The following is a 57,671-nucleotide window of genomic DNA, read 5'->3' on the forward strand; positions in this document are numbered from 1 at the left end:
GCCTGCTTCGAGATGAGGACTCCCACCCACTTGATGGGGTAAGGCTCCCAGTAGACGACTGGGTTGATAGGCCGGATATGGAAGCCAGGTGACTGGTGGAGTTGACCGGTACTAATAGGCCGAGGGCTTGTCCTCAGTTGCTCGCGTCCACTGTGTTAGTTCTGAAGTAACGAACATGCCGAGACCACGTGTTGGTCGGCTGGTTCGACATCTTCATAGTGTTTCGGTGGTCATAGCGTTAGGGAAACGCCCGGTTACATTCCGAACCCGGAAGCTAAGCCTTTCAGCGCCGATGGTACTGCAGGGGGGACCCTGTGGGAGAGTAGGACACCGCCGAACAGTTTTTTGAGCCTCAACCCCCGGGTTTCACTCGGGGGTTGGGGCCTTTTTGCGTTGCCCACCGTTTCCCCGTCCGGTCCGGATCGCTCCGCGCCGGCAATCGTGAAGCGGCCGCCCGCCGCTGATGCCAGCTCAGAAAGCCATCCCTCGGCGGATTAGGAGCACACACCAGTTCGGGGTATGCTTCACTCCGTTGCCGAGCGGGAGACCGCGAAAAGACAACAGGCCCCTATAGCTCAGTCGGCAGAGCGTCTCCATGGTAAGGAGAAGGTCAACGGTTCGATTCCGTTTGGGGGCTCAGAACGGAAGAAGGCCCCCGCCTCACGGCGGGGGCCTTCTTCATGTCCGCGTTTCCGTCAGCTCCCGTGCGGCTCCGGGACGCGCATCGCGAGGATCGCCATGTCGTCCGAGGCGGGCTCGGCCGCGAAGCGCTCCACCGCGCGCAGGACGCGAGCCGCGACCGCACCGGCCGTCAGCCCCGTACACGTCGTCAGAACGTCGGTGAGACCGTCGTCACCGAGCATGCGCGTGCCCTCACGGCGCTCTGTGACACCGTCGGTGACACAGAGAAGGACGTCGCCCGGGTCGAGGGTGACGGTCTGCTCGTACAGCTCCAGGTCCTCCATCACGCCCAGCAGCGGCTGAGGTTCCGCCGCGGGCTCCACGGAGCCGTCCTGGCGCAGCCGCAGCGGCAGCGGATGCCCGGCACAGACGACCTTCAGGAGCGCCGAGCCGTCCTCCTGGGGCCAGAGCTCGCCGTACAGCAGGGTGAGGAAGCGGCTGCGGGAACCCTCGTCGAGGATCGCCGCGTTGAGGCGCTCCAGCACCGCCGGACCGCCGAAGCCCTCCCGTGCGAGCAGGCGCAGGGCGTGCCGGGCGAGGCCGGTGACCGCGGCCGCCTCAGGGCCGGTACCGCAGACGTCGCCGATGGCGAAGCCGTACGCCCCGTCGCGGATGGGGAAGAGGTCGTAGAAGTCGCCGCCGACCTCGTTGCCCTCCCCGGCGGCCCGGTAGATGACCTCCACCTCCACGCCCGGCACCTGGGGCAGGCCCGGCGGCAGCAGGCTGCGTTGGAGGGACTGGCTGATCGCCGTGCGCTCGGAGTAGAGCCTGGCGTTGTCCAGGGCGAGGGCGGCCCGGCGGGACAGGTCCTCGGCGAGTTCCAGGATCTCCTGGCGGAAGTGGTCGTCGGAGGGCTTGCCGAGCGTCAGCATGCCGATGACGCGGTTCCTGGCGACGAGGGGCAGGACCACGGTCTCGCCGCCGACCGCCGATGCCGTGGCCAGGGTGGTGCCGATGCCGGATGACACATGGGCGGCGCCGAGGCCGAGTTCACGCATGGAGGTGCGCAGTGCGGCCTGGTGCGCGGCGTCGGCCGGGGCCGTCCACACACGGGCGCCGGGCGTCGGGACCGGGTCCGGCGGGTCGATCTTGGCGAGCAGGGCCTTGAGGCCGTCGATGCGTTCCTCGTCCTCGTGGAGGACGTACGAGAGGTACGGCTCGGAGGACTGGTCGGAAATCGTGTAGACGGCACACCAGGTGGCGAGCGTCGGCACCGTCATCTGGGCCATGAGCGCCAGGGTCTGGTCGCGGTCGAGCGTGCCGGCCAGCAGGTCCGAGGCCTCGACGAGGAAGCTGAGGGAACCCCGGCGCAGACGCTCCAACTCGCCCAGGCGCGCGGATTCGACGGCGAGGGCGATGCGGTCGGCCGCGAACTGCAGCCGCAGCGCCTCCTCGTTGGAGTAGCGGCCCGAGGCCTCGGCTGCGACGCCCAGGGAACCGGTGAGTCTGCCCTCGACCTTGAGCGGGACCGTGACCACGGAGCGCATTCCGGTGCCGCTGAGGAGGGGGACGGCCCCGGGGACAGCGGTGAGGTCCTCGTGGACGGCCGGCATACGGGCCGAGCCGTAGCGGCCGGTGCCCGCCTCGACGGGCACCCGGGCGAAGCGCTGGCGCGCGGAGGGGAGTCCGGTGGTGGCCCGTACCTCGAGTTCCGTCTCGTCGTCGGTGGCCAGCAGCAGGAAAGCGGCATCGCCGTCGAGCATGTCGCGGGCGCGTTCGACCGTGCGCTGGAGGAGGCCGTCGAGGTCGTCCGGCGCCGGGGAGCCGATGAAGACCTCGAAGGGATCGGCGTTGCGGTTGTCGTGGCCGGCACCGTCCGCCGCCGGCGCGCGCATCGGCGTCTGGATCACCGCCCGCTCGTAGTCGCGCACCAGGAGGCAGACCGTGGACGGCTCGCCCTGGGTGTCGCGTACGCGGAGATGCGAGGCGTAGACGGGGACGACCCGGCCGTCCGTGCCGCGGATGCCGTAGCTGCCTTCCCAGCGGGAGAGCCGGAGGGCCTCGGCGAGACCGGTGCCGGTGCCGGGCGTGTGCGGCCAGGCGGCGAGGTCGCCGAGGGGTTTGCCGAGCACCTGGTCCGCCGCGTACCCGAAGAGGTGCTCGGCGTCGTCGTTCCAGGAGCCGATGGCGCCGCTGCGGTCGATCTGGACGACGGCGACGCGGACGCGTTCGTCTGCGACGGGAAGGAGGTCGACGGGGAGTACGGGACCGGCCGAACGGGTGCCCACTGCGCGCTGCGGCAGATCGAGTTGGAACCAGACGTGCTTGCGGGTCGGTGTGTACTCGACGCCCCAGCGGGTGGCGAGGGCGGCGCAGAGCAGCAGTCCGCGTCCGTTCTCCCGGTCGGGGTGGGCGACGGCCCTGCTGCCGCCCTGGATGGGGATCTCGCGTTCCGGATAGCGGTCGGCGACCTCGACCCGCACACCGTCGTCGGTGCGCAGGCACAGCACCTCGGCGGCGGTGCCGGCATGGATCACCGCATTGGTGACCAGCTCACTGGTGAGGACGACGGCGTCGTCGACGACGTCGGAATGCCCCCAGCCCTGGAGGGTGTCGCGGACGAACGCGCGCGCCGTGGCCACCGACCGCCCGACCGGTTCGAAGCTGGCAGCCGCCCGTGCGGTGATCTCGGAACTCCTCGTACGCGTCTCGACGCCCGGCTCGGCCATGGTCGATGTCCGCCCCTCCCGGTGCCCGGTCTGGTAGTCCTTGCGCCATGCCGCCCCCCGCCGGGCGACCGGGGCGGTTGGACAGCCGGATGCCAGGTTACTTACCTTCGCTGTCCGAGCGGATGCCGGTCACCGCCGTTTCCGCCCTCCAGGGGTGGGGACGCTATGCGAAGCTGCCGAACTGTTATGGCCTGGTTCGGCTGCGGTGAAACACTGGGAAAGCTTCCTGAGACAGCCCGAGCTACATGGTCAACCCCCGCGGGAGGGACACGGTGGAGTCTGGTGCAACGGCGCGTGGTGCCGGCACGCGCGCACAAGGCGGACAGTCCCGGAGGAATCAGTCACGCGGGGGAACGACCGCGGTGGACACCGCGGCTCTGAACCGGCTTCTCGCGGCCCTGTCGGCCATGCGGGACGGGAACTTCCGCAAGCGGCTGACCGTCTCGGGCGACGGCGTCATGGCCGAGATCGCGGCCGTCTTCAACGAGGTCGCGGACCGGAATCTGCATCTGACCGGAGAGCTCGCGCGCGTCCGGCGTGTCGTCGGCCGTGAGGGGAAACTCACGGAACGGCTGGACCCCGGCGCCTGCGAGGGCTCCTGGGCTGCCGCGATCGAGGCGTCCAACGAGCTGGTGGACGATCTCGCGCGCCCGGTGTCCGAGGTGGGCCGGGTGCTGTCCGCGGTCGCCGACGGCGATCTGGAGCAGCGCATGGAGCTCCGGTCGCACGCCTCGGACGGCTCGGACGGTGCGGTGCGGCCGCTGCGCGGCGAGTTCCTGAAGGTCGCCCGCACGGTGAACAACCTCGTGGACCAGCTGTCCGCGTTCACCGACGAGGTGACGAGGGTCGCACTGGAGGTCGGCACCGAGGGCAAGCTCGGCGGCCAGGCCCAGGTGCGCGGTATGTCCGGTTCATGGAAAGACCTCACGGATTCCGTGAACACGATGGCGTACCGGCTGACGGCTCAGGTGCGTGACATCGCCCTCGTGACGACGGCGGTCGCCAAGGGTGATCTGTCGCGCAAGGTCACCGTGCACGTGGCCGGTGAGATGCTGCAGCTGAAGAACACCGTCAACACGATGGTGGACCAGCTGTCGTCGTTCTCCTCCGAGGTGACCCGGGTCGCCCGTGAGGTGGGCACTGAGGGCGAGCTCGGCGGCCAGGCGGCGGTGCCGGGAGTCGCCGGCGTGTGGAAGGACCTCACCGACTCCGTCAACACGATGGCGGGAAATCTCACCTCGCAGGTGCGGGGCATCGCCGAGGTCACCACCGCCGTCGCGAACGGCGATCTGTCGCAGAAGGTCACGGTGAGCGCGCGGGGCGAGGTCGCCCAGCTGGCCGAGACCATCAATCAGATGACCGAGACGCTTCGGACATTCGCGGACGAAGTGACCCGCGTCGCGAGCGAGGTCGGTGCCGAGGGCCTGCTCGGCGGCCAGGCGCAGGTGCCCGGCGCGGCGGGTACCTGGAAGGACCTGACGGACTCGGTCAACACCGTCTTCCGCAACCTTACGACCCAGGTGCGGGACATCGCGCAGGTGACGACGGCGGTCGCGAACGGCGATCTGTCGCAGAAGGTCACGGTCGATGTCGCGGGCGAGATGCTGGAGTTGAAGAACACCGTCAACACGATGGTGGACCAGCTCCAGTCGTTCGGTTCCGAAGTGACCCGGGTGGCTCGTGAAGTCGGCGTCGAGGGCCGGCTGGGCGGTCAGGCCGAGGTCCCGGGCGCGGCGGGTACCTGGAAGGACCTGACGGACTCGGTGAACACGGCGTTCCGCAACCTCACCGGCCAGGTGCGGGACATCGCGCAGGTGACGACGGCGGTCGCGAACGGCGATCTGTCGCAGAAGGTCACGGTCGATGTCGCGGGCGAGATGCTGGAGCTGAAGAACACCGTCAACACGATGGTGGCGCAGCTCTCCTCGTTCGCCGACCAGGTGACGCGCATGGCCCGGGACGTGGGCACGGAGGGCCGGCTGGGCGGCCAGGCGCGGGTCGACGGAGTGTCCGGTACCTGGAAGGAACTCACGGACTCCGTCAACTTCATGGCCGGCAATCTCACGTCCCAGGTGCGCCAGATCGCCCAGGTGACCACCGCCGTGGCGCGCGGTGATCTGTCGCAGAAGATCGACGTCGACGCGCGCGGCGAGATCCTCGAGCTGAAGAACACCATCAACACGATGGTCGACCAGCTGTCGGCTTTCGCCGAGCAGGTGACCCGGGTGGCCCGTGAGGTGGGCACGGACGGCCGGCTCGGCGGTCAGGCGCAGGTGCCCGGCGTGGCCGGGGTGTGGCGCGATCTGACGGACTCCGTGAACGGCATGGCCGGAAACCTCACGGCCCAGGTGCGCAACATCGCCCAGGTCGCCACGGCTGTGGCGCGCGGTGATCTGTCGCAGAAGATCGACGTCGACGCGCGCGGCGAGATCCTGGAGCTGAAGAACACCCTCAACACGATGGTGGACCAGCTCTCGAGCTTCGCGGAGCAGGTGACCCGGGTCGCCCGCGAGGTGGGCACGGAGGGCATCCTGGGCGGCCAGGCCGAGGTGCAGGGCGTCTCCGGTACCTGGAAGGACCTGACGCAGTCCGTCAACTTCATGGCGAACAACCTGACCAGCCAGGTGCGGAACATCGCCGAGGTGACGACGGCGGTCGCCAAGGGCGATCTGTCGAAGAAGATCACGGTCGACGCCAAGGGCGAGATCCTGGAGCTGGTCACGACCGTCAACACGATGGTGGACCAGCTCTCCAACTTCGCCGACGAGGTCACCCGGGTGGCCCGTGAGGTGGGTACGGAGGGCATCCTCGGCGGCCAGGCCCGGGTGCGCGGCGTCACCGGCATCTGGAAGGACCTCAGCGACAACGTCAACCTGATGGCCAACAACCTGACCAGCCAGGTGCGGAACATCTCCCGGGTGTCCTCCGCGGTCGCGAACGGCGATCTGACGAAGAAGGTCACGGTCGAGGCGCGGGGCGAGGTCGCGGAGCTGGCCGACACCGTGAACACGATGGTGACGACCCTGTCGTCGTTCGCGGCGGAGGTCACGCGTGTGGCCCGCGAGGTGGGTACGGAGGGCATCCTGGGCGGTCAGGCCGGGGTGCCGGGGGTCGCCGGCACCTGGAAGGACCTCACCGAGTCCGTGAACTCGATGGCGTCCAACCTGACCGGTCAGGTGCGCCAGATCGCGACGGTCACCACCGCCATCGCCAAGGGCGATCTCACCAAGAAGATCGACATCGACGCCCGCGGTGAGATCCAGGACCTCAAGGACACCATCAACACGATGGTCGACCAGCTGTCGTCGTTCGCCGAGGAGGTCACGCGTGTGGCCCGCGAGGTGGGTACGGACGGCATGCTCGGCGGCCAGGCGCGGGTCCGGGACGTGGACGGCACCTGGCGGGACCTGACGGAGTCCGTGAACGAGATGGCCGGGAACCTGACCCGGCAGGTGCGCGCGATCGCCGCCGTCGCCACCGCGGTGACCCGCGGCGACCTCAACCTGAAGATCGACGTGGACGCGGCCGGCGAGATCCAGGTCCTGCAGGACAACATCAACACGATGATCGCCAACCTGCGCGACACCACCCTCGCCAACGAGGAGCAGGACTGGCTGAAGGGCAACCTGGCCCGCATCTCCGGTCTGATGCAGGGCCGGCGTGATCTGGACGACGTCGCCTCGCTGATCATGAGCGAGCTGACGCCGGTGGTCTCGGCACAGCACGGAGCCTTCTTCCTGGCCATGCAGACCGGGAGCGGGGACGAGCTCGGCTCGGGCGGCGAGGGCTCGTACGAGCTGGTGATGCGGGCCAGTTACGGCTACTCGGCAGGGCTGATGCCCACGTCGTTCCGGCCGGGGGAGACCCTGATCGGCACGGCGGCCGAGGAGAAGCGAACGATCCAGGTCAACGTCCCGCCGGGGTACCTGAAGATCTCGTCGGGGCTCGGCGAGGCATCGCCGGCGCATGTGATCGTGCTGCCGGTGCTGTTCGAGGGGAAGGTGCTCGGGGTGATCGAGCTGGCGTCGTTCCAGCCTTTCACCCAGATCCAGCGCGACTTCCTGAACCAGATCGCCGAGATGATCGCCACCAGCGTCAACACCATCAGCGTCAACACCAAGACCGAGGTGCTGCTCAAGCAGTCGCAGGAGCTGACCGAGCAGTTGCGGGAGCGCTCGGAGGAGCTGGAGAACCGGCAGAAGGCCCTGCAGTCCTCCAACGCGGAGCTGGAGGACAAGGCCGAGCTGCTGGCCCAGCAGAACCGCGACATCGAAGTGAAGAACACCGAGATCGAGGAGGCCCGGCAGGTGCTGGAGGAGCGGGCCGAGCAGCTCGCGGTCTCCATGCGCTACAAGTCCGAGTTCCTGGCGAACATGTCGCACGAACTGCGGACTCCGCTGAACTCGCTGCTGATCCTCGCCAAGCTGCTGGCGGACAACGCGGACACCAACCTGACGCCGAAGCAGGTGGAGTTCGCCGAGACGATCCACGGGGCCGGATCGGATCTGCTCCAGCTCATCAACGACATCCTCGATCTGTCGAAGGTCGAGGCGGGCAAGATGGACGTCAGCCCGACCCGTATCGCGCTGGTGCAGCTCGTCGACTACGTGGAAGCGACGTTCCGGCCGCTCACCGCGGAGAAGGGGCTCGACTTCTCGGTCCGGGTCTCGCCGGAGCTGCCCGCGACGCTCCACACGGACGAGCAGCGGCTGCTGCAGGTGCTGCGCAATCTGCTGTCGAACGCGGTGAAGTTCACCGACACCGGCGCCGTGGAGCTGGTGATCCGGCCGGCGAACGCCGACGTCCCCGAGTCGATCCGCGAGCAGCTGCTGGAGGCGGGTTCGCTGCGCGACGCCGACGGCGACCTGATCGCCTTCTCGGTCACCGACACCGGCATCGGGATCGCGGCCAGCAAGATGCGGGTGATCTTCGAGGCGTTCAAGCAGGCCGACGGCACGACCAGCCGCAAGTACGGCGGTACGGGCCTGGGGCTGTCGATCAGCCGGGAGATCGCACGCCTGCTCGGAGGTGAGATCCACGCGGCGAGCGAGCCGGGCCGCGGCTCGACGTTCACGCTGTACCTGCCCCTGCACGCCAGCGAGTTGCCGCCGCAGGGGTACCCGCAGCTCGTACCGGGCTCCGAGACGCCGGCGCCGGCGACGGACGAGGCTCCCGCGGCCGAGCTCCCGCAGGGCGCGCAGGAGCCGTCCGCGGCCGGGGGGACGAACAACGGCCCCGGGACGCTCTTCCGGCGCCGTCGCAAGGCGCTGGGCGCCACGGACCTGCGGCACGCCCTGCCCGGGCAGCCCACGGCCGCGTCGGGCTCCGCGCAGGAGTCCTGGACGGGGCAGTCCCCGCAGGATTCGGGAGCGGAGCCGCGCCGGACCTACGAGTTCCACAGCGAGAAGGTGCTGATCGTCGACGACGACATCCGCAACGTCTTCGCGCTCACCAGCGTGCTGGAGCAGCACGGCCTGTCCGTGCTGTACGCGGAGAACGGGCGGGAGGGGATCGAAGTCCTGGAGCAGCACGACGATGTGACGGTCGTGCTGATGGACATCATGATGCCCGAGATGGACGGCTATGCCACGACGACGGCGATCCGCAGGATGCCGCAGTTCGCCGGGCTGCCGATCATCGCGCTCACGGCGAAGGCGATGAAGGGCGACCGGGAGAAGGCGATCGAGTCGGGCGCGTCCGACTACGTCACCAAGCCGGTCGACCCCGATCACCTTCTCTCCGTGATGGAGCAGTGGATGCGCGGAAAGTGACGATGGTTGCCCGCTGGCACATCACAGTCTGATTGCGGACCGTACGGATTTTCATGAATTGCTGACTGACTGTGCACGAAGGCGTGTGAGGAGGCGGGATCCGGGGAACCTTCTCGTCTCCCACCGCGTTTCTGCTATGTGCACAGTGACATCGCGGTGACAGGGTGTGGCGACGGGCGGGGTGCGGCTACCATGACCGGCACAAGGACGGGCGGCGCAAGGGAGTCGTCCCTCGGGGCGGCGCCCGGTGTTTCCCCCGGCTCATCGAGCTGGGGAGACCCCAAGCCGGGGCGAGGAGGGCGAGGCATGGTGCAGAAGGCCAAGATCCTCCTGGTCGATGACCGGCCGGAGAATCTGCTGGCGCTGGAGGCCATCCTCTCTGCGCTCGATCAGACGCTGGTACGGGCATCGTCAGGGGAGGAAGCGCTCAAAGCGCTTCTGACGGACGACTTCGCGGTCATTCTGCTGGACGTCCAGATGCCAGGAATGGACGGATTCGAGACCGCTGCGCACATCAAGCGCCGCGAACGGACCAGAGACATCCCGATCATCTTCCTGACCGCGATCAACCACGGCCCGCACCACACCTTCCGCGGGTACGCCGCGGGCGCGGTGGACTACATCTCCAAGCCGTTCGACCCCTGGGTGCTCCGGGCGAAGGTCTCCGTCTTCGTCGAGCTCTACATGAAGAACTGCCAGCTGCGCGAGCAAGCGGCCCTGCTGCGGCTCCAGCTGGAGGGCGGCGGCCACGGCAGCGGCGAGGCCAAGGAGCCGGCCGGCCTCCTCGCCGAACTGTCCGCCCGGCTCGCGGCAGTTGAGGAGCAGGCCGAGGCGCTCTCCAAGCAGCTCGACGACGAGTCCGCCGACGCCGCGGCCGTCGCCACCGCTGCCCATCTCGAGCGCAAACTCACCGGACTGCGCAGGGCGCTGGACGCCCTGGAGCCCGGTGCGGGCGCCGGTTCACCCACACTTCCGTCCCAGAGCTGAGGTCCGCGCGGGTGATGTGCCCGCTGAGCGGGCGTCAGTTTCCGGGCGCGGCAAGGGCGACACGAACGGGTGAACCGGTGGGCACGCGTGTCCCCCGCCTGTCGCACCGGTAACCTCACCACCATGGCCTCACGTACGTCCGGCAAGGGTTCCCAAGGCACGGCGGGCACCGCGAAGCCGCGCGCCGGCCGTACGACCGGTGCCGCGAAGAAGGCGGCGCCCGCCAAGAAGGCCGCAGCGAAGAAGCCCGCGGCCGGCAAGCGCGCCCCCGCGAAGAAGGCGCCTGCCCGCAAGGCCGCCGCGAAGAAGCCCGCGCCCAATCCCACGGGGGGCGTGCTGTGGCTGATCCGTGCCGTATGGCTCGGCGTCGCCCACGCCCTCGGCGCGGTGCTCCGCGGCATAGGACGGGGTGCCAAGGGGCTCGATCCGGTGCACCGCAAGGACGGGCTCGCGCTCCTGCTGCTCGCCCTCTCGCTGATCGTCGCCGCGGGCACCTGGTCCAATCTGCGCGGCCCGGTGGGCGATCTCGTCGAGATGCTCGTCACCGGCGCTTTCGGCCGCCTCGACCTGCTCGTGCCGATACTGCTCGTCGCGGTCGCCGTGCGGCTGATCCTCTATCCCGAGCGGCCCGACGCCAACGGCCGGATCGTCATCGGGCTGACCGCACTGGTGATCGGAGTGCTCGGCCAGGTCCACATCGCCTGCGGGTCACCGGGGCGCGAGGACGGGGCCGAGGCGATGCAGGACGCGGGCGGTCTGATCGGCTGGGCCGCCTCCAAGCCACTGATCTTCATGATGACCGAGGTCCTCGCCGTACCGCTGCTGGTGCTGCTCACGGTCTTCGGTCTGCTCGTCGTCACCGCCACGCCGGTCAACGCCATCCCGCAGCGGATGCGCGGGCTCGGGGTCCGGCTGGGGATCCTGGAGGCACCGTACGAGCCCGGTGAGGACGACACCGGGGAGCCGGGAGAGTACGTCGAGTGGCGCGAGTCGCGGCCCGCGCGCCCCCGCACCCCCGCGCGCCGCGACAGCGAGGTGTACGACGCCGACAAGGCGGAGGAGGAGGCGCTGTCCCGCCGCCGTCGCCGCGGGCCCGCCGCACAGCCGGACCCCGGCCGGCCCATGGACGCCGTCGACGTCGCCGCGGCCGCCGCTGCCGCCCTGGACGGGGCCGTCCTCAACGGCATGCCGCCGTCACCCGTCGTCGCCGGTCTGACCCGTGACCTCACCGCCGACCGGGAGCGTGCCGCCGGACCGCTGCCGAGCGCGCGGACGGAGCAGCCCGTGGCCGACCCGCCCGCCGCGGAGGAGCGGCCGGCCCCGTCGGGCTCCGTGCCCGACCTGACCAAGCCCGCCCCCGACGAGTCGCAGCCCCTGCCGCCCCGCGCCGAGCAGCTGCAGCTCTCCGGGGACATCACGTACGGTCTGCCCTCCCTGGACCTGCTGGAGCGCGGCGGACCCGGCAAGAGCCGCAGCGCCGCCAACGACGCGATCGTCGCCTCGCTCACGAACGTCTTCACGGAGTTCAAGGTCGACGCCTCCGTCACCGGCTTCACGCGGGGTCCGACCGTCACCCGCTACGAGGTCGAGCTCGGCCCCGCCGTGAAGGTCGAGCGGATCACGGCGCTGACCAAGAACATCGCCTACGCCGTGGCGAGCCCCGACGTCCGGATCATCTCGCCGATCCCCGGCAAGTCCGCCGTCGGCATCGAGATCCCGAACACCGACCGGGAGATGGTCAAGCTCGGCGACGTGCTGCGACTGGCGGACGCTGCCGAGGACGACCACCCCATGCTGGTCGCGCTCGGCAAGGACGTCGAGGGCGGCTACGTCATGGCCAACCTGGCGAAGATGCCGCACATCCTGGTCGCCGGCGCCACCGGCTCCGGAAAGTCCTCCTGCATCAACTGCCTCATCACCTCCGTGATGATGCGAGCCACCCCGGAGGACGTCCGGATGGTCCTCGTCGACCCCAAGCGGGTCGAGCTCACGGCCTACGAGGGCATCCCGCACCTGATCACGCCGATCATCACCAACCCCAAGCGGGCCGCCGAGGCCCTGCAGTGGGTCGTGCGCGAGATGGACCTGCGCTACGACGACCTCGCCGCGTTCGGTTTCCGGCACATCGACGACTTCAACCGCGCCGTGCGCAACGGCCGGGTCAAGGCGCCCGAGGGCAGCGAGCGCGAGCTCCAGCCCTATCCGTACCTGCTGGTGATCGTCGACGAGCTCGCGGACCTGATGATGGTCGCCCCGCGCGACGTCGAGGACGCGATCGTCCGTATCACCCAGCTGGCCCGCGCCGCCGGCATCCATCTGGTCCTGGCCACCCAGCGGCCCTCGGTCGACGTCGTCACGGGCCTGATCAAGGCCAATGTGCCCTCCCGGCTCGCCTTCGCCACATCCTCCCTCGCCGACAGCCGCGTCATTCTGGACCAGCCGGGCGCGGAGAAGCTGATCGGCAAGGGCGACGGACTCTTCCTGCCCATGGGGGCGGGCAAGCCGACCCGTATGCAGGGCGCCTTCGTGACGGAGGAGGAGGTCGCCGGCGTCGTCCGGCACTGCAAGGAGCAGATGGCCCCCGTCTTCCGGGACGACGTGGTCGTCGGCACGAAGCAGAAGAAGGAGATCGACGAGGACATCGGCGACGACCTCGACCTGCTCTGCCAGGCCGCGGAGCTGGTGGTCACGACCCAGTTCGGGTCGACGTCCATGCTCCAGCGCAAGCTCCGGGTGGGCTTCGCCAAGGCCGGCCGCCTCATGGACCTCATGGAGTCCAGGAACATCGTGGGCCCCAGTGAGGGGTCCAAGGCGCGAGACGTTCTGGTGAAACCCGATGAGCTGGATGGAGTGCTCGCGGTGATCCGTGGGGAGTCTGATTCGTAAGGGAGGGCGAGGCAACCGTTTCCCTTCGTCGTACGTCAAGTTGGATGGAGGGCGGGACGTGCTCCGTCCTCCCGCCGTCCGGCCATTCCGATGGCGTACAAACTGCATCCGCCCGGTTGCCCCACCCTTTCGTACCACCCATAGACTGAACCTCCAGCAGGTGGCTACACGCTCGAAAGGCGCCCCCGTGTCCATCGGCAACTCCCCCGAAGACGACCGTCCTTCTCTCGAAGACGACGGGCCCTCGATCGGTCGCGCGCTCCAGCAGGCGCGCACCGACGCAGGTCTGACCGTCGACGAGGTCAGTACTTCCACCCGTGTGCGCGTCCCCATCGTGCAGGCGATCGAGCAGGACGACTTCTCGCGCTGCGGCGGCGATGTCTATGCGCGCGGGCACATCAGGACACTCGCGCGCGTCGTGGGGCTGGATCCGGACCCTCTCGTCGCGCGGTACGACGCCGAGCACGGCGGACGTCCCTCGCCCACGCCGGCGGCCCCGCTCTTCGAGGCGGAACGCATCCGCCCCGAGCGCAGGCGCCCCAACTGGACCGCCGCGATGGTCGCGGCGATCGTCGCCGTCATCGGTTTCGTCGGCTTCACCCTTTTCAACGGATCCGACGGCGCCGACGGCACCAAGCAGGTCGCCGAGGGCTCGACGCCCGAGAAGACCAGCCCCAAGCCGCCCCCGGCGAAGCCTGTGGAGCCCAAGCCCGACGCCTCCGAGAGCGCCATCGCCGCCGTCCCCCAGGACAAGGTGACGGTCAAGCTGACGGCGGTCGACGACAAGAGCTGGATCTCCGCCAAGTCCGCCAACGGCAAGCTGCTCTTCGACGGACTGCTCCTCGCGGGCGAGTCCAAGACCTTCCAGGACGACGAGCGGCTGGACCTCATCCTCGGCAACGCCGGCGCGATCGAGCTGTTCGTGAACGGCAAGAAGATCGAGGACAAGTTCGAGAACGGTCAGGTGGAACGGCTGTCCTACGCCAAGGGCGACCCCGAGGCCGGCTGAGCCGGACCGACCGGGAAGCGGCCGGAAATCGATCATCCACCGCCCGTACAGCGGGCGGCAACCCTCGCGGATCGGGCGTGGGCCGGGACGAAGTAGTCTTGAGCCCATGCCCGAACGCCGTACCGTCGCCCTTGTCACTCTTGGCTGCGCCCGTAACGAGGTGGACTCGGAGGAGCTCGCAGGCCGCCTGGCAGCGGACGGCTGGGAGCTCGTCGAGGAAGCCGCCGACGCGGATGTCGCTGTCGTCAACACCTGTGGATTCGTCGAGGCCGCCAAGAAGGACTCCGTCGACGCCCTGCTCGAGGCCAACGACCTCAAGGACCACGGGAAGACCCAGGCCGTCGTCGCGGTCGGCTGCATGGCCGAGCGGTACGGCAAGGAACTCGCCGAGGCCCTTCCCGAGGCCGACGGAGTCCTGGGCTTCGACGACTACGCCGACATCTCCGACCGCCTCCAGACCATCCTGAGCGGCGGCATCCACGCCTCCCACACGCCGCGCGACCGCCGGAAGCTGCTGCCGATCAGCCCGGCCGACCGCCAGGGCGCCGACGTGGCCCTCCCCGGGCACGCGCAGGCCCCGGCCCCGGAGGACGTGCCGGCCGACCTCCCCGAGGGCCTGGCGCCCGCCTCGGGGCCGCGCGCCCCCCTCCGCCGCAGGCTCGACACCAGCCCGGTCGCCTCGGTGAAGCTCGCCTCCGGCTGCGACCGGCGCTGCTCGTTCTGCGCCATCCCGTCCTTCCGCGGTTCCTTCGTCTCCCGGCGGCCGAGCGACGTCCTGGGAGAGACCCGCTGGCTCGCCGAACAGGGCGTGAAGGAGATCATGCTGGTCTCCGAGAACAACACCTCGTACGGCAAGGACCTCGGCGACATCCGGCTGCTGGAGACGCTGCTGCCCGAGCTCGCGGCCGTCGACGGCATCGAGCGGGTGCGGGTCAGCTACCTGCAGCCCGCCGAGATGCGCCCCGGACTGATCGACGTCCTGACGTCCACCGAGAAGGTCGCGCCCTACTTCGACCTCTCCTTCCAGCACAGCGCCCCGGGCGTGCTGCGCGCCATGCGGCGGTTCGGCGACACCGAGCGGTTCCTGGAGCTGCTGGAGACCATCCGAGGCAAGGCCCCGGAGGCCGGTGTGCGGTCCAACTTCATCGTCGGGTTCCCGGGCGAGGGCGAGGAGGACTTCGCCGAGCTGGAGCGCTTCCTCACCGAGGCGCGGCTGGACGCCATCGGAGTCTTCGGCTACTCCGACGAGGAGGGCACCGAGGCCGCCGGCTACGAGCGCAAGCTCGACCAGGACGTCGTCGACGCGCGCCTGGCGCATCTCTCCCGGCTCGCCGAGGAGCTCACCGCCCAGCGGGCCGAGGAGCGCGTCGGCGAGACCCTGCACGTCCTCGTCGAGTCCGTCGACGACGAGGACGGCGCCGTGGGCCGCGCCGCGCACCAGGCGCCCGAGACCGACGGACAGGTGGTCTTCACGAGTGCCGTCGGCCTGGCACCCGGACGTATGGTCGAAGCGAAGGTCGTCGGTACCGAAGGCGTCGACCTCATGGCCGACGTGGTTTCGGAGTGTCGTGAGGAGGCGGGCAGATGACCGGAGCGCCGGCATCCGCAGCGGGTGGGACCGGAAGGCCGGCGCCCGGCGGGAAGCTGGGCGCTGCGGCCGTCAACCAGGCCAGCCTGTGGAACATCGCCAATATCCTCACCATGGTGCGGCTGCTGCTCGTGCCCGGGTTCGTGGTGCTGATGCTCATGGACGGCGGGCACGATCCGGTCTGGCGCGCGTGGGCCTGGGCGGCGTTCGCCGTCGCCATGATCACCGACGTGTTCGACGGTCATCTGGCGCGTACGTACGACCTGGTCACGGACTTCGGGAAGATCGCGGACCCGATCGCCGACAAGGCGATCATGGCCGCGGGGCTGATCTGTCTGTCGGCCCTCGGGGATCTGCCCTGGTGGGTGACGGGAGTGATCCTCTTCCGCGAGCTGGGGATCACCCTGATGCGCTTCTGGGTGATCCGGCACGGAGTGATCCCCGCGAGCCGCGGCGGCAAGCTGAAGACCCTGGCGCAGGGCACCGCCGTCGGCATGTACGTGCTCGTGCTCACCGGCCCGCTTGCCACCCTGCGCTGGTGGGTGATGGCCGTGGCGGTCGTCCTGACCGTGGTCACCGGGCTCGACTACGTGCGCCAGGCGGTGATGCTGCGGCGCAAGGGCCTCGCGGCCGAGCGGTCCGCGGCCCGTGACCGCGCGGAGTCCGCGCGATGAGCAGTGCCGCCGCGGTGCTCCGCCTCCTCGCGGAGCGCGGCGAGAGCCTGGCCGTGGCGGAGTCCCTCACGGGCGGTCTCGTGGCCGCGGAGCTGACCTCCGTTCCGGGCGCCTCGAAGAGCTTCCTGGGGTCCGTGACGGCTTACGCGACCGCTCTCAAGCGAGACCTCCTCGGGGTCGACGGGTCCCTCCTGGCCGAGCACGGCGCGGTGCACCCGGAGGTCGCGGCCCAGATGGCCGCGGGCGTCCGGGCCCGGACGGGGGCCGGCTGGGGCATCGCGACCACCGGTGTCGCAGGGCCCGAACCCCAGGACGGACAGCCCGTGGGCACGGTCTTCGTCGCGGTCGCGGGCCCGGACGGCACCCGGAAAGTGGCCCGGCTGAGATTGAACGGCGACCGCTCGGAAATCCGTAGAGAGAGTGTCCGGAACGTGCTGGAACTGCTCGCCGGCGAACTCTCGGTCAATGGGCGGGCACAGGATACGGAACAGAACGGGGGGAATTGATGTTTGCAGCCCTGAGTGAACACGACATCGCTCCCCGCACGGCCGCAGCGCGAGGCGGTACGGTGGGGCGTGAAGGATGCGGCTACGCGGTCCGAGGAGGGAGCCACCGATGATCCTGCTCCGTCGCCTGCTGGGTGACGTGCTGCGTCGGCAGCGCCAGCGCCAGGGCCGTACTCTGCGCGAAGTCTCCTCGTCCGCCCGAGTCTCTCTCGGCTATCTCTCCGAGGTGGAGCGGGGGCAGAAGGAGGCTTCCTCCGAGCTGCTCTCCGCGATCTGCGACGCGCTTGACGTACGGATGTCCGAGCTCATGCGGGAAGTGAGCGACGAGCTGTCGCTCGCCGAGCTGGCCGAGTCGGCAGCGGCGAGCGAGCCGGTGCCTGCGCCGGTGCGGCCGCTCAATTCCGTGTCCGTGACGTCGGTCGCGGGCGTGCCGACGGAACGGGTGACGATCAAGGCACCGGCGGAAGCTGTGGACGTCGTCGCCGCCTGATTTCCACGTGTGAGCCCCGGTCGGGTGGGTACCCGACCGGGGCTTCTCTTTTCCCCCGAATAACCGTTTTGCGCCATTTATGCCATGGTGGAGAGCGGTGTCACTGAACGGAGGTCGACATGTCTGCGGTGAAGAGCTCGCTGCCCGAGGACGCACGCAAGATCACCGGTGAGGCCCTTCAGGGCGCGCTGGTCGATCTGATCGATCTGGGGCTGGTGGCCAAGCAGGTCCACTGGAACGTGGTCGGGCCCCGCTTCCGCTCCGTGCACCTCCAGCTGGACGAGGTCGTCACCACGGCGCGGCAGCACTCCGACGTCGTGGCGGAACGGGCCTCCGCCATCGGGGTCGCACCCGACGGCCGCGCCTCCACCGTCGCCTCGGCGAGCGCCATCGGGAAGGTGCCGGACGGCTGGATCCAGGACACCGACGTGGTCAACACCATGGTGAAGGCGCTGTCCGCGGTGATCGAGCGCATGCGTGAGCGCATCCAGGCCACGGACGAGCCGGATCCCGTGAGCCAGGACATCCTCATCTCCCTCACGGCCGACCTCGAGAAGCACGCGTGGATGTTCCAGGCGGAAAGCGTCTAGCCGTGGGCATATCCGGAGCCTCCTCCGGGGCCGCTTCCTCGGCCGCACGGCCGATCGCGACGGGACGGGTGCGCGGGCGCACAGCCCGGGGCACGCCCCCCTGGGGCGCCTGGCACATACGCTGCGGGCGCGCCGGGTGTGCAACCGGTGCGCCCTCCCGCCGCGTGATCGGTCCGGTCTAGCGTCGACCGGAGGAGGCGGCCATGGTGAGGCGATGGGTCCTGCTGTCGGCGCTCGCACTGGGCGCTATGTGGTGGTGGGCCGTGCTGCGGCTGGCGCTGGTGCCGGAGCAGGCGGGGCTCGTCGAGGGGGCAGTGGCGGCAGGCGGGTGGGGGCTCAGTCTGTTGCCGGTGCACGTTGCGTCGCGGTCCGGGGACGCCGGTAGGGCCGGGGGAACGACCACGGCTACCACGGCATCGCGACGCCCCCGTTCGGCCGGAGGATCTGGCCCGTCGTGAACGACGACGCGTCGGAGGCGAGGTGCAGTACCGCGTGGGCGATGTCCGCGGGCTCACCGACCCGGCCGAGCGGGGAGATCCTGGCCATGGCCGCCTCCGCCTGCCGCTGGGACTGAACGTCGTGGCGGTCCGTCATGGGAGTGCGCACCCAGCCCGGCGCGACGGCGTTGACGCGGATCGCATGCCGGCCGAGTTCCGCTGCGAGGGTCCTGGTGAGCTGGACGACGGCGGCCTTGGCGGCGCCGTAGCAGAGCAGGCCCGGATTCGCGGTGTCGACGGCGCCGGACGCCATGGTGATGATCGACCCCGGCACGCCGGCGTCGATCATCGAGCGGGCGGCGGCCTGGCAGGCGTACAGAACTCCCTTGAAATTGACGGCCATCACCCGGTCGAGGTCCTCGTCCCTGGTCTCCAGGACAGGGCTGGAGTGCATGATGCCGGCGACGGCGGCCAGGACATGCGGGGGGCCCGACGCCGAGACGGCCGCCGCCATCGCCGTGTGGACCGCGGCGCGGTCGCTCACGTCGACGAGATGCGTGTGCGCCGTGCCGCCCGCGTTCTCGATCGCCGTCCGGGTCTCGGTGAGCCCCTTCTCGGCCAGGTCCGCGCAGTGCACGGTGGCTCCCGCGTCGGCGAGCAGTAGGGCCGTCGCGCGGCCTATGCCGCTCGCCGCGCCGGTGACGAACGCGGTGCGGCCGGTGAGGTCGTACGCGGTGACGGGCATGCCGGGACCGTACGGCGGTTTCTGACGATGCGTCAACTACGTGATGGGCGGGCAGGGGTGGACGAACATGGGGGCGGGCGCTCGGGGGTCCGTGCCATGCCCGGCTGTTCCGTGTCCTGGCCCTGTTCCGGGCGGGCGGCGGTGGTGGGCCGTGGTCCGCACTGGTGGCGGGGCGTCAGACCGTGGGCCCCGACTGGCAGCCCGGGCACCAGTAGGAAACCCGGTCGTCCTGGCCCGCCTTGCGGATCGCCGTGCCGCAGCGCAGACAGGGGCGGCCCCGGCGCCCGTACACGAAGAGGAGCTGCTCGCCGGGACACAGCGGGCTCCGGCGGCCGTCGCCGCCACGGCTGCCGGCGTTGGGCGTGGTGCGCCGGTCGAAGGTGTCCTTGTTGCTCTCCAGCAGACGCCGGGCGGTGGCGACGAGGCGCTCGGGAGTGCCCGGGGGCAGGTCACCCATCGGCAGCCAGGGGGTGACCCGGGCGAGGAAGGCCAGTTCCGACTTGTAGACATTGCCGATGCCCGCCAGATTGCGCTGGTCCAGCAGGGCCTCGCCGATCGGGCGCCCGGGATCGGCCAGCAGGTTGCGCACGGCGGTTTCCGGGTTCCAGTCCGGGCCCAGCAGATCCGGACCGAGATGCCCCACGGCCTCGTCCTCGTCCCGGGTGCGCAGCAGCTCCAGCACGGGCAGCCGGTAGCCCACGGCCGTACGTTCGGCATTGCCGAGGACGGCGCGGATCTGGTGGTCCGGGCCGCCCCGCCAGCGCTCGCCGGTGGCGAAGACCCGCCAGGCGCCGTCCATCCGGAGGTGGGAGTGCAGGGTCAGCCCGCCTTCGATGCGGGTGAGCAGATGCTTGCCGCGGGCGGTGACGTCCAGTACCTCCCGGCCGGTGAGATCGGCGGTGGCGAACCGGGGAACCCTGAGGTCGGCAAGGGTGAGCGTCCGTCCGGCCAGGGCGGTGTGCAGCTTCCGGGCGGTCAGCCAGACGGTGTCTCCTTCGGGCATGCCTCCATGATGCGCGACGATGGTCCCGGTGAGGCGGGGACCAGCCTGGGCCCGGCGTCAGGCCCGTATGCGCAGGCCCCGGGGAGTGGCGTGGAATCCCGCCTCCTCAAGCGGGCGGGCGAGCGGCGAGGTCAGTGCCGCCGAACCGTTGATCCGCTCGACCGTGATCGTGCCGAGCGCCCCCGCCCTGCCCGCGTCGGAGAGCGCCTGCGCCGCGGCGCGGAGCATGGGGTCGTCCGGCTCGGTGGGCCAGGACAGCAGGGTCTTCCCGCCGCGCTCCATGTAGAGCGCGAGCTCCCCGTCGACCAGTACGACCAGTGAGCCCGCCTTGCGGCCGGGTTTGTGGCTCGCGCCGTCGGGCGGCTCGGGCCAGGACAGTGCCGCCCCGTACGCGTTTGCCGGGTCGGCGGCCGCCAGGACCACCGCACGGGGTGCGGCGTGCCCGTCGGCGCGCTCGCGGGCGCCCGCGGCGGCCCGCAGTCGGTCCACCGCGCCGTCCATGGCGAACTGGGCGGCCCCGAGGCCCTCGACGACATAGCCGCGCCGGGCCTGCCCGCTGTCCTCGAAGGCGGAGAGGATGCGGTACGTCGCCGAGAAACCGCCCTCCACACCCTCCGCGGCGACCGCGCCCCGGGTGACGACGCCATGGCGGTCCAGCAGGGTGCGGGCCAGCGCGTGGGCCCGGTGCGTGGGGTCGGGCTCCTGCGCGGGAAGCAGGGACCAGCGTCCGGAGACGGTGGGCGGGCCGTTGCGGGACGCGGTCCGCGCGGCAGCCGTCAGCGAACCGTACCGCCCGCGCGGCACCGTGCGCCGGGCGCGGTGGGCCGTGGAACCCGCCGTGCGGCCGGAGCCCAGCAGCGAGCGCAGCGGCGCCAGGGTGTCGTTGGTGAGCCGGCCGGACCAGGCCAGGTCCCACACCGCGTCGGCCAGTTGGGGATCCGTGACGTCGGGGTGTGTCGTCGCCCGCACCTGGTCCGCAATCTGGCGGAAGAACAGGCCGTAGCCTCCCGAGAGGGCGGAGAGCACCGACTCGTGGAGGGCCGTCGGCTCCAGCGGGTGGGGCTGCGGCAGCAGCAGCGGGGCGGCGTCCGCGAGGTAGAGCGAGACCCAGCCGTCCTTGCCCGGGAGCGCGCCCGCTCCGGCCCACACCACCTCGCCCGTCGTGGTCAGCTCGTCCAGCATTCCCGGGGAGTATCCGGTCACCCGGGACGGGAGGATGAGCTTCTCCAGCGCGGAGGCGGGCACGGGAGCGCCCTGGAGCTGCTCGACGGCACGGGCCAGTCCGTCGATGCCGCGCAGGCTGTTGTTCCCCAGATGCTGCCAATGGGGCAGGAAGGTCGCCAGCGCGGCGGGCGGCACCGGCTCCAGCTCCTCCCGGAGCGCGGCGAGGGACCGGCGCCGCAGTCGGCGCAGCACTGCGGCGTCGCACCACTCCTGGCCGATGCCCGACGGATGGAACTCGCCCTGGACGACCCGCCCCGCCGCGGCGAGCCGCTGCAGTGCCCCGTCCGTGACGGCCGCGCCCAGCCCGAACCGCGTGGCGGCCTGCGACGAGGTGAACGGCCCGTGCGTGCGGGCGAAACGGGCCAGCAGATCGCCGAGCGGGTCCTTCACCGGCTCGGTGAACGCCTCGGGGACCCCGACCGGGAGTGCCGTCCCCAGCGCGTCCCTGAGGCGTCCCGCGTCCTCGATCGCCGCCCAGTGGTCCTCGCCGGCGATCCGGACGCGGATGGCCCGGCGGGTTCCGGCGAGCTCCTCTGGCCACCGGGGGTCGGCGCTGCGCTCGATCAGTTCCCCGGTCGTGAGCGGCCCGAGAACGCGCAGCAGATCCGCGACTCCCTCGGCGTCCTTGATCCTGCGGTCGTCCGTGAGCCACTGGAGCTCCTGTTCCAGCTCGGCCAGGACGTCCGCGTCGAGCAGCTCGCGCAGTTCCGCCTGGCCCAGCAGCTCGGCGAGCAGGCGGGAGTCCAGCGAGAGCGCGGCGGCCCGGCGCTCGGCGAGGGGCGAGTCCCCCTCGTAGAGGAACTGGGCCACATAGCCGAAGAGGAGGGAGCGCGCGAAGGGGGACGGCTCCGGGGTGGTGACCTCGACCAGCCGGACCTTGCGGGACTCGATGTCGCCCATCAGCTCCTCGAGCCCGGGGACGTCGAAGACGTCCTGGAGGCACTCCCGCACGGCCTCGAGGACGATCGGGAACGAGCCGAACTCACTGGCCACCTGGAGCAACTGGGCCGCGCGCTGACGCTGCTGCCACAGGGGCGTCCGCTTGCCCGGGTTGCGGCGCGGCAGCAGCAGGGCGCGGGCCGCGCACTCACGGAACCGGGAGGCGAACAGCGCGGATCCGCCCACCTGGTCGGTGACGATCTGACTGACCTCGCCCTTGTCGAAGAGGGTGTCGGCGGCGCCGACCGGGGCCTGTTCGCCGTCGTAGGAGGTGTCGAGGTGCACCGGGTCCTGGTCCAGCAGGTCGAGGCCCATCAGGTCGGCGTCGGGCAGCCGCAGGACGATCCCGTCGTCCGCGTGCATGACCTGGGCGTCCATGCCGTACCGCTCGGAGAGGCGCGCGGCCAGTGCCAGTGCCCAGGGGGCGTGCACCTGGGCACCGAACGGCGAGTGCACCACGACCCGCCAGTCGCCCAGTTCGTCACGGAACCGCTCGACGACGATCGTGCGGTCGTCGGGCACATGCCCGCAGGCCCGGCGCTGCTCGTCGAGGTACGACAGGACGTTCGCGGCGGCCCATTCGTCGAGACCGGCGGTCATCAACCGCAGCCGGGCGTCGTCCTCGGGCAGCGATCCGACCTCGCGGAGGAAGGCGCCCACCGCGCGGCCCAGTTCGAGCGGGCGGCCGAGCTGGTCGCCCTTCCAGAACGGCAGCCTGCCGGGAACGCCGGGCGCGGGGGAGACCAGGACCCGGTCGCGGGTGATGTCCTCGATCCGCCAGGAGGTCGTGCCCAGCGTGAAGACGTCACCGACCCGGGACTCGTACACCATCTCCTCGTCGAGCTCGCCGACCCGGCCGCCGCCCTTCTTCGGGTCCGCACCGGCCAGGAAGACGCCGAACAGCCCGCGGTCCGGGATCGTGCCGCCGGAGGTGACCGCGAGCCGCTGGGCCCCGGGACGCCCCGTGACCGTCCCGGCGACCCGGTCCCACACCACGCGCGGGCGCAGTTCCGCGAATGCGTCCGACGGATACCGCCCGGCCAGCATGTCCAGAACCGCCGTGAACGCCGACTCGGGGAGCGAGGCGAAGGGCGCGGCGCGCCGGACCACGGTCAGCAGGTCGTCGAACTGCCAGGTGTCGAGGGCGACCATGGCGACCACTTGCTGCGCCAGCACGTCCAGCGGGTTGGCGGGGATGCGGAGCGACTCGATCGAACCCGTGCGCATCCGCTCGGTGACGACGGCGGCCTGGACCAGATCGCCCCGGTACTTGGGGAAGACCACGCCCGTGGAGACCGCGCCCACCTGGTGCCCCGCGCGGCCGACGCGCTGCAGGCCGGAGGCGACCGAGGGCGGGGACTCGACCTGGACGACCAGATCCACCGCGCCCATGTCGATGCCCAGCTCCAGGCTGGACGTGGCGACGACGGCGGGGAGTCGCCCCGCCTTCAGGTCCTCCTCGACGAGAGCGCGCTGCTCCTTGGAGACCGAGCCGTGGTGCGCGCGGGCGAGCAGCGGCGGCGCGCCCCGCGCCGCCCCGGACTGCGCCATGATCTCGGCCGGCGGGGCGCCCTCGGGAAGCGGTTCCCCGACGGTGCGCTCGTAGGCGATCTCGTTGAGCCGGTTGCACAGCCGCTCCGCGAGACGGCGGGAGTTCGCGAAGACGATCGTCGAGCGGTGGGCCTGCACGAGATCGGCGATCCGCTCCTCCACCTGCGGCCAGATCGACGGCTTCTCGCCGGGGCTGTCCGGCTCGGAGGCCGGGGAACCGCCGAGCTCGCCCATGTCCTCGACCGGGACGACGACGGACAGGTCGAACTCCTTGCCGGACGGCGGCTGGACGATCTCCGCCTTGCGCCGCGGCGACAGATAGCGCGCCACCTCGTCGACCGGCCGGACGGTCGCCGAGAGACCGATCCGCCGGGCGGGCCGGGGCAGCAGCTCGTCCAGCCGCTCCAGGGACAGCGCCAGGTGCGCGCCGCGCTTGGTGCCCGCCACGGCGTGCACCTCGTCCACGATCACCGTCTCGATGCCGCTCAGCGCCTCTCGGGTGGACGAGGTGAGCATCAGGAACAGCGACTCGGGAGTGGTGATCAGGATGTCCGGCGGTCTCGTCGCCAGCGTCCGCCGCTCGGCCGCGGGGGTGTCACCGGACCGGATGCCGACACGCACCTCGGGCTCGGGCAGCCCGAGCCGCACGGCCTCCTGCCGGATGCCGGTCAGCGGGCTGCGGAGGTTGCGTTCGACGTCGACCGCGAGGGCCTTGAGCGGCGACACGTACAGCACGCGGCAGCGCTTCCTCACGTCCGCCGGCGGCGGGACGGACGTCAGTCCGTCGAGAGCGGCCAGGAACGCGGCGAGGGTCTTCCCGGAACCGGTCGGGGCGACCACCAGCACGTCCGAGCCGCGGCCGATCGCCCGCCACGCGCCCTCCTGGGCCGCCGTGGGCGCGCTGAACGCCCCCGTGAACCAGCCGCGGGTCGCGGGGGCGAAGGTGTCGAGTGCACTGCCGGCCATGACACCCATCGTGCACCGCCCCACTGACAAGCGCCCGGACCTGCGAGAATGTCGACATGGCCGAGGGTGAGTGGGCACGGTACTGGCAGCATGAGCGGCTTCCGGGAATCGATCTGCTCCGGGCCCACTACGTACGGCACACGTTCCCCCGCCACAGCCACGAGGGGTACGTCTTCGGGACCATCACGCGCGGCGTCGAGGACGTCGGGCTCCCGGGAGGCGTCGTGCACGCCGGCCCCGGCATGGTCGTGATGATCAATCCGGAGGTTCCGCACACCGCCCGGGCGGGAGTGACGGAGGGCTGGATGTACTCGACGCTCTATCCGTCGTCCCAGGTGGTGGCCGAGATCGCGGCGGAGACCACGACCATCAGGGGCACCGCCGGCTTCGCGGAGACCGATGCGGTCGACCTGCAGGCGGCCCGGCTGATCCGCGAGGTCCACCGCGCGGCCGAGGAGGGCAACGCACTGGCCGCCGACAGCATGCTGCGGATCATGGTGGCACGGCTGCTGCGCAACTACGGGCGCAGCCTCCCGGCGCGCGAACCGCTCACGGCAGGCGCGCGCGACGCGGCACGCGCCCGGGCGGTGCTGGAGGAGCGGATGGAGGACCCGCCTGCGCTCCAGGCCCTCGCCGCCGAGCTGGGCACCAGTCCGTTCGCCCTGCTGCGGGCCTTCCGCGACCGCTACGGGATGCCACCGCACACCTGGCTCACCGACGCCCGCGTCCGCCGGGCCCGGCGGATGTTGGACGTGGGCGCGGCCCCCGCGGAGGCGGCCGCCGCGGTCGGCTTCGCCGATCAGCCGCACCTGAACCGGCACTTCACACGGATCGTCGGGGTGCCCCCCGGCGCCTACCAGCGCGGCCGAGGCGTCGGCCGACCCCGCTGAGATCCGCCGCCCGCCGCCGGGGCGAGCGGACGGACGGCGCGATGCGCCGCGGCTCCGGTCGCGGGTGTCGAACGGGGGTGCGCACCGTACGGGAGCAGGGACGAGACCGCGCGGAGGAGTGCGGGTGAGGTGGTGTGCGGCGTGCGCAAGAACGTACAAGACCGAGCGCCGTCCGCTCCCGTACCGTCCATGACGTGCCAGAACAGACAGCCTCAGCAGAAATACCCATCGACGGCGATCGACGCGCCGCGGCCGGTGAGCCCGGGCCGCGGGAGACCGCCGACGTACCGGTGAAGTCCGACTCCGCCGTCGTGCGGGACGCCCTCGGCGTGGGCGTCGCCGTCGGCCTGTCCGGCTTCGCCTTCGGCGTGACCGCCGCGGGCGCGGGACTCGACGTCCTGCAGATCTGCGCCCTCAGCCTGCTGGTCTTCACCGGCGCCTCGCAGTTCGCCCTGGTCGGGGCGCTCGCCGCGGGCGGCAACCCGTTCACCGCCGCAGCCGGGGCCTTCTTCCTCGGCACCCGCAACGCCTTCTACGGCCTGCGGCTCTCCCAGCTCCTCGCCGTGCGCCGCGCCGTGCGGCCCTTCGCCGCCCACTGGGTCATCGACGAGACCACCGCGGTGGCCCTGGCCCAGCCCACCCGCCGGGCCGCCCGAGTCGGCTTCACCGTCACCGGTCTCACGCTCTACGTGCTCTGGAACCTGACCACGCTGCTCGGCGCCCTCGGCGCCGAGGCCATCGGCGACACGAACGCCTGGGGGCTGGACGCGGCCGGACCCGCGGTGTTCCTGGCCCTGCTGGCGCCGATGCTGCGCACGACGACCGAGCGGGTCGTCGCGGGAATCGCCGTCGTCCTCGGGCTCGGCCTGCTGCCGGTGCTCCCCGCCGGGGTGCCGGTGCTCGTCGCGGCACTCGCGGCGCCCGCCGTCCTCTGGTGGCAGGGCCGGACGATAGGCAACAAGCGGAAGGGAGTGGGGCGTTGAACGTCTGGATCGCGATCGGAGTGACCGCCTCCGCCTGCTACCTGGTCAAACTGGCCGGTCTGCTGGTGCCCGCGGGCGCGCTGGAGCGCCCGCTCGTCCAGCGGCTCGCGGCCCTGCTCCCGGTCGCCCTGCTGGCCGCGCTCACCGCCCAGCAGACCTTCAGCGCGGGCGACGCACTGGTGCTGGACGCGCGGGCAGCGGGACTGGCGGCGGCCGCGATCGCGCTGGTCCTGCGGGCACCCTTCCTGGTCGTGGTCGCCGCCGCCGTGGCGGTCACCGCGGGGGTACGGGCCCTCGGGGGCTGAGCCGCGGGGCGTCCCTCCCGCCGGTCCCGTGGCCCGGGCCCGCCGCGGGGCACTCGTGACGCGCAGAAGGGGCGGGTGCTGACTCAGCGCAGCACCCGCCCGTGCGCCCGCAGCGTGCGCAGCGCCTCGACCGTCACCACCGGACGCCACTCCAGGGCGGTGCTCGGCGCCCACTGGCGCCACCGGACCGGCCAGCCCCCGTCCTCCTGCTGCTCAAGGGCGAGGTGGTCCAGCGACCGGTCCATCTCCTCGTCCGTGAACCAGCGCCGTGCCAGCGAGCCGGGCACGCGTGCGTAGTCGTGGGGGTAGTGGTACTCGCCCGGCGCGTAGCCCGCGGCGACCGGGTACTCGTCCGACCGCCCCGGGTCGAGCACCACGAGCCGCTGCTCGCGTACCAGCCGCCCCAGCCGGTCCGCGGCCTCCTCGGCACGCGACCGGTCCGGGACACCGTCCAGGAACGCGACCGCCGCCTGGATCTCGTACGGGTGCGACTTCTGCAGACCCTTCACCGCGGCCCAGCAGAAGTCGGTCGCGCGGAACAGCCACGCGTGCCACACCTGGTTGCGGTGCAGCAGGCCCACCACGGGTCCCGTGGCCAGCAGCTCACTGGGCGGATCGGACACGATCGGGATGAACGGCGCCGTCGGGTAGCCGCGCTGTGAGGGGTGGATGACGGGCAGGGCGCCGTCGCGGGTGGCCACGTTCGTCAGATAGCGGCAGATCCGCTCCGCCCGGAGCCCGCCGCAGCGCCCGATGGAGTCCAGCACGCGCAGGGCGTGCGCCGTGTGCAGCGGCTGGCTCGCGGGGCCGCGGAGATCGGGCTCCAGGGCGTGGCCGTAGCCGCCGTCCTCATTGAGGTACGCGGTGAGCGCGGCCTCGACCGGCTCCGCCGCCGCACCCAGGAAGTGATACGCGAAGCGTCGCTGTTCGAGCACGCGAGCCGTGAGCCAGACGAAGTGCTCGGCTCGTGCCAGAGGTGTTCCAGCCATGCTCCGACGGTAGGGGTGAAAGGGCTTCGCACAAGGCCGACCGACGGGTCTGCACTCTCAGGGGGCGGATACTGGTGTCATGCGGTTGACGATTTTCTGGGAGCGGATGGCAGAGCACTTCGGTGCCGCGTACGCCGACTCCTTCGCACGCGACCATGTGATGGCGGAACTCGGGGGCCGGACGGTGCACGAGGCACTGGCCGCCGGCTGGGAGACGAAGGACGTCTGGCGCGGGGTCTGCGCCGCGGTCGGCATCCCCGCGGAGAAGCGCTGAACCACGGACCCGGAAGGTCGTCCCGCGTCCGGCGGGCCGGGCCGGGTGGCGCCGGTGGGGCCGGGACCGTGCCGGTCCGGCCCGTGGTGGAGGCGTTGTCCACAGGGCCGTGCCGGTTGTCGCCGCGGTAGGCGAGACTTGCTCCGTGGCAGCGAATGACGAGACCACCCAGGACGAGAACCGCCCGACCTCCCAGTACGCCGAGGCCGGGCGGCCCGACGACGACACCGGGGGCGGCCCGGCAGGTGCCGGGGCCCAGGTGAAGGTCCCCTCGCCCGCCACCGCGCCCGACGGCGGTGCCGGGGCGGGCGGGACCGCCGTCACGACGGCCGCACCGGGGCGGATGCCGCGCTGGCTGCCCCGCGCCATGGTGCTGGCGCTGGCGCTCTACGGCTGCTTCCAGCTCGGCAGCTGGGCTTTCCACCAGCTGATCGGCCTGCTGATCAACGTGCTGATCGCGTTCTTCCTGGCGCTCGCGATCGAGCCGGCCGTGGGCCGGATGGCGGCCCGCGGCGTACGCCGCGGCATCGCCACCTTCCTCGTCTTCATCGCGGTGCTGGCCGTGAGCGTGGGCTTCGTCGTGGCGCTCGGCTCGATGCTGGCCGGTCAGATCGTCGAGATGGTCGAGGACTTCCCCCAGTACCTGGACCAGGTGATCAACTGGATCAACAAGACCTTCCACAGCGAACTGTCGAGGGTCGCGATCCAGGACAGCCTGCTGCGTTCCGACTGGCTGCAGAAGTACGTGCAGAACAGCGCGACCGGTGTGCTCGACGTGTCGGCGACGGTGATCGGCGGGTTGTTCAAACTGCTGACGATCTTCCTCTTCTCCTTCTACTTCGCGGCGGACGGGCCGAGGCTGCGACGCGCGCTGTGCTCGGTGCTGCCGCCGTCGAAGCAGGCCGAGGTGCTGCGGGCCTGGGAGATCGCCGTCGACAAGACGGGCGGATACCTCTACTCGCGCGGGCTGATGGCGCTGATCTCGGGCGTCGCGCACTACGTGCTGCTGGCGATGCTGGACGTGCCGTACGCCCCGGCGCTGGCGATGTGGGTGGGGCTGGTGTCGCAGTTCATCCCGACCATCGGCACGTATCTCGCGGGCGCCCTGCCGATGCTGATCGCCTTCACGATCAACCCCTGGTACGCGCTGTGGGTGCTGGGCTTCGTGCTGATCTACCAGCAGTTCGAGAACTACGTGCTGCAGCCGAAGCTCACCGCCAAGACGGTGGACATCCATCCGGCGGTGGCGTTCGGCTCGGTCATCGCCGGCACCGCGCTGCTGGGAGCCGTCGGTGCGCTGATCGCGATTCCGGCCGTCGCCACCCTGCAGGCCTTCCTCGGCGCGTACGTGAAGCGCTACACCGTGACGGAGGACCCGCGGGTCCACGGGCACCGCAGACACGGCGAGGTGGTGCTCGCCCGGGTCCAGCGGGCTCTGCGCAGCAAGAAGGACGGGACGGCGGCCGACGGGGAGAGCGGCGGCTGAGCCCCTTGTCGGGCCTCCTGACTCCTGGGCGGCCGCTGCCCGTGCCGCCGCGCCGAGCCCGTGCACGGTCGGCCCGGTGCCCGGTCCGCTGCCGTCCCGGCCGCCCTGCCGGCGGCGGTGCGGCACGTGACGCGGGGTGCGGGCGGCTTGCTTGACACCAAAATCGAACATCCATTCTCATGGGAGTCCGGCCTTGGAATCTCGGGGTTCTCACCGGGTTATCCACAGGTTGGAGGGACGTCGGGGCGCATTGTCAGTGGCAGGGGATAGCGTCTTTGGCGTGAAGCGATCGACTCAAGCAAATCGGGTGGAACCCATGGCAGGAACCGACCGCGAGAAGGCGCTCGACGCCGCGCTCGCGCAGATTGAACGACAGTTCGGCAAGGGCGCCGTGATGCGCATGGGCGAGCGGTCGAGGGAGCCCATCGAGATCATCCCGACCGGCTCGACGGCGCTCGACGTCGCACTCGGTGTCGGTGGCCTGCCGCGCGGTCGTGTGGTGGAGATCTACGGCCCGGAGTCCTCCGGCAAGACGACCCTGACCCTGCACGCCGTCGCCAACGCGCAGAAGGCGGGCGGCCAGGTCGCCTTCATCGACGCGGAGCACGCCCTCGACCCCGAGTACGCGAAGAAGCTCGGCGTCGACATCGACAATCTGATCCTGTCCCAGCCGGACAACGGTGAGCAGGCGCTCGAGATCGTCGACATGCTGGTCCGTTCCGGCGCCCTCGACCTCATCGTCATCGACTCCGTCGCCGCGCTCGTGCCGCGCGCGGAGATCGAGGGCGAGATGGGCGACTCCCACGTCGGTCTCCAGGCCCGGCTGATGAGCCAGGCCCTGCGGAAGATCACCAGTGCGCTCAACCAGTCCAAGACCACGGCGATCTTCATCAACCAGCTGCGCGAGAAGATCGGCGTGATGTTCGGCTCGCCCGAGACCACGACCGGTGGCCGCGCGCTGAAGTTCTACGCCTCGGTGCGCATCGACATCCGCCGCATCGAGACCCTGAAGGACGGCACCGAGGCCGTCGGCAACCGCACCCGCTGCAAGGTCGTCAAGAACAAGGTCGCGCCGCCCTTCAAGCAGGCCGAGTTCGACATCCTCTACGGCCAGGGCATCAGCCGCGAGGGCGGTCTGATCGACATGGGCGTGGAGCACGGCTTCGTCCGCAAGGCCGGCGCCTGGTACACGTACGAGGGCGACCAGCTCGGCCAGGGCAAGGAGAACGCGCGGAACTTCCTGAAGGACAACCCCGACCTCGCCAACGAGATCGAGAAGAAGATCAAGGAGAAGCTGGGCGTCGGAGTGAGCAGCACCGAAGCCCCGGCGGCCGAGCCCGGCGGGGACGCGGCGAGTGCCGCCGCCCCGGCCGATGCCTCCGCCAAGTCGGTGCCCGCACCCGCCACCAAGGCGGCGAAGGCCGCCAAGACGGCTACGGCGGCCAAGGGCTGATCGGCATCGTGTCCGACCCGAGCACGCGGCGCACCGCGGATCGGCCGGGCGGCAGCTCCGCATCGTCGAGGGCCGATGAGGAGCTGCCGCCCCAGGATCCGGCAGAGAGAGCGCGGGCGATCTGCCTGCGCCTGCTCACCGGCACCCCGCGGACCCGAAAGCAACTCGCCGAAGCGCTCCACAAGCGCGAGATCCCGGACGAGGTCGCCGAGGAGGTGCTGTCCCGCTTCGAGGACGTCGGCCTCATCGACGACGCGGCGTTCGCGGGAGCCTGGGTGGAGTCACGGCACCACGGCCGCGGACTGGCACGCCGGGCCCTCGCCCGAGAGCTGCGCACGAAGGGCGTCGACTCGGCGCTGATCGACGAGGCGGTCGCCCGGCTCGACTCCGACCAGGAGGAGCAGACGGCACGCGAGTTGGTCGCCAGGAAACTCCGCTCGACCCGGGGCCTCGACCGGGACCGCCGTCTCCGGCGTCTTGCGGGCATGCTCGCGCGCAAGGGATATCCGGAGGGCATGGCCCTACGGGTGGTCCGCCGGGCCCTGGAGGAGGAAGGCGAGGGCACCGAGGGCCTGGACGGCCTTGAGGACGGCCTGTCCTAGGCCGTCGGGCAGGTACAAGCCGGGCAAGGACAGTTCAGTGCGGGGCACTGAACTGCCCGGCCACGGGCCGGCGACAGGTGTGGGCTGAAGTGCGCCGAGCGCCGGGAGCCGTCCGAGCCCCGTTTCGTCCATGACTTACAGCCTGTTGCGGCACAGGGCCCACTCCGTGCCACCTGGAACCGTCCGGGTGTTCGGCAGGGCGGCCGCCGTGCTGTCGGCGCCGGCAGCAAGAGGCCGACGGCCACCACGACCACAGGAGCGGACCGGTGTCCCCGGAGGGGAAGGGGCGAGGGAGACCACGTCCCGGGACGCCGGTCCGCTTCAGTGCCGTCCGCGGCGGTGGCGCCGTGACAACCGACCGCAGCGCGCACGGGCATGTCGTCCGCATCGGGATGTCTTTTCGCCCCGGCCCCACGGGCTGCCAGGCGTACCCTCGCGCGCACATCGGCAGTGCCCGGCAGCCCGCGCCGCCTAGTCCGCCGCGCCCGCTGCCCGGACCGGCAGTCCCTGCGACCGCCAGGCCTGGAAGCCGCCGACCAGATCGGTCGCGCGGTGCAGCCCGAGCTGCCGGAGCGAGGCCGCCGCGAGCGACGAGGCGTACCCCTCATTGCAGACGATCACGATCCGCAGGTCATGACTGGTGGCCTGCGGCGCGCGATGGCTGCCCAGTGGGTCCAGCCGCCACTCCAGCTCATTGCGTTCGACGACGAGCGCACCCGGGATCAGCCCGTCCCGGTCGCGCAGCGCCGCGTAGCGGATGTCGACCAGCAGCGCACCGTCCCCGGCCGCGTCGTAAGCCTCTCGCGGTTCCACCCGGTCCAGCCCCTCCCGGACCCGCTCGAGCAGTTCGTCGATCCCCACGGGTCGTTCACTCACTGCCAGTCCTCCGGACGTTCGACCTGCTCGAGACGGAGCACCGCGCCGGTCCTGCTGAACCGCCGGAGCAGCGGCAGCGGCGGATGGTAGGCGTGGACCGAGATCGCATGCTCGGTCGTGGACTCGTTGAGCACCTCGTGGACGTGGTGCCTGCCGAACGCCCGCCCCTGGCCCGGGCCGATCCGCCGTTCGCGGTCCACGTCCTCCGCCAGCTCCAGGGTCTTCCAGCCGCTCGCGGGGAGCCGGACCGCGAGGGAGTTCTCCTTCAACTCGCCCGAGGCGGTGGCGAAGGCGCCGACCGATTCCGCGTGGTCGTGCCAGCCGGTGCCGGTGCCGGGGGGCCAGGCGATCAGCCATGCCTCACTGCCGCCGGGCCCTTCCAGCCGCACCCAGGTGCGGCCCTCGGGATCCAGGGGCAGCGAGGCGATCAGTTCGGTGTCGGCGGCGGCGCGCCGCACGAAGTCGAGGAGTTCGGCCGCGGTGGGTGCGGCCGCTTTCGTGTGTAGAGGGACAGACTGGGTCACGGGAACCGTCCTGGAACTCGCTGAGATGCCCACGGCCAGGGGTTCGCCCGCGCCGGGACCCCCGGGCGCGAACGCGGCCGTGAAAGCGGAAGAGAAGAAAAGTGCGAAGTCAGCAGGACGGTCGACACACGCAGCCCGCATAGCGGAGCAGGTCCATGTGGACCCTCCGCCACAGGCGCACATCGGTGTCGGTCACGTTCCGGAGTACACCATGCGCGCCCGCACCGGTCAATCGATGTCCGCGGTGCGGGCGGACGGTCAGTCGGACCGGGCGGTGGCGTGCTCGGAGCGGGCCTCCGAGGCCCCGGGCGCACCCCCGCGCACCGCGTCGGCCGCCGCGTGCAGCTCGGCCGGGCGCACGCCCCCGAAGGCTGCCACGAGGTGACCGTCCGGCCTGACCAGCAGCACCGTGTGCGCCGATGCGCCCGGATAGGACTCGGCGACGAGCAGCTCCGCCCGGGTGGGCAGCTCCGACACCGTCGAGGCGAGCCGCGGCATGACGCCGGCCGTCACCCAGTGGCGCCGGTCCCACACACCCGTGCCGGGAGCGATCAGCACCACGAGCAGCCGGGCCCTGCCGAGCCGGTCCCGCAGCCGCGCGGTCGTGCCGTCGGGAGTCGTGACGGCGACGTCCGCCACCGGTGCGCCGACCGGGGTACCCACGGCGGTGTGCGACTCGGCGTGCCGGGGCGCGAGGGGGGAGTGCGGATAGGCGGGGGGCGCACCGAGTGCGCCGAGTCCCAGATGCCCGTCCGTCAGCAGGGTGTCGTGCCCACGGGCGGCACCCGGCAGATATGTCCGCAGGCCCCCGCTGCCGCGCAGTATCGGCAGGGACTGGTCCGCGGCCCGCAGTCGTGCCGCCACCGCCGTGCGCCGTTCCGCCTGGTAGCTGTCGAGCAGGGTGTCGGAGGCGCCGTGGTGCCAGGCCTGGGCCAGCTTCCACGCGAGGTTGTCGGCGTCGCGCACGCCCTCGTCCACGCCCTGGGTGCCGACCGCGCCGAGGAGATGGGCCGCGTCCCCGGCGAGGAAGGCACGGTCCACCCGCCAGCGCCGGGCCAGCCGGTGGTGCAGGGTGTGGACCCCGGTGTCGAGGAGGTCGTACTGCGGGGGCCCGTCGCACCAGCCGGCCAGCGTGTCCCGGACCCGTGACACCAACGCGTCGGGCGTCACCAGTTCGCCGCGTGCGGGCAGCAGCCAGTCCAGCCGCCAGACGCCGTCGGGCAGCGGCCGCGCGGTCACCTCGTCGCCGACCGCGCGCCACGGCGGCAGCCGGTGCAGTACGCCCTCGCCCGGCCAGGGGAGTTCGGTGCGCAGGGCCGCGACGGCGTGGCGTTCCACGGCGGTCCGGCCGGGGAAGCGGATCCCGAGGAGCTTTCTGACCGTCGACCGGGCCCCGTCGCAGCCGACCAGGAAACTCCCGCGCCACCAGGTCGCCTCGGGGCCGCGCGTGTGTGCGGTGACGCCGCTTCCGTCCTGTTCCAGGGCGTCGAGCCGGCTGTGCCCGGCGACCCGCACCAGACCGGTGGCGTCCACGGCGTCCCGCAGACCCCGCAACAGCGCGTGCTGCGGGATGTGCACGGGGGCGGGCAGATCCTCCCCGTGGAACGCCACCCGGCGCAGTTCCTGCTTGCGCCGCAGCGAACGCCAGCCGGCCCAGCGGGCCCCTTCGTCACGGATCGTGGCACAGCCCAGCCGTTCGGCGAGGGCGGCGGTGTCGGCGCGCAGGACGACCGTGCGCGCGGGGCGCGGTTCGTCCTTGTCCTCGCCCTCGTCGAGGACGACGGAGGGAACGCCGTGCGCGGCGAGAGCCAGTGAGAGCACGAGCCCGACCGGACCCGCCCCCACGACGATCACCGGGTCCACGGCGCTGCTCCTGAGACCTGCCGGGACGGAGGGAACAGGGGGAATGGGCTGGTTGGCACCCGGTGCGCGATCACAGAACGTATGCAACCCACTGCCGGTGCCCCCGTCAAGCGACGAAGGGCGGCCGCGCTCTCGCGCCGCCGCCCTTCGGTCGAATCAGGCCCGTCGTGGGGTCAGCCCACGCTTCCGGCGCCCTACTTGATGTCGCCCTGCGTGGAGATGTCCCCGCCGGGGCCCACCGTCTCCAGTCCGCCGCCGGGACCGGCGTGGACGACGGCGCCCGTGCTCTTCTTGCCGCGTCGCAGCTTGCGCTCCAGCCACCCCGCCGCGGAGGTGAGGGCGAAGTTCAGGGCGACGAAGATGACGGCGACGAGCGTGAAGCTGGCGATGGTGTTGGCGCCGTAGTTGGCGCTCATCGGCCGGACGGAGGAGAGCAGTTCGTTGAAGGAGAGCATCGCGCCGCCGAGGGCGGTGTCCTTCACGATGACGACCATCTGGCTCACGATTGCCGGCAGCATGGCCGTCACCGACTGCGGCAGCAGCACGTGCCGCATCGTCTGTCCCTTGCGCATGCCGATCGCCTTGGCGGCGTCCGTCTGGCCTCGCGGCAGGGACTGGATGCCGGCCCGGACGATCTCCGCCAGGACCGAGGCGTTGTACAGCACCAGACCGGTGACCACCGCGTACAGCGGACGCACATCGCTGCTGATGTCGGTGAAGTCGGCGTAGGCCGCGTTGGCGAACAGCATCAGGATCAGCACCGGGATGGCGCGGAAGAACTCCACCACCGTGCCCGCCGCGCCGCGCACCCACGAGTGGTCCGACAGCCGGGCGATACCGAAGACAGCACCGAGCGGCAGCGCGATGACCAGCGCGAGGGTCGCGGCGATCAGCGTGTTCTGCAGCCCGGGCCAGATGTACGTGGCGTACGGCTGGGAACTCGTGAAGAACGGCTCCCACTTGGCCCAGTCGAGCTGGCCCTTGGAGCTCAGACCGTCGTACACCCACCACCCGACCAGCGCGAGCACCGCCGTGAACAGGACGGTGTAGCCGACGTTGCGCCACTTGGCACGGCTGCCCGGCGCGTCGTAGAGAACGGAAGTCATCGCTTCACCGCCACCTTCTTGCTCACCCAGCCGAGCACCAGTCCGGTCGGCAGCGTCAGGCAGATGAAGCCGAACGCGAAGATGGCGACGATCGGGAGCAGGGCGGCGTACGTCTCGATCCAGGACTTCATGAGGAGCGAGGCCTCCGCGACACCGATCACCGAGGCGACGGTGGTGTTCTTGGTCAGTGCGATCAGCACGTTCGCCAGCGGGTTGACGACCGACCGGAAGGCCTGGGGGAGGACGATGAGGGTCAGCACCTGGGTGAAGCTCAGCCCCAGGGCCCGCGCCGCCTCCGCCTGTCCCACGGGCACGGTGTTGATACCGGACCGCAGCGCCTCGCACACGAAGGCCGCGGTGTAGGCGATGAGGCCGAGCACCGCCAGCCGGAAGTTGATCACCGTGAAGTTGTCGCCGGCCAGGGTGACGCCCAGCGTCTGGAAGAGACCCAGCGACGTGAAGAGGATGACGACGGTGAGCGGGATGTTACGCACGACGTTCACGTACGCGGTGCCGACGGCCCGCATCAGCGGCACCGGGCTGACCCGCATGCCGGCCAGCAGCGTTCCCCATATGAGGGAGCCGATGGCCGAGTAGACGGTGAGCTTCACCGTCACCCAGAAGGCGCCCAGCAGGGCGTCCATATCAAGAAAGTCGAACACGATCTCCCGCGCTTCCGCGTCTGCGAGTGGGAAGGACTCGGCGCGCCGCCGCCGTCAGCGGCGGCGCGCCCGGTCGGCCAGGGGTTACTTGACGATGTTGCCGATCTTCGGGGCGGGCTCGTTCTTGTAGCCGGCCGGGCCGAAGTGGGCCTCCACGGCCTTGTCCCAGGACTTGTCCTGGACCATCTTCTCGAGCGCCTTGTTGATCTTGTCCTTGAGCTCGGTGTCGCCCTTCTTCAGGCCGATGCCGTAGTTCTCGTTGCTCATCTTGAAGCCTGCGAGCTTGAACTTGCCCTTGAAGGCCTCCTGCGCGGCGTAGCCGGCGAGGATGGAGTCGTCGGTGGTGAGCGCGTCGATGACCTTGTTCTCCAGGCCGGTCAGGCACTCGGAGTAGCCGCCGTACTCCTGGAGCTGCGCCTTCGGGGCGAGCTTGTCCTTGACGTTCTGCGCCGAGGTCGAACCGGTGACCGAGCAGAGCTTCTTGTTGTTCAGGTCGGCCGGGGACTTGATGGAGTCGTCGTCGGCGCGGACGAGGATGTCCTGGTGGGCCAGCAGGTACGGACCGGCGAAGTCCACCTTGGCCAGGCGCTTGTCGTTGATCGAGTACGAGGCGACGATGAACTTGACGTCGCCGCGCTCGATCGCGGTCTCACGGTCGGCGCTCTTGGTCTCCTTGAAGACGATGTCGCCCTCTTCGTAACCCAGCTCCTTGGCCACGTACTTGGCCACGTCCACGTCGAAGCCCACGAACTTGCCGTCCGGGGTCTTCAGGCCGATGCCCGGCTGGTCGATCTTGATACCGATCGTGATCTTGTCGCCGCCGCCAGCGGAACCGCCGCCGGCCGCGTCGTCCTTCTTGCCGGAGCCACAGGCGGTGACGGTCAGAGCGAGCGCGACTGCGGCGGCCGCGGCGGCGGAGGCCTTACGGAGCTTCATGTGAACTTCCCTTGGTTAGACGTGATGTGTGCGATCAGCAGAACCTGCCCGGGGCCAACGATGCCCGGGAACGGACGGGTTCAGTGGTGCAGGATCTTCGAAAGGAAGTCCTTGGCCCGGTCGCTGCGCGGGTTGCTGAAGAACTCCTCCGGCGTGGCCTCTTCGACGATCTTGCCGTCGGCCATGAAGACGACGCGGTTGGCGGCGCTGCGCGCGAAGCCCATCTCGTGGGTGACGACGACCATCGTCATGCCGTCCCGCGCCAGCTGCTGCATGACCTCGAGGACCTCGTTGATCATCTCGGGGTCGAGCGCGGACGTGGGCTCGTCGAACAGCATGACCTTGGGGTTCATCGCCAGGGCCCGGGCGATCGCGACGCGCTGCTGCTGGCCGCCGGAGAGCTGCGCCGGGTACTTGTCGGCCTGCGAGCCGACGCCCACCCGGTCGAGCAGGCTGCGCGCCTTCTCCTCGGCGGCCTTCTTGTCCGTCCTGCGGACCTTCAGCTGGCCCAGCATGACGTTCTCCAGCACGGTCTTGTGTGCGAAGAGGTTGAACGACTGGAAGACCATGCCGACGTCGGCGCGCAGCCGGGCCAGCTCCCTGCCCTCCTCGGGCAGCGGCTTTCCGTCGATCGCGATCGAACCGGAGTCGATCGTCTCCAGCCGGTTGATCGTGCGGCACAGCGTGGACTTGCCGGACCCGGAGGGCCCGATGACGACAACGACCTCGCCGCGCGCGATCGTCAGGTCGATGTCCTGGAGTACATGCAGCGCGCCGAAGTGCTTGTTGACGTTGCTCAGTACGACCAGGTCCGTCGTGGCCGGCACGGCGTCCTCGGCGCCCTTGGTCACTGATACTCCGCTCATCGGCTTCTTGCTCCGTCCTCCTCGGTTGGGAGGACCTTAATGACGCACTGCGACCACCGTCATTACATCTGAGCGGAAATTGAGCATAACGATCCGGCCGCAACCGGACACACTGGGTGAACGGGGCGGCCGTCGCAGTACCGGGTGGGTAACGAAAAACCCCAGGTCGCGGGTAACCCCCTTGACGCATGGTGTGCCTATCGGTCTTTATGCCCTGGTAACAACGCGAGAGCCACGCCCGGGAGGGGGTCACATGAGACTGCTGCTCGTCGAGGACGACGACCACGTCGCCGCGGCCCTGTCCGCGGTGCTCGCACGGCACGGTTTCCAGGTCACCCACGCCCGCAACGGCGAGGAGGCGCTGCAGGCCGTGCTCCCGGCCGCCGCCGAGGGCAAGGCCCCCTTCGGGGTCGTCCTGCTCGATCTGGGGCTGCCGGACCAGGACGGCTACCAGGTGTGCGGGAAGATCCGGAAGCTCACCACCACTCCGGTGATAATGGTCACCGCGCGCGGAGACGTGCGCTCGCGCATCCACGGACTGAACCTCGGGGCCGACGACTACGTCGTGAAGCCTTACGACACGGGGGAGTTGCTCGCCCGTATCCACGCCGTCAGCCGGCGCACCGCGCCCGGCGAGGAGGCCGCGCCCGCCTCCGACTCCGACAGTGCGCTCAGGCTCGGCGCGGTCACCATAGAGCTGCCCACGCGCCGCGTCAGCGTCGACGGGGCGGACGTGCAGCTGACCCGCAAGGAGTTCGACCTGCTGGCGCTGCTCGCGCAGCGTCCCGGGGTCGTCTTCCGCCGGGAGCAGATCATCAGCGAGGTATGGCGCACCAGCTGGGAGGGGACCGGCCGGACGCTCGAGGTGCACGTGGCGTCGCTGCGTTCCAAGCTCCGTATGCCCGCCCTCATCGAGACCGTGCGCGGCGTCGGCTACCGCCTGGTCGCCCCCGTCGCGTAAAGGCCTTCGCTCCCCTTGCGTACCCGCCTCCTTCCGCTCCTCATCGTCCTCATGGCGGGCGTCCTGCTCGCCTTGGGCTTCCCTCTCGCCGTGAGCCTGGCGGCGGCCGAGCAGCAGCAGGTGGTGGTCGACCGGCTGGACGACACGGCACGGTTCGCCGCCCAGGCCCAGTTCGTCACCGAGAGCGTCCCGGGCCAGGACGAGCGCCGCACCACCCTCGAAGAGGAACTGACCCGCTACAACGACGTGTACGGGATCCACGCCGGCGTCTTCCACCGCAGCGATGTGGCCATGGCCCGGGCCCCCTGGCACTGGGAGGTCCCGGAGACGGGGGTGGGCCGTCAGGCGTTCGCCGAGGCCCTGCTCGGCCGTCGCAGCCACGATCCGCCGCAGGTCTGGCCCTGGCAGCAGGACGCCCGGATCGTCGTCGCCTCGCCGGTGGTGCGCGACGGCGACGTCGTCGCCGTCGTCGTCACCGACTCGCCCACGGGCCAGCTGCGCTCCCGCATCCTGCGCGGATGGCTGCTCATCGCGGCAGGCGAGTCCGCGGCGATGCTCGTCGCCGTGGGCGCGGCGTTCCGGCTCACCGGCTGGGTGCTGAGGCCCGTGCGCATCCTCGACGCCGCCACCCACGACATCGCGACCGGCCGGATGAACTCGCGGGTCGCCGCGGCCGGAGGCCCGCCTGAACTCCGGCGGCTGGCCCGCTCGTTCAACGAGATGGCCGACAACGTCGAACTGGTGCTGGAACAGCAGCGCGCCTTCGTCGCCGACGCCTCGCACCAACTCCGCAACCCCCTCGCCGCACTGCTGCTGAGGATCGAGCTCCTCGCCCTCGAACTGCCCGAGGGCAACGAGGAGATCGCCTCCGTCCGCACGGAGGGCAAGCGGCTCGCCCGGGTCCTGGACGATCTGCTGGATCTGGCCCTGGCCGAGCACGCCTCCGCCGACATCCGTCTCACGGACATCGGCGAGCTGGCCGCCGAGCGCGTGGCCGCCTGGCGTCCGCTCGCGGAGGAGAAGGGCGTCCGGCTCCACGGCCACGGTCCGGCCGTCACCGCCTGGGCCGACCCGATCGCGCTCTCCAGCGCCCTGGACGCCGTGATCGACAACGCCCTCAAGTTCACGCCCGAAGGGGAAGAGGTCACGGTCACGGTGTCCGCGGACGGCACCACCTCGACCGTCGTCGTCGCCGACCGCGGACCCGGGCTCACCGAGGAGGAGCTCACCCGCGTCGGTGACCGCTTCTGGCGCAGCGGCCGCCACCAGAACGTGAAGGGCTCCGGCCTCGGACTCTCCATCACCCGCGCGCTCCTCTCCGCGGGCGGCGGCTCGATCGCGTACGCGCACAACGAACCCTGCGGGCTGCGGGTAACCGTCACACTGCCGCGCAACCCGCCGACGGCGTGAGCACGGAGCCGGCCCGCTCGGTGGGGCGGGTCGAGCGTACGAGCCGATGAGCGGCCCCGCCGTGGGGCCGGCCGGCCCGAGCGATCCCCAACCGAGCCGTTCGGCCGGATCGGTTGGGGAGTCCTCCGGCGCGGGCGCGGCTCCCGGCCGCAGCCCCGATCCCGACGGGGCGGGGCTCGCCTTGCCGTCCCGCGGCCCCGCGGAGTCTCGTCCGCAGTTGCCACGGCCTCTGCGCGGCCCGGCTCTGCCCGGCCTCCGCAGGCTCGCGCTACGGCTTCACCGAGCTGTAGTAGCGCCGGGCGCCCTCGTGGAGCGGCAGCGGGTCCGTGTAGATCGCCGTCCGCAGGTCCACGAGCTGCGCCGGGTGGACCTCACGGCCGATCCGGTCCCGGCTCCTGATCACGGTCCGGGTGAACCGCTCGGTCAGCTCCGGGTCCGCCCTGTCCGTCGTGACCAGCAGATTGGCCACGGCGACGGTCTGCACCGGGGCCCTCGCGCCCATCCTGGGGTAGGCGTCGGACGGGATCACCGCCGAGTGGTAGTAGCGCGTCGCGTCGCCCGTCGCGTGGACGCGGCTGATGAGCTTGTCGCCGACCGGGACCAGCCGTACGGGGAAACGTTCCGAGAGGTGCTGGACCGCGGCGGTCGGCAGTCCCCCCGACCAGAAGAACGCGTCCACCTCGCCCCGCTCCAGCCGCCCCGGCATGGTGTCGAGGCCCGCGGAGACCGGATCGATGTCCCGGCGGGCGTCGAGGCCCGCGGCCGTGAGCACCCGGTCCGCTATGAGCCGCACGCCGGAGCCCTCCTGGCCGACCCCCACGCGCTTGCCGCGCAGATCCGCCGGGGTCTCCACGGGCGAGCCCTGGGGCACGATCAGCTGCACGTAGTCGTCGTACAGCCGCGCGCAGCCGCGCAGCCGGTCGGCTCCGGGCCGGCCGTCGCGCCGGTACTTCGCCACCGCGTCGGCGGTCGCGATCGTGAAGTCGGCCTCGCCGCTCGCCACCCTGGCGAGGTTCTGCTGGGAGCCCTCGCTCGTCCGGAGATCTATCGAGACCTTCGGCAGATCGTGGGCCAGCGCGTCCCTGAGGAGGTCTCCGTAGCGCTGGTAGACGCCGCTCTTCACACCCGTGCTGAACGTCAGCCGGCCGCTCGGGCTGCTGTCGCCCATCGGCAGCAGCCACCACAGCAGCAGCCCGCACACGACGGCCAGCGCCGCGGAGCCCTGGAGGGCGCGGCGCCGGCTGATTCGGGACAGAGCGGGGAGCATGGCGCGATCCTGCCAGTTCACTCGCGGTGCTGGCCAGGCCCGTCCTTTCCGCCCATGATCGCCCATCGCGTCCCGCCGGCGGCCGGTCCCCGTCTCCCGCCCGGGGAACACAGGGGCGGCGGGCCGCAGTCACCCCGTACCCTGGTGTGCGAGATGAGCGCGAAGACTTACGAGGTGCGCACCTACGGGTGCCAGATGAACGTCCACGACTCCGAGCGGCTGTCCGGCCTGCTGGAGGACGCGGGCTATGTCCGGGCGCCCGAGGGCACGGGTGAGGGCGAGGCGGATGTCGTCGTCTTCAACACCTGCGCGGTCCGGGAGAACGCCGACAACAGGCTCTACGGCAATCTCGGGCGGCTCGCCCCGATGAAGGCCAGGCGGCCGGGGATGCAGATCGCCGTCGGCGGCTGCCTCGCCCAGAAGGACCGCGACACCATCGTCAAGAAGGCGCCCTGGGTCGACGTCGTCTTCGGCACGCACAACATCGGCAAGCTGCCCGTGCTGCTGGAGCGCGCCCGCGTCCGGGAAGAGGCGCAGGTCGAGATCGCCGAGTCGCTGGAGGCCTTCCCCTCCACGCTGCCGACGCGACGCGAGAGCGCGTACGCGGCCTGGGTGTCCATCTCCGTCGGCTGCAACAACACCTGCACCTTCTGCATCGTGCCCGCGCTGCGCGGCAAGGAGAAGGACCGCCGCCCCGGCGACATCCTCGCCGAGGTCGAGGCGCTGGTCGCCGAGGGCGTCTCGGAGATCACGCTGCTCGGCCAGAACGTCAACGCGTACGGCTCCGACATCGGCGACCGCGAGGCGTTCTCGAAGCTCCTCCGCGCCTGCGGGAACGTCGAGGGCCTGGAGCGGGTCCGCTTCACCTCCCCGCACCCGCGCGACTTCACGGACGACGTGATCGCCGCGATGGCGGAGACCCCGAACGTGATGCCGCAGCTGCACATGCCGCTGCAGTCCGGCTCGGACACGGTGCTCAAGGCGATGCGCCGTTCGTACCGGCAGGAGCGCTACCTCGGGATCATCGAGAAGGTCCGCGCCGCGATTCCGCACGCCGCCATCTCCACCGACATCATCGTGGGCTTCCCCGGCGAGACCGAGGAGGACTTCGAGCAGACGCTGCACGCCGTGCGGGAGGCCCGCTTCGCCCAGGCCTTCACCTTCCAGTACTCGAAGCGGCCCGGCACGCCGGCCGCCGAGATGGAGGGCCAGATCCCGAAGGAGGTCGTCCAGGCGCGGTACGAGCGGCTGGTCGCCCTCCAGGAGGAGATCTCCTGGGAGGAGAACAAGAAGCAGGTGGGCCGGGTCCTGGAGGTCATGGTCGCCGAGGGCGAGGGCCGAAAGGACGGCGCCACGCACCGGCTGTCGGGCCGCGCGCCGGACAACCGCCTGGTGCACTTCTCCAAGCCCGCGGACGAGGTCCGTCCGGGCGACGTGGTGACGGTCGAGATCACGTACGCCGCCCCGCACCACCTCCTGGCGGAGGGCGAGACGATCTCCGTGCGCCGTACCCGCGCCGGCGACGCCTGGGAGAAGCGGAACGCCGTCCCGCAGCAGCCCGCCGGAGTGATGCTCGGCCTGCCCTCGGTCGGAGTCCCGGCCCCGCTGCCCGCCCCGACGGGCGGCTGCTCGGCGGTGGGCTGAGCAAGCGGTACGCGGGGTACGGGGCAGCGGCGTCAAACCGGGCCGTGCACCGGCGGGGGCCGACCACGCTGTGAGGCGCCACGGCGCCCGGTGAGGGTCACCGCCGGGCGCCCGGGTCCGTCCAGCGGCCACGCACTAGGCTGCGATCATGCTTGTCGCCGCTGCCGTCTGCCCCAGCCCTCCGCTCCTGGTGCCCGATGTGGCCGCCGGCGCCGCGCCCGAGCTCGACGCGGCCCGCACCGCCTGTGCCGACGCGTTGGGCGTGCTGGCCGCCTCCCGTCCCGAGGTGGTGCTCGTGGTGGGCCCCGCCGGCCCCGGCGATCGGCCCGGCACCGTTGCCCGGGGGACTTCCGGCTCCTTCGAGGGCTTCGGCGTGGACGCCCGGGTGCGCCTGGGCGTCACCGAAGGGCCTGCGCCGGAGGGAAGGCTGCCCATGGCGCTGGCCGTCGGCGCCTGGCTCCTGGACCGTGCGGGCTGGTCCGTCGCCCCGGTGGAGGGGTTGGCCGTGGACACCGGCATGAGCGCCGCACGCTGCGCGGAAACCGGACGCGAGCTCGCCGGGCGGGCCCACCGGGTCGCGCTGCTCGTCATGGGCGACGGCAGCGCGTGCCGCAGCCTGAAGGCACCGGGATATCTGGACGAACGCGCGGCGCCCTTCGACGAGGAGGCCGCCCGGGCGCTGAGAGCGGCCGACACGGCAGGGCTCGCGGCGCTGGACGAGTCACTGGCCCGAGAGCTCCAGGTGGCGGGCCGCGCACCGTGGCAGGTCCTCGCGGGCGCCGCCGAGGGCGCCGGCCTGACCGGACAGCTCCTCTACGCGGACGCCCCCTACGGCGTCGGCTACTTCGTCGCGGCCTGGTCCTGACAGGGAGAGCTCCCCTGACCGGGGCGCCCGCCCCCCGGACACGGCGGAGAGCCACTGAGACGCCGGACGGCCGCGGAGTCAGAACTCCGCGGCCGTCCGCCGTGCACTCTCAGGAAGCCGGCGGCGGGGTGCCTTCGCCGCCCTTGTGCGTGCCGTCGTCCTTGTGGGCGAGGCGGTCCAGGGCCTGCTTGGCCTTGCCGGTGCCCGACTCGATCCTGTCGCTGTACTTGCCCTTGGTCCGATGGTCGACCGATCGCGCGGCCTTGTCCAAACCGTGCTCGATCTTGTGCCCGTGCTGGTGGGCGAGGTCGGAGACCTTCTCCCGGGCGGGGGCGAGCTTGGCCTTCAGCGTGTCCATGATGCCCATGGGTCACCTTCGCTCATCCGGATCTACTTACGGGCGCCTTCACCGGCTTCGTTGTCCGCGGCCTCGTCGACGGACTGCTGCTTCGGGATCTCGACCTGCTCCGCCCCGGAGGAGCCGGCAGGGTCCGAGGACCCGGCCCCGTCCGCCGCGGGGACCTCCCCGGTGCCGGACCCGGCACCGGCCGCGGTCTCGCCGCCGCCGGCATCCTCCTCGGAACCCGCGGCGACGGTGGCCTCGCCCGCGGACACCTCGACCGGCTCCCTCACCTTCGCGGCGTCCTTGCCAGGTTCCCCGGTGGTCCCGTCCTCGGAGCCGGCCGCCGTACTGCCGGCCGTGCATTCCTCGGTCGACGCCTCCACAGCCCCTTTGGCTTTCCGGCGAAACCTCGCAAAAACGCCCATATCTGCTCCATAGCCTACTCGTGTGGGTGAAGTTCCGCGCCGCCCGGAGCGGCCCATCGCTCCGCCCCGGAGGCGCCGGTTCAGTGACCGGTCGCCGGAACCTCGCAACAGGCAACGACCCCATGGGGGCGCCGTCACGTAGCTCGTTCGGGGAGGGCCGAGGTCGTTTGCGAGACTGGGGCGGTGAGAAGCGCAGCCCCCGCACCGCGGGTCATCGCCGTCGTCGGCCCCACCGCGGCCGGCAAGTCCGATCTGGGCGTCCATCTGGCCCGGCAGCTCGGCGGAGAGGTCGTCAACGCCGACTCGATGCAGCTGTACCGCGGGATGGACATCGGCACCGCCAAGCTGCCGGAGGAGGAGCGCGGCGGGATCGCCCACCACCTCCTCGACATCTGGGAGGTCACCGAGGCCGCGAGCGTCGCCGAGTACCAGAGGCTGGCGCGCGCGGAGATCGACCGGCTGCTCGCGGAGGGCCGCACGCCCGTCCTCGTCGGCGGATCGGGGCTGTACGTACGCGGCGCGATCGACGCGCTGGAGTTCCCCGGCACCGATCCCGAGGTCCGCGCCCGGCTCGAGGCCGAGCTGGAGGAGCGCGGGTCGGGCGCGCTGCACGCGCGCCTCGCCGTCGCCGACCCGGACGCCGCCCGCGCGATCCTGCCCGGCAACGGCCGCCGCGTCGTCCGGGCCCTGGAGGTGATCGAGATCACCGGCAAGCCCTTCACCGCCAACCTCCCCGGTCACGACGCGGTGTACGACACCGTCCAGATCGGGGTGGACGTCGCACGTCCGGAGCTCGACGAACGCATCGCACTGCGCGTGGACCGCATGTGGGAGGCGGGTCTCGTCGACGAGGTGCGTGCCCTGGAGGCTCGGGGCCTGCGTGAGGGGCGCACCGCCTCGCGCGCCCTCGGCTACCAGCAGGTGCTCGCGGCGCTCGCGGGAGAGTGCACCGAGGACGAGGCGCGCGCCGAGACCGTCCGCGCCACCAAGCGTTTCGCGCGACGCCAGGATTCGTGGTTTCGCCGTGATCCGCGCGTGCACTGGCTGAGCGGCGCCGCCGCCGACCGCGAGGAACTTCCGGGGCGGGCTCTCGCGTTGGTCGAACGACCGGTTACAGCCTGATCACGTGATGGCATCGGGACGCCTTGGCCGTCCTTCCGTTGCCCCGGGCCGTGCCATCATCGAGCATCGATCGACGAGTGGTCCGAGTTGGGAGGGCGCGTGGCGATGGAGGCCGGCCCTCGCGACAGAGAACAGCAGGCACGGAACGACCTGTCCCGTCTGAGCCCCGACGGCCCGGACGAGGCCGGGGACCTGCTCCCCGACGGCTCGGTCCCAGACGCCTCGGTCGAGGTCGAGGTGGAGCTGCGTCCACCGCGGCGGCTCAGGATCTGGCAGCTCGCTCCCATCGTGGGTCTCGCCGCCGTCGGTTCGCTGATGTTCGCCTTCCCGCTCGCCTTCGGTTCCGGGGACGGCGGCGCGGTCGTCGCCATGCTCGGTCTCCTGATCAGCTGCTGTGCCGCCGGCTGGGGCATGATGGCCGCCCGCCGTGTCGGCCACACCTGGCCGGGCCTGCCGGAGCGGAGTTCCGGTGAGCGCCCCGACTGGCGCGTGATCGCCCTTTACGTGGCGGTGGCCGTCGCCCTCGTCGCCCTCGCCGTGTGGCGCGTGGCCCGGCTCCGCTGAGTGTCCGGGCCGCCCCGTACGATGGTCGGGTGACCAGCGACGCGACCCCGCCCACCCCGCCGCTCTCGCCGATCGCCTTCCTCAAGGGCCACGGGACCGAGAACGACTTCGTGATCGTCCCGGACCCCGGCAACGAGCTGGAGCTGCCCGCCTCCCTGGTCGCCGCGCTGTGCGACCGCCGCGCGGGCATCGGCGGTGACGGACTGCTGCACGTCGTGCGCTCCGCCGCCCACCCCGAGGCGCGTACCCACGCGGGCGAGGCCGAGTGGTTCATGGACTACCGCAACGCGGACGGCTCGATCGCAGAGATGTGCGGAAACGGAGTGCGGGTGTTCGCCCGCTACCTCCAGCGCGCGGGCTTCGTCGACGCCGGCGATCTCGCGATCGCCACGCGTGGCGGCGTCAAGCGGGTGCACATCGACAAGGACGGCGACGTCACCGTTGCCATGGGCCGGGCCCTGCTCCCGGAGGACGGGGTCACGGTCACCGTCGGCGGCCGCAGCTGGCCCGCGCGGAACGTGAACATGGGCAATCCGCACGCGGTCGCGTTCGTCGAGGACCTGGACCACGCCGGCAGTCTGTACTCCCCCCCGCCGTTCACCCCGGCCTCGGTGTATCCGGACGGGGTGAACGTCGAGTTCGTCGTCGACCGCGGCCCGCGTCATGTCGCCATGCGGGTGCACGAGCGGGGTTCCGGCGAGACCCGGTCGTGCGGCACCGGCGCCTGCGCAGTCGCCGTCGCGGCGGCGCGCAGGGACGGTGCCGATCCGGCCGTGACCGGCGCCCCCGTCAGGTACACGGTGGATCTCCCGGGCGGTCGGCTGGTCATCACCGAGCACCCCGACGGCGAGATCGAGATGACCGGCCCCGCCGTGATCGTCGCCGAGGGACACATCGACCCCGCGCTGCTTGCCGTCCCGGCCTGACCGAGCGCAGCGCCCGCGCCCCGTGAAACGGACGCACGGCAGTGCCGTCCCGACCCCGTGTCGTACGCACCGCGCTGCCGATGGGAACGGACATCGCCTCAGCCATCGCTCGAATGGGTGATCCGATTCACGCTGAGCGAGAGGTGAACTCGGCTACGTGGTGGGCTCGGTAGCATCAAGCACCGGCAGGGAGGGCACGCCTGCTCCACCCACCGCCGGTCGACGCTGCCGGAGGTGCCCCATGAGTGCAGAGGCCACCAATCCTGGTGCTCCCAGCCGCCGACGCGCCCGCCCCAGGCTCGACCTCCGTCGGCTGGGCAGAGCCGCCCTGCTGGGCCCCACGGCACGGGACCGGGTCCCGGACGCCATCGGCCACGTCGCGGAGGCGCATCGCGCCCACCACCCCGATGCCGATCTGGCGATCCTGCGCCGGGCGTACGTCCTCGCCGAGTCCTCGCACCGCGGGCAGTTCCGCAAGAGCGGAGAGCCGTACATCACGCATCCGCTGGCCGTGACCCTCATCCTCGCCGAACTCGGCGCCGAGACCACGACCTTGACCGCCTCGCTCCTCCACGACACCGTCGAGGACACCGATGTGACGCTCGACCAGGTGCGGACGGAGTTCGGCGAGGAGGTCTGCTACCTCGTCGACGGAGTGACCAAGCTGGAGAAGGTCGACTACGGCGCCGCCGCCGAGCCCGAGACCTTCCGGAAGATGCTCGTCGCCACCGGCAACGACGTCCGGGTCATGTCCATCAAACTCGCCGACCGACTGCACAACATGCGCACCCTCGGCGTGATGCGCCCCGAGAAGCAGGCACGCATCGCCAAGGTCACCCGCGACGTGCTGATCCCGCTGGCGGAGCGGCTCGGCGTCCAGGCGCTCAAGACCGAACTGGAGGACCTGGTCTTCGCGATCCTCCACCCCGAGGAGTACGAACGCACCCGCGCGCTCATCGCGGAGAACGCCGACGCCGGTGACGCCCTCGCCGCCGTCGCCGAGAGCGTCAGGACCGTCCTGCGGGATGCGGGCATCCAGGCCGAAGTGCTCGTCCGGCCGCGTCACTTCGTCTCCGTGCACCGCGTACGGCTCAAGCGCGGCGACCTGTCCGGTACGGACTTCGGCCGCCTCCTCGTCCTCGTCGGCGAGGACGCCGACTGCTACGCCGTGCTCGGCGAACTCCACACCTGCTTCACGCCGTTGATCTCCGAGTTCAAGGACTTCATCGCCGCCCCGAAGTTCAACCTGTACCAGTCACTGCACACCGCGGTCGCGGGCTCCGACGGCGCCGTGGCCGAGGTCCTCATCCGTACCCACCAGATGCACCGCGTCGCCGAGGCCGGCGTCGTCGCCCTCGGCAACCCGTACACCGTGGTGGACACCGCGGACGGCACGGGCTCCGCCGGCGCTGCCGACGCCTCCGCCGGGGTGGACGGAGAGCGCGCGGACCCGACCAGGCCGGGCTGGCTCTCCAGGCTGCTGGAGTGGCAGGAGGCGGCGCCCGACCCCGACACCTTCTGGACCACGCTGCAGGCGGACCTCGCCGAGGACCGCGAGATCACCGTGTTCCGCGCGGACGGCGGCACCCTCGGGCTCCCCGCCGGGGCGAGCTGCGTGGACGCCGCCTACGCCCAGTACGGCGAGGCGGCACACGCCTGCGTCGGGGCCCGGGTCAACGGCCGGCTCGCCGCGCTCGCCACCCGGCTGGGCGACGGCGACACGGTCCAGCCGCTGCTCGCCCAGGACGCCGCCTCCGGCCCGTCCCCGGACTGGCTCGACCACGCGCGGACCCCCGCGGCCCGGATCGCGATCACCGGCTGGCTCGCCGAGCACCCGGAGGCCGCCAAGCCGCAGGCCGCCGCGCCCCGCGCGCCCACGTCCCCCGGCGGGGGCCGGCGCGCTGCCGCGAACGCCGTGGCCGAGGCGCCCGGACTCCCGGCCGCCACCGTCCGGCTCGCCGGATGCTGTACCCCGGTGCCGCCCGACGTGGTGACCGGGTTCGCGGTCCGTGGCGGCGCCGTCACCGTGCACCGCGGCGAGTGTCCCGGCGTGTCCCGCATGCGCGCCATGGGGCGGGAGCCGGTCGAGGTGCGCTGGGGCCGGGCGGCGGAGTGCCGCGTCACGCTGGTCGCCGAGGCGTTCGGCAGACCGCGCCTCCTCGCCGATCTCACCGAGGCCATCGCGACCGCCGGGGCGGCGGTCGTCTCCGCCACCGTCGAACCGCCGAGCGAGCAGCGCGTACGCCACACGTACACGCTCCAGCTCCAGGACGCCGCCGGGCTTCCCGCGCTGATGCGGGCGATGCGCGACGTGGCAGGGGTGTACGACGTGAGCCGCGCCCAGCACCCGGCCTCCGCCTGAGCCATCGGCTCCTGCGGGCGCGGATACGCGCGCCCCGCCCCGGCCGCCTGACGCCGTTCGGGTGTGCGCGGAGCGAGCCGTCACGGTCCGCGTTCCCCGCGCTGGTAGCGGTGAGGGCATGCTGCTCACCTCACGACGCCTGCGGGCGGCGCTGCTCGTCGCCGCCTCGGCCACGCTGGTCGCCGCCGTACTGCCCGGTCCCGAACCGCTGGGTATCGGAGATCCGCTGTTCCCGCACCTGGGCAATCCCGGGTACGACGTGCTCACCTACGACATCGCCTTCACCTATCGCGCCAACAGCAAGCCGCTGGACGCCGTGACGAAGATCGACGCACGGGCCACAAAGCGCCTGGAGCGGATCAACCTCGACTTCACCAGCGGCACCGTACGGGCGGTCGAGGTGAACGGCGGCAGCGCCGAGTTCACGACTGCCGGCGAGGACCTGGTGATCACCCCGCGGCAGGCCGTGGACGCCGGCACCCCGCTCGCCATCACCGTCACCCACACCAGTGATCCGAAGGGCGGGGACGCCGGCGGCTGGGTGCGTACGGCCGACGGCCTGGCGATGGCGAACCAGGCCGACGCCGCCCACCGCGTCTTCCCGTGCAACGACCACCCTGCCGACAAGGCGTTCTTCACCTTCCGCGTCACGGCCCCGACAGGGCTGACGGCCGTGGCCAACGGACTTCCGGTCCCTGCCGTCCGCGGAGGCGGTGCCAAGGCCGCCACCAAGACCTGGGTCTACCGCACCCGGCACCCCATGGCGACCGAGCTGGCCCAGGTCAGCATCGGCAAGTCCGCCGTGCTCCGCCGCGAGGGCCCGCACGGCCTGCCGCTGCGGGATGTCGTCCCCGCGGCGCAGCGCGCACGACTCGAGCCCTGGCTCCGGAAGACCCCCGCGCACATCACCTGGATGGAGAACAAGGTCGGACGCTATCCGTTCGAGACGTACGGAGTGCTCCTGGCACAGGCCGAGACCGGGTTCGCCCTGGAGACCCAGACGCTGTCGCTCTTCGAGATGTCGATGTTCACCGACGCCCGCTACCCGAAGTGGTACGTCGAGTCGGTCATGGTGCACGAGCTCGCCCACCAGTGGTTCGGGAACAGCGTCACCCCGCGGACCTGGTCGGACCTCTGGCTCAACGAGGGCCACGCCACCTGGTACGGCTCGCTGTACGCGGAGGAGCACGCCAAGCAGCCGCTCAAGGAGCAGATGCGAGAGGCGTACGCGCAGTCGGACGGCTGGCGGGCCGCCGGCGGCCCGCCGGCAGCCCCGAAGCCCGCGGCCCCGGGCCAGCAGCTCGGGCTGTTCCGGCCGATCGTGTACGACGGCAGCGCGCTGGTCCTCTACGCACTGCGACAGGAGATCGGCAAGGACGCTTTCGAGACGCTGGAGCGGGCCTGGGTGGCCGAGCACCGGGACGGCACGGCGACGACTGCGGACTTCACCGCTCTCGCCCAGCGGGTCTCGGGCCGCGATCTGACCGGGTTCTTCAGGGGCTGGCTCTACGGGGCGAAGACCCCGAAGATGCCCGGGCACCCGGACTGGCGCAGCGAGGCCCCGTCGTCCCGGCGCAATGCCGCACCGGCCAAGCACTGAGTGTCCCCGGCCGCCCGGGAGCCCCGTGCCGGGCCGGGAAAACCGGGGTGACGGCCGCGGCGGCGCCGTGGGACCATCGACTCGTCGGCGGCGTCGCCGGGCAGGCCCCTCCGGAAGGAGGACGGTTCCGCACCGGCCCGTCCGCCCCGGCGCGGCACACCGGGAATGTTCCGGGACCGTGACGCGTTGTGACAATCGCGGCAGCATGCCGAGCGCATACGGTCCGCATCAGCTTTCCATCGACGTAAGGATCCAATGACCTCCTCTTCATCCACTTCCCAGGACGCGCAGAGCTTCGCGGAGATCCCCCGCACCGAGAGCCTTCGGGCCGATGCCCTGATGGAAGAGGACGTCGCCTGGAGCCACGAGATCGACGGAGAGCGGGACGGTGACCAGTTCGACCGCTCCGACCGTGCCGCGCTGCGACGCGTGGCGGGCCTCTCCACCGAGCTCGAGGACGTCACCGAGGTCGAGTACCGGCAGCTGCGTCTCGAGCGCGTGGTGCTCGTCGGTGTGTGGACCTCCGGGACCGCCCAGGACGCGGAGAACTCCCTCGCGGAGCTGGCCGCCCTCGCCGAGACGGCGGGAGCCTTCGTGCTGGACGGCGTGATCCAGCGCCGTGACAAGCCGGACCCGGCCACGTACATCGGTTCGGGCAAGGCGAACGAGCTGCGCGACATCGTGCTCGACAGCGGAGCCGACACCGTCGTCTGTGACGGTGAGCTCAGCCCGGGCCAGCTGATCCACCTTGAGGACATCGTCAAGGTCAAGGTGGTCGACCGGACCGCCCTGATCCTGGACATCTTCGCGCAGCACGCCAAGTCCCGTGAGGGCAAGGCGCAGGTGGCGCTGGCGCAGATGCAGTACATGCTTCCCCGGCTGCGCGGCTGGGGCCAGTCGCTGTCCCGGCAGATGGGCGGCGGCAGCGGCGGCATGGCCACCCGTGGCCCCGGTGAGACCAAGATCGAGACGGACCGGCGCCGGATCCGCGAGAAGATGGCGAAGATGCGCCGGGAGATCGCGGAGATGAAGACCGGCCGCGAGATCAAGCGGCAGGAGCGCAAGCGGCACAAGGTCCCGTCCGTGGCGATCGCGGGCTACACCAACGCGGGCAAGTCCTCGCTGCTCAACCGCCTCACCGGCGCCGGTGTCCTGGTGGAGAACGCGCTGTTCGCCACCCTGGACCCGACCGTGCGGCGGGCCGAGACGCCGAGCGGCAGGCAATACACGCTGGCCGACACCGTCGGATTCGTCCGGCACCTGCCGCACCACCTCGTCGAGGCGTTCCGCTCCACGATGGAGGAGGTCGGCGAGTCCGATCTCATCCTGCACGTGGTCGACGGGTCGCACCCCGCACCGGAGGAGCAACTGGCCGCCGTGCGCGAGGTGATCCGGGACGTCGGCGCGCTGGACGTGCCCGAGATCGTCGTGATCAACAAGGCGGACGCGGCCGATCCGCTGGTGCTGCAGCGCCTGCTGCGCATCGAGCGGCGCGCCATCGCCGTCTCGGCCCGTACGGGCGCGGGGATCGACGAGCTCCTCGGGATCATCGACGCCGAACTGCCGCGCCCGCAGGTCGAGATCGAGGTCCTGCTGCCGTACACGCAGGGGGCGCTCGTCTCGCGCGTCCACGCGGACGGAGAGGTGCTCTCCGAGGAGCACACCTCCGAAGGCACGCTGCTCAAGGCGCGGGTCCACGAGAAGCTCGCCGCGGCGCTGGGGCCGTACGTCCCGGCGGCGCGCTGAGCCTGCCGGGCCCGTACCGCCCGACGACAACGCGAGGCCCGCCCCTTCCGGGGCGGGCCTTCGTGGTTCATGCGGCGCGTGTGCCCCGGCCTTCGGGGCGCGGGCCGTGGGCCGGCACAGCGCGGCCGACGGCCCTCGGGGTCACCTGCCCGCGAACTTCTCGCTCATCGTCGTGTAGATCTCCTTCGCCCCTTCGCCGAGGCGCGGTCCGGCGAGCCAGCCCGCCGTCACCGGGCCGATCGAGGTGTTGGAGACCAGCGCGGGCTTGCCGTCCGGCTGGGTGGCGACCCAGCCGCCACCGGACGAACCGCCGGTCATGGAGCAGCCGATGCGCCACATCGTGGGCGTTCCCGGGCCGAGGGACAGCCGCCCGGGCCGGTCGATGCACTTGTGCATGATCAGGCCGTCGTAGGGCGGTGCCGCGGGGTAGCCCCAGGCTCCCATCGCGGGGATCTCCTTGGCCTCCGGCGCGTCGAACTCGACGTCGAGGGCCGCGCCGACGGTCTCCTCGAGGGACTTGGTGCCCCGCTCCGGCTTCACGTGCATGACCGCGTAGTCGTACGGGGCTCCGCCGCCGCCCGTCGGCCCGCCCTCGGAGATCCACTCGCCCGAGGTCGCGACCCAGTCCGCCCAGTAGACGCCGTACGGCGCGATCTCCTGCGGCTGGGCGTTCCGGAGCTCGGCCGGGGACTTGCCCAGGTCGTTGTACGCCGGGACGAACGTGATGTTGCGGTACCAGCCGCCCTCCCGGCCGGCGTGCACACAGTGCCCCGCGGTCCACACGAGGTTGGACCTGCCCGGGTTCGCCGGGTCCTTGACGACCGTGGCGGAGCACACCATGGAGCCCTGGGGCGCGTCGAAGAACACCTTGCCGACCGGTGCGGCGTTGCGGTGGTACGGCTTCGACTCCGGCTTGGCCCGAACCGGCCTCGGCTCCGGGTCGGTGACGCCCTGGTCGCCCGAGACCTCACCCGCGGCCATCGTCCTCTGCGGGGACTCGGCCTCCTTCATCCGCTCCGGCTTCCAGAGCCCCTTGATCATCGGGTTGACGAAGTCCTTGGCCTCGCGGAGCCAGGTGTCCTTGTCCCAGTTCCTCCACTCGCCGTTCTTCCATTCGTCCAGGTCGACGCCGTGCTCCGCGAGCCGGTCGGCGAGGTCGGCCGGAATCGCGGCGCCGGCGTCGGCAGTGGCGGACGCGGCGGGCTTGTCCGCGGCGGCGTCCTCGCCCGGACCGCACGCCGTGGCCGTGAGCGAGAGCGCCGCGACCATGCCGATGACTGCCGGGAGCGGGCGTATGGATCGCATGAGAACGTTTCCCCCTGAATGTACTTGCCATGAACGTGTCACTTGTATGGGTGCGCGAAAGGGCGGTCATCCGTGAACCGCCCGTGGTGACACCCACTCCAAGGGCCTCTCCGTCAGGGCCGGCTGTCCGCGGACGGGCGGCGGCCGCCCCTGCACCGGAGTCCCCACGCGCGACCTGCACGGAGTCTCCACGCGCACCTGCTTCGTAGGCGGGCGGCAACGCGCCGGAAGGGCCCCGGTGAGTCCGGGGCCCGCGGCGACGACTATCGGCCCGCGAACTTCCTGCTGACCGCGTCGTAGATGCCCTTGGCCTCCTGCCCCAGGCGCGGTCCGGCGAGCCAGCCCGCCGTCACCGGGCCGATCGAGGTGTTCGAGACCAGCGCGGGCTTGCCGTCCTTGCCCGCCGCGACCCAGCCGCCACCGGACGAACCGCCGGTCATGGTGCAGCCGATGCGGTACATCGTCGGCTCCTCGACCTTGAGCGACAGCCGGCCCGGCTTGTCCTCGCACTGGAACATCCGCTCGCCGTCGAACGGCGGCGCCGCCGGGAAGCCGGTCGCCTTCATGGCGGCGATCTTCGGCACGGCCGGAGCGTTGAAGTCGACCGGAAGCGCCGAACCGACCGTCTCCTCCAGCGACTTGCCGTTGCCGCCCTTCTCGGGCGTCACATGGATCACGGCGAAGTCGTACGGCGCGCCCCGGCCGCCCGTCGCCGCACCCTGCGAGATCCACTGCTCCGAGGTCTGGGCCCAGTCGCCCCACCACACGCCGTAGGGAGCCACCTGCTCCTTCGAGTCCCCCTTGGTGGTGGTCTTCGCGCTGTTGTTGTACGACGGGACGAAGGCGATGTTGCGGTACCAGCCGCCCTCCTTGCCCGCGTGGACGCAGTGGCCGGCGGTCCACACCATGTTGGACTTGCCGGGGTTGGCCGGGTCCTTCACGACGGTCGCGGAACAGACCATCGAACCCTTGGGACCGTCGAAGAAGACCTTCCCGGCCTCGGGGGCGTTGCCGTGGTAGGGCGCGGCCACCGCAGTGGCCTCGACCGGCTGCGGCGTGGGGTCGGTGACGCCCTCGTCACCGGAGATGTCCTCCTCCTCGACCGGCTTGGCGGGCTCCTCGGCCTCGCGCATCCGGTCCGGGTTCCAGAGGTCCTCGATGATCGGGTTGACGAAGTCCTTGGCCTCGCGGAGCCAGGTGTCCTTGTCCCAGTTCTTCCACTCGCCGTTGCGCCACTTGTCCAGGTCGATCCCGTGCTCCTTGAGCCGGTCCTTGAGATCGTCCGGAATCGTTATCTTCCCGTCGGTGGAACCGCCCGCCGTCGCCGGGGTGCTGGGCTTGTCCGCCGCACTGTCCTCACCGGGGCCGCAGGCCGTTGCCGTCAGCGCGAGCGCGGCCGCGAGCGCGGCCGCGGCGAACACCGGCCTGCGAGCGGCGTTCCCCCCACGGCGTGCGGCGAAGATCGGGCGATTGGGTCGCATGTGGTGATCCCCCTGGGACTTCATCAGTTGTGTGCGTACGGAACGAGATTGCCTGCGCACATCCCGGCGACGCTGCCGGGGCCGCAATGCGGCCCCCCACTATGCCGGTGCCGATGGGGACGGCGAGCGGCAGGGCCGTGGTTCCCGGGCTCAAGGATCTTCCGGAATGACCGTGATCCCCCGCTTCCGGCGTCGTTGGTACGGACGGGGGACGCGGGTTTCAGCGTTCACCGTCGTGCTGCGGCGGTCGACCGCCGTACCGAGGCGCGACACAACCGTGACAGTCGGAGGACGAACAACCGTGGCCGTGACCGATCCCGCACCGCCGGCACAGCCCGTAGCGCACGAAGGCATCCTGCGCCGCCAGTCGCTCCGTGAGTCGGCGGCCCGTACCTATGCCCGCTCGCTGCCCATCGTTCCGGTACGGGCCAGAGGCCTGACGATCGAGGGCGCGGACGGACGGCGGTACCTCGACTGCCTCTCGGGCGCCGGCACCCTCGCCCTCGGCCACAACCACCCCGTCGTCCTGGAAGCGATCAAGAAGGTGCTCGCCTCCGGAGCGCCGCTGCACGTCCTCGATCTCGCCACGCCGGTCAAGGACGCGTTCACCACCGAACTGTTCGCCACGCTGCCGCGGCCGCTCGCCGACGACGCCCGCATCCAGTTCTGCGGGCCGGCCGGGACGGATGCCGTCGAGGCCGCCCTCAAACTGGTCCGCACGGCGACCGGCCGTACCGGGCTCCTCGCGTTCACCGGCGCGTACCACGGCATGACCGCCGGGGCACTGGACGCCTCGGGGGGCGCGGCGGACGTCCGCGTCACACGGCTGCCCTATCCGCAGAACTACCGCTGCCCCTTCGGGGCCGGCGGCGAACGCGGCGCCGAACTCGCCGCCCGCTGGACCGAGAATCTGCTGGACGATCCCAAGGGCGGCGTCCCCGCGCCCGCCGGCATGATCCTCGAACCCGTGCAGGGCGAGGGCGGGGTCATCCCCGCCCCCGACGGGTGGCTGCGGCGGATGCGCGAGATCACCGCGTCCCGCTCCATCCCGCTGATCGCCGACGAGGTGCAGACCGGGGTGGGCCGCACCGGGGCCTTCTGGGCCGTCGAGCACAGCGG

The 57,671-nt window shown here is 71.4% G+C and carries 45 protein-coding genes, 1 tRNA gene, 2 rRNA genes and 1 pseudogene (1 of these 49 running past the window's edge); 31 read left to right on the top strand and 18 right to left on the bottom strand.

Annotated elements, in window-relative coordinates:
- The 3 genes from BLT82_RS00005 to BLT82_RS00015 form a co-directional block, all read left to right on the top strand.
- Positions 1–135 (top strand): 23S ribosomal RNA (locus BLT82_RS00005); the annotation flags it as partial.
- A gap of 87 nt (positions 136–222) precedes the next feature.
- Positions 223–339, top strand: a 5S ribosomal RNA gene (gene rrf, locus BLT82_RS00010).
- A gap of 225 nt (positions 340–564) precedes the next feature.
- Positions 565–637, top strand: a tRNA-Thr gene (locus BLT82_RS00015).
- A 58-nt stretch (positions 638–695) separates the two neighbouring features.
- Here BLT82_RS00015 and BLT82_RS00020 read toward each other — a convergent pair.
- Complete coding sequence (locus BLT82_RS00020; RefSeq protein WP_093651665.1) at positions 696–3,350, bottom strand: SpoIIE family protein phosphatase; 2,655 nt, start codon at positions 3,348–3,350, stop codon at positions 696–698.
- Between the two features lie 272 nt (positions 3,351–3,622).
- On the opposite strand from BLT82_RS00020, the gene BLT82_RS00025 reads away from it, so the two are divergent.
- The 10 genes from BLT82_RS00025 to BLT82_RS37665 all read left to right on the top strand — a co-directional run bounded on the left by BLT82_RS00025 (position 3,623) and on the right by BLT82_RS37665 (position 18,309).
- Positions 3,623–9,121 (top strand): HAMP domain-containing protein, encoded by a 5,499-nt coding sequence (locus BLT82_RS00025; RefSeq protein ID WP_208867616.1) that lies wholly within the window; start codon positions 3,623–3,625, stop codon positions 9,119–9,121.
- A gap of 306 nt (positions 9,122–9,427) precedes the next feature.
- Positions 9,428–10,108, top strand: coding sequence for a response regulator (locus tag BLT82_RS00030; protein ID WP_093651667.1), 681 nt, complete (start codon positions 9,428–9,430; stop codon positions 10,106–10,108).
- Positions 10,109–10,231: 123 nt separating this feature from the next.
- Positions 10,232–12,994, top strand: a complete 2,763-nt coding sequence (locus BLT82_RS00035) for a DNA translocase FtsK (protein ID WP_208867617.1) — start codon at positions 10,232–10,234, stop codon at positions 12,992–12,994.
- A 187-nt stretch (positions 12,995–13,181) separates the two neighbouring features.
- The gene (locus BLT82_RS00040) at positions 13,182–14,003 is read left to right on the top strand and encodes a helix-turn-helix domain-containing protein (RefSeq protein ID WP_093651669.1); all 822 of its coding nucleotides are present in this window, start codon (positions 13,182–13,184) and stop codon (positions 14,001–14,003) included.
- A gap of 106 nt (positions 14,004–14,109) precedes the next feature.
- Positions 14,110–15,591, top strand: coding sequence for a 30S ribosomal protein S12 methylthiotransferase RimO (rimO, locus tag BLT82_RS00045; protein WP_093651670.1), 1,482 nt, complete (start codon positions 14,110–14,112; stop codon positions 15,589–15,591).
- Positions 15,588–16,265 (top strand): CDP-diacylglycerol--glycerol-3-phosphate 3-phosphatidyltransferase, encoded by a 678-nt coding sequence (gene pgsA / locus BLT82_RS00050; RefSeq protein ID WP_093651671.1) that lies wholly within the window; start codon positions 15,588–15,590, stop codon positions 16,263–16,265. Before rimO ends, pgsA begins: the two co-directional genes overlap by 4 nt.
- The gene (locus tag BLT82_RS00055) at positions 16,262–16,771 is read left to right on the top strand and encodes a CinA family protein (protein WP_093651672.1); all 510 of its coding nucleotides are present in this window, start codon (positions 16,262–16,264) and stop codon (positions 16,769–16,771) included. Before pgsA ends, BLT82_RS00055 begins: the two co-directional genes overlap by 4 nt.
- A 109-nt stretch (positions 16,772–16,880) precedes the next feature.
- Positions 16,881–17,261 (top strand): helix-turn-helix domain-containing protein, encoded by a 381-nt coding sequence (locus BLT82_RS00060; RefSeq protein WP_093651673.1) that lies wholly within the window; start codon positions 16,881–16,883, stop codon positions 17,259–17,261.
- Positions 17,262–17,380: 119 nt separating this feature from the next.
- Positions 17,381–17,851, top strand: coding sequence for a Dps family protein (locus BLT82_RS00065; RefSeq protein WP_167745923.1), 471 nt, complete (start codon positions 17,381–17,383; stop codon positions 17,849–17,851).
- A 203-nt stretch (positions 17,852–18,054) separates the two neighbouring features.
- A complete protein-coding gene (locus tag BLT82_RS37665; RefSeq protein WP_093651674.1) occupies positions 18,055–18,309 on the top strand; it encodes a hypothetical protein in 255 nt (84 codons plus the stop codon).
- Here BLT82_RS37665 and BLT82_RS00075 read toward each other — a convergent pair.
- From BLT82_RS00075 to BLT82_RS00085, 3 genes are all read right to left on the bottom strand, one after another.
- Positions 18,257–19,033: an SDR family NAD(P)-dependent oxidoreductase gene (locus BLT82_RS00075; RefSeq protein WP_093651675.1), complete on the bottom strand. Its 777-nt coding sequence runs from the start codon at positions 19,031–19,033 to the stop codon at positions 18,257–18,259. The genes BLT82_RS37665 and BLT82_RS00075 overlap by 53 nt on opposite strands.
- Positions 19,034–19,208: 175 nt before the next feature.
- Positions 19,209–20,036, bottom strand: a complete 828-nt coding sequence (locus tag BLT82_RS00080; RefSeq protein WP_093651676.1) for an Fpg/Nei family DNA glycosylase — start codon at positions 20,034–20,036, stop codon at positions 19,209–19,211.
- 57 nt (positions 20,037–20,093) lie between these two features.
- A complete protein-coding gene (locus BLT82_RS00085; protein ID WP_093651677.1) occupies positions 20,094–24,716 on the bottom strand; it encodes an ATP-dependent helicase in 4,623 nt (1,540 codons plus the stop codon).
- Positions 24,717–24,772: 56 nt separating this feature from the next.
- On the opposite strand from BLT82_RS00085, the gene BLT82_RS00090 reads away from it, so the two are divergent.
- The 3 genes from BLT82_RS00090 (at position 24,773) to BLT82_RS00100 (ending at position 26,894) form a co-directional block, all read left to right on the top strand.
- Complete coding sequence (locus BLT82_RS00090; RefSeq protein WP_093651678.1) at positions 24,773–25,606, top strand: AraC family transcriptional regulator; 834 nt, start codon at positions 24,773–24,775, stop codon at positions 25,604–25,606.
- 194 nt (positions 25,607–25,800) lie between these two features.
- Complete coding sequence (locus BLT82_RS00095; protein WP_404202364.1) at positions 25,801–26,589, top strand: AzlC family ABC transporter permease; 789 nt, start codon at positions 25,801–25,803, stop codon at positions 26,587–26,589.
- The gene (locus BLT82_RS00100) at positions 26,586–26,894 is read left to right on the top strand and encodes an AzlD domain-containing protein (RefSeq protein WP_093651680.1); all 309 of its coding nucleotides are present in this window, start codon (positions 26,586–26,588) and stop codon (positions 26,892–26,894) included. The genes BLT82_RS00095 and BLT82_RS00100 overlap by 4 nt, the downstream gene beginning before the upstream one ends.
- Before the next feature lie 83 nt (positions 26,895–26,977).
- Here BLT82_RS00100 and BLT82_RS00105 read toward each other — a convergent pair whose 3' ends face one another.
- Positions 26,978–27,883, bottom strand: coding sequence for a hypothetical protein (locus tag BLT82_RS00105; RefSeq protein WP_093651681.1), 906 nt, complete (start codon positions 27,881–27,883; stop codon positions 26,978–26,980).
- Between the two features lie 79 nt (positions 27,884–27,962).
- Between BLT82_RS00105 and BLT82_RS00110 the strand changes: the two genes are divergently transcribed.
- The 4 genes and pseudogenes from BLT82_RS00110 to recX all read left to right on the top strand — a co-directional run.
- A complete protein-coding gene (locus tag BLT82_RS00110) occupies positions 27,963–28,157 on the top strand; it encodes a DUF3046 domain-containing protein (RefSeq protein ID WP_093651682.1) in 195 nt (64 codons plus the stop codon).
- 343 nt (positions 28,158–28,500) lie between these two features.
- Entirely contained in the window at positions 28,501–29,643 is a 1,143-nt protein-coding gene (locus BLT82_RS00115) for an AI-2E family transporter (protein ID WP_342029390.1), read from the top strand.
- 316 nt (positions 29,644–29,959) lie between these two features.
- A complete protein-coding gene (recA, locus tag BLT82_RS00120) occupies positions 29,960–31,096 on the top strand; it encodes a recombinase RecA (protein WP_093651684.1) in 1,137 nt (378 codons plus the stop codon).
- Positions 31,027–31,698, top strand: a pseudogene (gene recX / locus BLT82_RS00125) (recombination regulator RecX); the annotation flags it as partial. The gene recA and the pseudogene recX, both read left to right, overlap by 70 nt.
- Positions 31,699–32,169: 471 nt before the next feature.
- On the opposite strand, the gene BLT82_RS00130 reads toward recX, so the two are convergent.
- The 8 genes from BLT82_RS00130 to BLT82_RS00160 form a co-directional block, all read right to left on the bottom strand.
- Positions 32,170–32,574, bottom strand: coding sequence for a rhodanese-like domain-containing protein (locus BLT82_RS00130; protein WP_404202369.1), 405 nt, complete (start codon positions 32,572–32,574; stop codon positions 32,170–32,172).
- Positions 32,571–33,098: a cupin domain-containing protein gene (locus tag BLT82_RS00135; RefSeq protein ID WP_244291763.1), complete on the bottom strand. Its 528-nt coding sequence runs from the start codon at positions 33,096–33,098 to the stop codon at positions 32,571–32,573. The genes BLT82_RS00130 and BLT82_RS00135 overlap by 4 nt, the downstream gene beginning before the upstream one ends.
- Before the next feature lie 109 nt (positions 33,099–33,207).
- The gene (locus BLT82_RS38760; RefSeq protein WP_311307652.1) at positions 33,208–33,294 is read right to left on the bottom strand and encodes a putative leader peptide; all 87 of its coding nucleotides are present in this window, start codon (positions 33,292–33,294) and stop codon (positions 33,208–33,210) included.
- A 62-nt stretch (positions 33,295–33,356) separates the two neighbouring features.
- Positions 33,357–34,961 carry an FAD-dependent monooxygenase gene (locus BLT82_RS00140; RefSeq protein WP_093651686.1) on the bottom strand — a complete coding sequence of 535 codons (1,605 nt, stop codon included), beginning with the start codon at positions 34,959–34,961 and terminating at the stop codon, positions 33,357–33,359.
- Positions 34,962–35,155: 194 nt separating this feature from the next.
- Complete coding sequence (locus BLT82_RS00145) at positions 35,156–36,067, bottom strand: amino acid ABC transporter permease (protein WP_093651687.1); 912 nt, start codon at positions 36,065–36,067, stop codon at positions 35,156–35,158.
- Positions 36,064–36,729: an amino acid ABC transporter permease gene (locus BLT82_RS00150; protein ID WP_093651688.1), complete on the bottom strand. Its 666-nt coding sequence runs from the start codon at positions 36,727–36,729 to the stop codon at positions 36,064–36,066. The genes BLT82_RS00145 and BLT82_RS00150 overlap by 4 nt, the downstream gene beginning before the upstream one ends.
- Before the next feature lie 84 nt (positions 36,730–36,813).
- On the bottom strand, positions 36,814–37,665 hold the full coding sequence (locus tag BLT82_RS00155; protein WP_093651689.1) for a glutamate ABC transporter substrate-binding protein: 852 nt from the start codon (positions 37,663–37,665) through the stop codon (positions 36,814–36,816).
- Positions 37,666–37,745: 80 nt separating this feature from the next.
- The gene (locus BLT82_RS00160; protein WP_093651690.1) at positions 37,746–38,531 is read right to left on the bottom strand and encodes an amino acid ABC transporter ATP-binding protein; all 786 of its coding nucleotides are present in this window, start codon (positions 38,529–38,531) and stop codon (positions 37,746–37,748) included.
- Between the two features lie 253 nt (positions 38,532–38,784).
- Here BLT82_RS00160 and BLT82_RS00165 point away from each other — a divergent pair, with 253 nt between their 5' ends.
- Complete coding sequence (locus BLT82_RS00165; RefSeq protein ID WP_093651691.1) at positions 38,785–39,492, top strand: response regulator transcription factor; 708 nt, start codon at positions 38,785–38,787, stop codon at positions 39,490–39,492.
- Between the two features lie 15 nt (positions 39,493–39,507).
- Positions 39,508–40,902: a sensor histidine kinase gene (locus tag BLT82_RS00170; protein WP_093651692.1), complete on the top strand. Its 1,395-nt coding sequence runs from the start codon at positions 39,508–39,510 to the stop codon at positions 40,900–40,902.
- Positions 40,903–41,170: 268 nt separating this feature from the next.
- On the opposite strand, the gene BLT82_RS00175 is transcribed toward BLT82_RS00170, so the two are convergent.
- Positions 41,171–42,169 carry a TAXI family TRAP transporter solute-binding subunit gene (locus BLT82_RS00175; RefSeq protein WP_093651693.1) on the bottom strand — a complete coding sequence of 333 codons (999 nt, stop codon included), beginning with the start codon at positions 42,167–42,169 and terminating at the stop codon, positions 41,171–41,173.
- A gap of 153 nt (positions 42,170–42,322) precedes the next feature.
- On the opposite strand from BLT82_RS00175, the gene miaB reads away from it, so the two are divergent.
- Both miaB and BLT82_RS00185 read left to right on the top strand, forming a co-directional pair.
- Entirely contained in the window at positions 42,323–43,813 is a 1,491-nt protein-coding gene (miaB, locus tag BLT82_RS00180; protein ID WP_093651694.1) for a tRNA (N6-isopentenyl adenosine(37)-C2)-methylthiotransferase MiaB, read from the top strand.
- A gap of 148 nt (positions 43,814–43,961) precedes the next feature.
- Positions 43,962–44,678 (top strand): class III extradiol dioxygenase subunit B-like domain-containing protein, encoded by a 717-nt coding sequence (locus BLT82_RS00185; protein WP_093651695.1) that lies wholly within the window; start codon positions 43,962–43,964, stop codon positions 44,676–44,678.
- A 109-nt stretch (positions 44,679–44,787) separates the two neighbouring features.
- Here the strand turns inward: BLT82_RS00185 and BLT82_RS00190 are convergent, their stop codons facing one another.
- Together BLT82_RS00190 and BLT82_RS00195 are read right to left on the bottom strand one after the other, a co-directional pair.
- Positions 44,788–45,045, bottom strand: a complete 258-nt coding sequence (locus BLT82_RS00190; protein WP_093651696.1) for an antitoxin — start codon at positions 45,043–45,045, stop codon at positions 44,788–44,790.
- 23 nt (positions 45,046–45,068) lie between these two features.
- On the bottom strand, positions 45,069–45,404 hold the full coding sequence (locus BLT82_RS00195) for a hypothetical protein (protein ID WP_342029387.1): 336 nt from the start codon (positions 45,402–45,404) through the stop codon (positions 45,069–45,071).
- Positions 45,405–45,629: 225 nt separating this feature from the next.
- On the opposite strand from BLT82_RS00195, the gene miaA reads away from it, so the two are divergent.
- From miaA to hflX, 6 genes are all read left to right on the top strand, one after another.
- The gene (miaA, locus tag BLT82_RS00200; protein ID WP_093651698.1) at positions 45,630–46,568 is read left to right on the top strand and encodes a tRNA (adenosine(37)-N6)-dimethylallyltransferase MiaA; all 939 of its coding nucleotides are present in this window, start codon (positions 45,630–45,632) and stop codon (positions 46,566–46,568) included.
- 105 nt (positions 46,569–46,673) lie between these two features.
- Positions 46,674–47,132, top strand: coding sequence for a hypothetical protein (locus tag BLT82_RS00205; RefSeq protein ID WP_093651699.1), 459 nt, complete (start codon positions 46,674–46,676; stop codon positions 47,130–47,132).
- A 29-nt stretch (positions 47,133–47,161) separates the two neighbouring features.
- Positions 47,162–48,058 (top strand): diaminopimelate epimerase, encoded by an 897-nt coding sequence (dapF, locus tag BLT82_RS00210; RefSeq protein ID WP_093651700.1) that lies wholly within the window; start codon positions 47,162–47,164, stop codon positions 48,056–48,058.
- A 241-nt stretch (positions 48,059–48,299) separates the two neighbouring features.
- Positions 48,300–50,420 carry a RelA/SpoT family protein gene (locus BLT82_RS00220; protein WP_093651701.1) on the top strand — a complete coding sequence of 707 codons (2,121 nt, stop codon included), beginning with the start codon at positions 48,300–48,302 and terminating at the stop codon, positions 50,418–50,420.
- A 118-nt stretch (positions 50,421–50,538) separates the two neighbouring features.
- Positions 50,539–52,020, top strand: a complete 1,482-nt coding sequence (locus tag BLT82_RS00225) for a M1 family metallopeptidase (protein ID WP_093651702.1) — start codon at positions 50,539–50,541, stop codon at positions 52,018–52,020.
- A gap of 255 nt (positions 52,021–52,275) precedes the next feature.
- On the top strand, positions 52,276–53,766 hold the full coding sequence (hflX, locus tag BLT82_RS00230; protein ID WP_093651703.1) for a GTPase HflX: 1,491 nt from the start codon (positions 52,276–52,278) through the stop codon (positions 53,764–53,766).
- A 141-nt stretch (positions 53,767–53,907) separates the two neighbouring features.
- Here the strand turns inward: hflX and BLT82_RS00235 are convergent, their stop codons facing one another.
- Both BLT82_RS00235 and BLT82_RS00240 read right to left on the bottom strand, forming a co-directional pair.
- Complete coding sequence (locus BLT82_RS00235) at positions 53,908–55,071, bottom strand: trypsin-like serine peptidase (RefSeq protein WP_093651704.1); 1,164 nt, start codon at positions 55,069–55,071, stop codon at positions 53,908–53,910.
- Between the two features lie 263 nt (positions 55,072–55,334).
- Complete coding sequence (locus BLT82_RS00240) at positions 55,335–56,552, bottom strand: trypsin-like serine peptidase (RefSeq protein WP_208867618.1); 1,218 nt, start codon at positions 56,550–56,552, stop codon at positions 55,335–55,337.
- 301 nt (positions 56,553–56,853) lie between these two features.
- Between BLT82_RS00240 and BLT82_RS00245 the strand changes: the two genes are divergently transcribed.
- On the top strand, positions 56,854–57,671 hold the 5' portion of the coding sequence (locus BLT82_RS00245; protein ID WP_093651706.1) for a diaminobutyrate--2-oxoglutarate transaminase family protein. 559 nt of this gene lie beyond the right edge of the window; the window shows 818 of its 1,377 coding nt (coding positions 1–818); the start codon lies at positions 56,854–56,856; its stop codon lies off the right edge, out of view.

The sequence above is a fragment of the Streptomyces wuyuanensis genome (assembly GCF_900103455.1).
GTDB lineage: Bacteria > Actinomycetota > Actinomycetes > Streptomycetales > Streptomycetaceae > Streptomyces > Streptomyces wuyuanensis.

What these genes read in the sequence shown, in the direction of transcription:
- BLT82_RS00235 (WP_093651704.1), bottom strand. Translation starts at nt 55,071, where the DNA reads ATGCGATCCATACGCCCGCTCCCGGCAGTCATCGGCATGGTCGCGGCG.
- BLT82_RS00110 (WP_093651682.1), top strand. Translation starts at nt 27,963, where the DNA reads ATGCGGTTGACGATTTTCTGGGAGCGGATGGCAGAGCACTTCGGTGCC.
- BLT82_RS00145 (WP_093651687.1), bottom strand. Translation starts at nt 36,067, where the DNA reads ATGACTTCCGTTCTCTACGACGCGCCGGGCAGCCGTGCCAAGTGGCGC.
- BLT82_RS00115 (WP_342029390.1), top strand. Translation starts at nt 28,501, where the DNA reads ATGCCGCGCTGGCTGCCCCGCGCCATGGTGCTGGCGCTGGCGCTCTAC.
- BLT82_RS00175 (WP_093651693.1), bottom strand. Translation starts at nt 42,169, where the DNA reads ATGCTCCCCGCTCTGTCCCGAATCAGCCGGCGCCGCGCCCTCCAGGGC.
- BLT82_RS00075 (WP_093651675.1), bottom strand. Translation starts at nt 19,033, where the DNA reads ATGCCCGTCACCGCGTACGACCTCACCGGCCGCACCGCGTTCGTCACC.
- BLT82_RS00240 (WP_208867618.1), bottom strand. Translation starts at nt 56,552, where the DNA reads ATGCGACCCAATCGCCCGATCTTCGCCGCACGCCGTGGGGGGAACGCC.
- BLT82_RS00225 (WP_093651702.1), top strand. Translation starts at nt 50,539, where the DNA reads ATGCTGCTCACCTCACGACGCCTGCGGGCGGCGCTGCTCGTCGCCGCC.
- BLT82_RS00060 (WP_093651673.1), top strand. Translation starts at nt 16,881, where the DNA reads ATGATCCTGCTCCGTCGCCTGCTGGGTGACGTGCTGCGTCGGCAGCGC.
- BLT82_RS00190 (WP_093651696.1), bottom strand. Translation starts at nt 45,045, where the DNA reads ATGGGCATCATGGACACGCTGAAGGCCAAGCTCGCCCCCGCCCGGGAG.
- BLT82_RS00205 (WP_093651699.1), top strand. Translation starts at nt 46,674, where the DNA reads ATGGAGGCCGGCCCTCGCGACAGAGAACAGCAGGCACGGAACGACCTG.
- BLT82_RS00080 (WP_093651676.1), bottom strand. Translation starts at nt 20,036, where the DNA reads ATGCCCGAAGGAGACACCGTCTGGCTGACCGCCCGGAAGCTGCACACC.
- miaB (WP_093651694.1), top strand. Translation starts at nt 42,323, where the DNA reads ATGAGCGCGAAGACTTACGAGGTGCGCACCTACGGGTGCCAGATGAAC.
- BLT82_RS00035 (WP_208867617.1), top strand. Translation starts at nt 10,232, where the DNA reads ATGGCCTCACGTACGTCCGGCAAGGGTTCCCAAGGCACGGCGGGCACC.
- recA (WP_093651684.1), top strand. Translation starts at nt 29,960, where the DNA reads ATGGCAGGAACCGACCGCGAGAAGGCGCTCGACGCCGCGCTCGCGCAG.
- pgsA (WP_093651671.1), top strand. Translation starts at nt 15,588, where the DNA reads ATGACCGGAGCGCCGGCATCCGCAGCGGGTGGGACCGGAAGGCCGGCG.
- BLT82_RS00185 (WP_093651695.1), top strand. Translation starts at nt 43,962, where the DNA reads ATGCTTGTCGCCGCTGCCGTCTGCCCCAGCCCTCCGCTCCTGGTGCCC.
- rimO (WP_093651670.1), top strand. Translation starts at nt 14,110, where the DNA reads ATGCCCGAACGCCGTACCGTCGCCCTTGTCACTCTTGGCTGCGCCCGT.
- BLT82_RS00065 (WP_167745923.1), top strand. Translation starts at nt 17,381, where the DNA reads ATGTCTGCGGTGAAGAGCTCGCTGCCCGAGGACGCACGCAAGATCACC.
- BLT82_RS00085 (WP_093651677.1), bottom strand. Translation starts at nt 24,716, where the DNA reads ATGGCCGGCAGTGCACTCGACACCTTCGCCCCCGCGACCCGCGGCTGG.
- BLT82_RS00090 (WP_093651678.1), top strand. Translation starts at nt 24,773, where the DNA reads ATGGCCGAGGGTGAGTGGGCACGGTACTGGCAGCATGAGCGGCTTCCG.
- BLT82_RS00220 (WP_093651701.1), top strand. Translation starts at nt 48,300, where the DNA reads ATGAGTGCAGAGGCCACCAATCCTGGTGCTCCCAGCCGCCGACGCGCC.
- BLT82_RS00160 (WP_093651690.1), bottom strand. Translation starts at nt 38,531, where the DNA reads ATGAGCGGAGTATCAGTGACCAAGGGCGCCGAGGACGCCGTGCCGGCC.
- BLT82_RS00055 (WP_093651672.1), top strand. Translation starts at nt 16,262, where the DNA reads ATGAGCAGTGCCGCCGCGGTGCTCCGCCTCCTCGCGGAGCGCGGCGAG.
- BLT82_RS00020 (WP_093651665.1), bottom strand. Translation starts at nt 3,350, where the DNA reads ATGGCCGAGCCGGGCGTCGAGACGCGTACGAGGAGTTCCGAGATCACC.
- BLT82_RS00165 (WP_093651691.1), top strand. Translation starts at nt 38,785, where the DNA reads ATGAGACTGCTGCTCGTCGAGGACGACGACCACGTCGCCGCGGCCCTG.
- BLT82_RS00030 (WP_093651667.1), top strand. Translation starts at nt 9,428, where the DNA reads ATGGTGCAGAAGGCCAAGATCCTCCTGGTCGATGACCGGCCGGAGAAT.
- BLT82_RS00155 (WP_093651689.1), bottom strand. Translation starts at nt 37,665, where the DNA reads ATGAAGCTCCGTAAGGCCTCCGCCGCCGCGGCCGCCGCAGTCGCGCTC.
- BLT82_RS37665 (WP_093651674.1), top strand. Translation starts at nt 18,055, where the DNA reads ATGGTGAGGCGATGGGTCCTGCTGTCGGCGCTCGCACTGGGCGCTATG.
- hflX (WP_093651703.1), top strand. Translation starts at nt 52,276, where the DNA reads ATGACCTCCTCTTCATCCACTTCCCAGGACGCGCAGAGCTTCGCGGAG.
- BLT82_RS00105 (WP_093651681.1), bottom strand. Translation starts at nt 27,883, where the DNA reads ATGGCTGGAACACCTCTGGCACGAGCCGAGCACTTCGTCTGGCTCACG.